The 48,494-nt window shown below is 38.1% G+C and carries 43 protein-coding genes, 2 tRNA genes, 1 other RNA gene and 1 pseudogene; 27 read left to right on the top strand and 20 right to left on the bottom strand.

From position 1 onward, the window contains the following. Nucleotides 1–1,926, top strand: a 1,926-nt coding sequence (locus tag AC056_RS02775; RefSeq protein WP_171262116.1) for a YadA-like family protein, incomplete at its 5' end; no start/stop codon positions are given. Nucleotides 1,927–1,983: 57 nt separating this feature from the next. After that, on the top strand, nt 1,984–2,766 hold the full coding sequence (tpgA, locus tag AC056_RS02770) for a trimeric autotransporter adhesin/peptidogylcan-associated protein TpgA (RefSeq protein WP_077162675.1): 783 nt from the start codon (nt 1,984–1,986) through the stop codon (nt 2,764–2,766). 117 nt (nt 2,767–2,883) lie between these two features. Here tpgA and AC056_RS02765 read toward each other — a convergent pair whose 3' ends face one another. Continuing rightward, nucleotides 2,884–3,468, bottom strand: a complete 585-nt coding sequence (locus tag AC056_RS02765) for a 5-formyltetrahydrofolate cyclo-ligase (RefSeq protein ID WP_191000536.1) — start codon at nt 3,466–3,468, stop codon at nt 2,884–2,886. A 236-nt stretch (nt 3,469–3,704) separates the two neighbouring features. Between AC056_RS02765 and AC056_RS02760 the strand changes: the two genes are divergently transcribed. The 3 genes from AC056_RS02760 to AC056_RS02750 all read left to right on the top strand — a co-directional run bounded on the left by AC056_RS02760 (nt 3,705) and on the right by AC056_RS02750 (nt 4,662). Then, nucleotides 3,705–4,046: a hypothetical protein gene (locus AC056_RS02760; protein WP_004703025.1), complete on the top strand. Its 342-nt coding sequence runs from the start codon at nt 3,705–3,707 to the stop codon at nt 4,044–4,046. Between the two features lie 107 nt (nt 4,047–4,153). Beyond that, nucleotides 4,154–4,267, top strand: coding sequence for a hypothetical protein (locus AC056_RS19780; RefSeq protein ID WP_077162674.1), 114 nt, complete (start codon nt 4,154–4,156; stop codon nt 4,265–4,267). 74 nt (nt 4,268–4,341) lie between these two features. Further along, the gene (locus AC056_RS02750) at nt 4,342–4,662 is read left to right on the top strand and encodes a hypothetical protein (RefSeq protein WP_039250276.1); all 321 of its coding nucleotides are present in this window, start codon (nt 4,342–4,344) and stop codon (nt 4,660–4,662) included. Nucleotides 4,663–4,784: 122 nt separating this feature from the next. On the opposite strand, the gene ssrS is transcribed toward AC056_RS02750, so the two are convergent. The 3 genes from ssrS to AC056_RS02735 all read right to left on the bottom strand — a co-directional run bounded on the left by ssrS (nt 4,785) and on the right by AC056_RS02735 (nt 6,002). Then, nucleotides 4,785–4,968, bottom strand: a non-coding RNA gene (gene ssrS / locus AC056_RS02745) — 6S RNA. A gap of 192 nt (nt 4,969–5,160) precedes the next feature. After that, nucleotides 5,161–5,445, bottom strand: a complete 285-nt coding sequence (locus tag AC056_RS02740; protein WP_004703022.1) for a cell division protein ZapA — start codon at nt 5,443–5,445, stop codon at nt 5,161–5,163. Further along, nucleotides 5,442–6,002, bottom strand: coding sequence for a hypothetical protein (locus tag AC056_RS02735; protein ID WP_077162673.1), 561 nt, complete (start codon nt 6,000–6,002; stop codon nt 5,442–5,444). The genes AC056_RS02740 and AC056_RS02735 overlap by 4 nt, the downstream gene beginning before the upstream one ends. A gap of 64 nt (nt 6,003–6,066) precedes the next feature. On the opposite strand from AC056_RS02735, the gene AC056_RS02730 reads away from it, so the two are divergent. The 5 genes from AC056_RS02730 to AC056_RS02710 all read left to right on the top strand — a co-directional run bounded on the left by AC056_RS02730 (nt 6,067) and on the right by AC056_RS02710 (nt 11,018). Beyond that, nucleotides 6,067–6,699: a UPF0149 family protein gene (locus AC056_RS02730; protein WP_004703017.1), complete on the top strand. Its 633-nt coding sequence runs from the start codon at nt 6,067–6,069 to the stop codon at nt 6,697–6,699. A 67-nt stretch (nt 6,700–6,766) separates the two neighbouring features. Continuing rightward, the gene (gene pepP, locus AC056_RS02725) at nt 6,767–8,089 is read left to right on the top strand and encodes a Xaa-Pro aminopeptidase (protein ID WP_077162672.1); all 1,323 of its coding nucleotides are present in this window, start codon (nt 6,767–6,769) and stop codon (nt 8,087–8,089) included. A gap of 30 nt (nt 8,090–8,119) precedes the next feature. Then, a complete protein-coding gene (ubiH, locus tag AC056_RS02720) occupies nt 8,120–9,328 on the top strand; it encodes a 2-octaprenyl-6-methoxyphenyl hydroxylase (RefSeq protein ID WP_077162671.1) in 1,209 nt (402 codons plus the stop codon). Beyond that, the gene (locus tag AC056_RS02715; RefSeq protein ID WP_077162670.1) at nt 9,325–10,557 is read left to right on the top strand and encodes an FAD-dependent monooxygenase; all 1,233 of its coding nucleotides are present in this window, start codon (nt 9,325–9,327) and stop codon (nt 10,555–10,557) included. Before ubiH ends, AC056_RS02715 begins: the two co-directional genes overlap by 4 nt. A 209-nt stretch (nt 10,558–10,766) precedes the next feature. Continuing rightward, the gene (locus tag AC056_RS02710) at nt 10,767–11,018 is read left to right on the top strand and encodes a hypothetical protein (RefSeq protein WP_004703010.1); all 252 of its coding nucleotides are present in this window, start codon (nt 10,767–10,769) and stop codon (nt 11,016–11,018) included. A gap of 52 nt (nt 11,019–11,070) precedes the next feature. Here AC056_RS02710 and AC056_RS02705 read toward each other — a convergent pair whose 3' ends face one another. Beyond that, nucleotides 11,071–11,472 carry a MerR family transcriptional regulator gene (locus AC056_RS02705; RefSeq protein ID WP_077162669.1) on the bottom strand — a complete coding sequence of 134 codons (402 nt, stop codon included), beginning with the start codon at nt 11,470–11,472 and terminating at the stop codon, nt 11,071–11,073. Between the two features lie 65 nt (nt 11,473–11,537). Between AC056_RS02705 and AC056_RS02700 the strand changes: the two genes are divergently transcribed. Beyond that, a complete protein-coding gene (locus tag AC056_RS02700) occupies nt 11,538–12,179 on the top strand; it encodes a cation transporter (RefSeq protein ID WP_077162668.1) in 642 nt (213 codons plus the stop codon). A gap of 60 nt (nt 12,180–12,239) precedes the next feature. On the opposite strand, the gene AC056_RS02695 is transcribed toward AC056_RS02700, so the two are convergent. Further along, entirely contained in the window at nt 12,240–12,842 is a 603-nt protein-coding gene (locus AC056_RS02695) for a LysE/ArgO family amino acid transporter (protein ID WP_077162691.1), read from the bottom strand. Between the two features lie 107 nt (nt 12,843–12,949). Between AC056_RS02695 and AC056_RS02690 the strand changes: the two genes are divergently transcribed. Next, nucleotides 12,950–13,840, top strand: coding sequence for a LysR family transcriptional regulator ArgP (locus AC056_RS02690; protein WP_077162667.1), 891 nt, complete (start codon nt 12,950–12,952; stop codon nt 13,838–13,840). Between the two features lie 2 nt (nt 13,841–13,842). Here the strand turns inward: AC056_RS02690 and AC056_RS02685 are convergent, their stop codons facing one another. Both AC056_RS02685 and rsmI read right to left on the bottom strand, forming a co-directional pair. Beyond that, nucleotides 13,843–14,229 carry a hemin receptor gene (locus AC056_RS02685; protein ID WP_077162666.1) on the bottom strand — a complete coding sequence of 129 codons (387 nt, stop codon included), beginning with the start codon at nt 14,227–14,229 and terminating at the stop codon, nt 13,843–13,845. A 93-nt stretch (nt 14,230–14,322) separates the two neighbouring features. Beyond that, nucleotides 14,323–15,159: a 16S rRNA (cytidine(1402)-2'-O)-methyltransferase gene (gene rsmI / locus AC056_RS02680; protein ID WP_077162665.1), complete on the bottom strand. Its 837-nt coding sequence runs from the start codon at nt 15,157–15,159 to the stop codon at nt 14,323–14,325. 189 nt (nt 15,160–15,348) lie between these two features. Here rsmI and AC056_RS02675 point away from each other — a divergent pair, with 189 nt between their 5' ends. The 3 genes from AC056_RS02675 to AC056_RS02665 all read left to right on the top strand — a co-directional run bounded on the left by AC056_RS02675 (nt 15,349) and on the right by AC056_RS02665 (nt 17,406). After that, a complete protein-coding gene (locus AC056_RS02675; RefSeq protein ID WP_004703001.1) occupies nt 15,349–15,750 on the top strand; it encodes a YraN family protein in 402 nt (133 codons plus the stop codon). A gap of 78 nt (nt 15,751–15,828) precedes the next feature. After that, entirely contained in the window at nt 15,829–16,539 is a 711-nt protein-coding gene (locus AC056_RS02670; protein WP_004702998.1) for a BON domain-containing protein, read from the top strand. Between the two features lie 3 nt (nt 16,540–16,542). Further along, the gene (locus AC056_RS02665; RefSeq protein WP_077162664.1) at nt 16,543–17,406 is read left to right on the top strand and encodes an alpha/beta hydrolase; all 864 of its coding nucleotides are present in this window, start codon (nt 16,543–16,545) and stop codon (nt 17,404–17,406) included. 26 nt (nt 17,407–17,432) lie between these two features. Here AC056_RS02665 and nudC read toward each other — a convergent pair whose 3' ends face one another. The 3 genes from nudC to dnaQ form a co-directional block, all read right to left on the bottom strand. Continuing rightward, nucleotides 17,433–18,176: an NAD(+) diphosphatase gene (gene nudC, locus AC056_RS02660; RefSeq protein ID WP_077162663.1), complete on the bottom strand. Its 744-nt coding sequence runs from the start codon at nt 18,174–18,176 to the stop codon at nt 17,433–17,435. Continuing rightward, nucleotides 18,176–19,819 carry a chemotaxis protein gene (locus AC056_RS02655; protein ID WP_077162662.1) on the bottom strand — a complete coding sequence of 548 codons (1,644 nt, stop codon included), beginning with the start codon at nt 19,817–19,819 and terminating at the stop codon, nt 18,176–18,178. The genes nudC and AC056_RS02655 overlap by 1 nt, the downstream gene beginning before the upstream one ends. A gap of 132 nt (nt 19,820–19,951) precedes the next feature. Next, the gene (gene dnaQ, locus AC056_RS02650; protein ID WP_039250284.1) at nt 19,952–21,331 is read right to left on the bottom strand and encodes a DNA polymerase III subunit epsilon; all 1,380 of its coding nucleotides are present in this window, start codon (nt 21,329–21,331) and stop codon (nt 19,952–19,954) included. 232 nt (nt 21,332–21,563) lie between these two features. Between dnaQ and AC056_RS02645 the strand changes: the two genes are divergently transcribed. From AC056_RS02645 to AC056_RS02620, 6 genes are all read left to right on the top strand, one after another. Then, nucleotides 21,564–24,779 carry a lytic transglycosylase gene (locus tag AC056_RS02645; RefSeq protein WP_077162661.1) on the top strand — a complete coding sequence of 1,072 codons (3,216 nt, stop codon included), beginning with the start codon at nt 21,564–21,566 and terminating at the stop codon, nt 24,777–24,779. 15 nt (nt 24,780–24,794) lie between these two features. Beyond that, nucleotides 24,795–26,630, top strand: a complete 1,836-nt coding sequence (locus AC056_RS02640; RefSeq protein ID WP_213033465.1) for an extracellular solute-binding protein — start codon at nt 24,795–24,797, stop codon at nt 26,628–26,630. Nucleotides 26,631–26,659: 29 nt separating this feature from the next. Next, on the top strand, nt 26,660–27,712 hold the full coding sequence (locus AC056_RS02635; protein WP_077162660.1) for a microcin C ABC transporter permease YejB: 1,053 nt from the start codon (nt 26,660–26,662) through the stop codon (nt 27,710–27,712). Then, nucleotides 27,712–28,722: an ABC transporter permease gene (locus AC056_RS02630; protein ID WP_077162659.1), complete on the top strand. Its 1,011-nt coding sequence runs from the start codon at nt 27,712–27,714 to the stop codon at nt 28,720–28,722. The genes AC056_RS02635 and AC056_RS02630 overlap by 1 nt, the downstream gene beginning before the upstream one ends. Then, on the top strand, nt 28,700–30,289 hold the full coding sequence (locus AC056_RS02625; RefSeq protein WP_077162658.1) for an ABC transporter ATP-binding protein: 1,590 nt from the start codon (nt 28,700–28,702) through the stop codon (nt 30,287–30,289). The genes AC056_RS02630 and AC056_RS02625 overlap by 23 nt, the downstream gene beginning before the upstream one ends. Before the next feature lie 185 nt (nt 30,290–30,474). Further along, complete coding sequence (locus AC056_RS02620) at nt 30,475–31,719, top strand: NADH:flavin oxidoreductase/NADH oxidase family protein (RefSeq protein ID WP_077162657.1); 1,245 nt, start codon at nt 30,475–30,477, stop codon at nt 31,717–31,719. Nucleotides 31,720–31,724: 5 nt separating this feature from the next. Here AC056_RS02620 and AC056_RS02615 read toward each other — a convergent pair whose 3' ends face one another. Beyond that, nucleotides 31,725–32,408: a glutathione S-transferase N-terminal domain-containing protein gene (locus tag AC056_RS02615; protein WP_077162656.1), complete on the bottom strand. Its 684-nt coding sequence runs from the start codon at nt 32,406–32,408 to the stop codon at nt 31,725–31,727. 213 nt (nt 32,409–32,621) lie between these two features. Next, nucleotides 32,622–34,736 (bottom strand): TonB-dependent siderophore receptor, encoded by a 2,115-nt coding sequence (locus AC056_RS02610; protein ID WP_077162655.1) that lies wholly within the window; start codon nt 34,734–34,736, stop codon nt 32,622–32,624. A gap of 289 nt (nt 34,737–35,025) precedes the next feature. On the opposite strand from AC056_RS02610, the gene AC056_RS02605 reads away from it, so the two are divergent. Continuing rightward, entirely contained in the window at nt 35,026–35,613 is a 588-nt protein-coding gene (locus tag AC056_RS02605; protein ID WP_077162654.1) for a DUF2726 domain-containing protein, read from the top strand. 85 nt (nt 35,614–35,698) lie between these two features. Here AC056_RS02605 and AC056_RS02600 read toward each other — a convergent pair. The 3 genes from AC056_RS02600 to pyrC all read right to left on the bottom strand — a co-directional run bounded on the left by AC056_RS02600 (nt 35,699) and on the right by pyrC (nt 37,474). Beyond that, nucleotides 35,699–35,774, bottom strand: a tRNA-Glu gene (locus tag AC056_RS02600). A gap of 18 nt (nt 35,775–35,792) precedes the next feature. Next, the gene (gene rnt, locus AC056_RS02595) at nt 35,793–36,455 is read right to left on the bottom strand and encodes a ribonuclease T (protein ID WP_004702976.1); all 663 of its coding nucleotides are present in this window, start codon (nt 36,453–36,455) and stop codon (nt 35,793–35,795) included. Further along, nucleotides 36,440–37,474, bottom strand: a complete 1,035-nt coding sequence (gene pyrC, locus AC056_RS02590) for a dihydroorotase (RefSeq protein WP_039250233.1) — start codon at nt 37,472–37,474, stop codon at nt 36,440–36,442. Before pyrC ends, rnt begins: the two co-directional genes overlap by 16 nt. 149 nt (nt 37,475–37,623) lie before the next feature. On the opposite strand from pyrC, the pseudogene AC056_RS02585 reads away from it, so the two are divergent. Further along, nucleotides 37,624–38,732: pseudogene (locus AC056_RS02585) on the top strand (GGDEF domain-containing protein). Between the two features lie 60 nt (nt 38,733–38,792). Here AC056_RS02585 and argG read toward each other — a convergent pair. After that, a complete protein-coding gene (gene argG, locus AC056_RS02580; protein ID WP_086496291.1) occupies nt 38,793–40,151 on the bottom strand; it encodes an argininosuccinate synthase in 1,359 nt (452 codons plus the stop codon). A 263-nt stretch (nt 40,152–40,414) separates the two neighbouring features. On the opposite strand from argG, the gene AC056_RS02575 reads away from it, so the two are divergent. From AC056_RS02575 to AC056_RS02565, 3 genes are all read left to right on the top strand, one after another. Beyond that, nucleotides 40,415–42,445, top strand: coding sequence for an NADPH-dependent 2,4-dienoyl-CoA reductase (locus tag AC056_RS02575; protein ID WP_077162653.1), 2,031 nt, complete (start codon nt 40,415–40,417; stop codon nt 42,443–42,445). Between the two features lie 85 nt (nt 42,446–42,530). After that, nucleotides 42,531–42,620 (top strand) — tRNA-Ser (locus tag AC056_RS02570). 114 nt (nt 42,621–42,734) lie between these two features. After that, entirely contained in the window at nt 42,735–43,328 is a 594-nt protein-coding gene (locus tag AC056_RS02565) for a hypothetical protein (RefSeq protein WP_077162652.1), read from the top strand. A gap of 361 nt (nt 43,329–43,689) precedes the next feature. Here AC056_RS02565 and AC056_RS02560 read toward each other — a convergent pair whose 3' ends face one another. The 3 genes from AC056_RS02560 to AC056_RS02550 form a co-directional block, all read right to left on the bottom strand. Then, nucleotides 43,690–44,049: a RidA family protein gene (locus AC056_RS02560; protein ID WP_077162651.1), complete on the bottom strand. Its 360-nt coding sequence runs from the start codon at nt 44,047–44,049 to the stop codon at nt 43,690–43,692. Nucleotide 44,050: 1 nt separating this feature from the next. After that, the gene (locus AC056_RS02555) at nt 44,051–45,292 is read right to left on the bottom strand and encodes a D-amino acid dehydrogenase (protein ID WP_077162650.1); all 1,242 of its coding nucleotides are present in this window, start codon (nt 45,290–45,292) and stop codon (nt 44,051–44,053) included. Between the two features lie 98 nt (nt 45,293–45,390). Continuing rightward, entirely contained in the window at nt 45,391–46,251 is an 861-nt protein-coding gene (locus AC056_RS02550; protein WP_077162649.1) for a LysR family transcriptional regulator, read from the bottom strand. A 114-nt stretch (nt 46,252–46,365) separates the two neighbouring features. Here AC056_RS02550 and AC056_RS02545 point away from each other — a divergent pair, with 114 nt between their 5' ends. Beyond that, nucleotides 46,366–47,793 (top strand): Na+/H+ antiporter NhaC family protein, encoded by a 1,428-nt coding sequence (locus AC056_RS02545; protein ID WP_077162648.1) that lies wholly within the window; start codon nt 46,366–46,368, stop codon nt 47,791–47,793. Nucleotides 47,794–48,494 lie beyond the last annotated feature (701 nt).

Genomic DNA, 48,494 nt, shown 5'->3' with positions numbered 1-48,494 from the left:
AACAAGACTGATGCCTTGGGCAACAGCACAGCCAACAATCTGGGTGGTGGTGCAAGCTATGACAGCACTACAGGTGCAGTCAGCTCGCCAACCTATACCGTGAATGGCAACAACGTCAATAACGTAGGTGATGCGATCACGGCATTAGACAAAGGCTGGACTTTACAAAGCAATGGGTCAAATGCGGCTGCAGTAAAAGCTGGCGATACGGTTGATATTGGTACGGTTGCAGGTGAAACCAACCTGAAAGTGACCAAGACCGGCAATACAATTCAGTATGGACTGAATCGTGATCTGGATCTGGACAGCGTGACCACAGGTGACAGCAAGCTGGATAGCAATGGTTTAACCATCGCTGGTGGACCAAGTGTGACCAAGACCGGTATTGATGCTGCTGGGAACACCATCAGTAACGTAGCAGCAGGCACCAATGCCACCGATGCAGTAAACAAAGGCCAGCTTGATCATGTAGATAATCGTGTAACACAGGTTACAAATACAACTGCAAGTATCTTTGGCGGTGGTGCTAAAGCTAATACAGATGGTTCGATTTCTAACCCGACTTATACTGTTGCAGGTACAAGCGCAAATAATGTCGGTGATGCTTTAACAGCACTTGATAAAGCAGTCACTGATGCAGGTAATGCAGCAAATGCAGGCTGGACAGTTTCAGCTAATGGTGATGGTGCGACTGCTAAAAACATCAAGCCAAATGGTAAAGTGAACTTTACTGGTGATGATAACTTAACTGTTGCTCAAACTAGTGAGACGGACAACGAAGGCAATATTAAAGTTGCACTAAACAAAAACCTGAAGGTTGATAGTGTCACGACTGGTAATACGGTTATCGATACGACTGGCGTAAAAGTTGGTGATAACGTCCAGTTAGGATCAACAGGCTTAATTATTGCTGGCGGTCCGAGTATCACTACTTCTGGAATTAGTGCTGGTAACAAAACGATAAGTAATGTAGCAGCAGGTGTTTCTTCTACAGATGCCGTAAACAAAGGACAACTAGATAGCGCAATAAGTAGCATAAACAATAACGTTGGTGCTCTTGCTAATAGTGCTGTGCAATACGATAAAAATAGTGATGGATCAGTTAACAAAGACTCTATTACTTTAGCTGGTGGTACTAATGGTACAACCATTAAAAATGTAGCAAACGGTACTATAGCAGAAGGTTCTAAAGATGCTGTAAATGGAGGTCAGTTGTGGAGTGTTCAACAACAGGTTGACAAAAATACAGGTGATATCTCGAACCTTCAAAATAACATTAACAATGGTAAAACCGGTCTAGTTCAACAAGCGGATAAAGATGCAGCGATTACTGTTGGTAAAGACACGGGTGGTACACAAGTTAATGTTGCTGGAACAGCAGGTGACCGTACGGTAACTGGTGTTAAAGCGGGAGCCGTTACGGCGACTTCAAAAGATGCAGTAAATGGCTCTCAACTTAATACCACAAATCAAGCACTTGTAAACTACTTAGGTGGTGGAGCAGGTTATGACAATATTACCCAAAGCTTCTCAAATCCAACATATAACGTAGGTGATAAATCTTACAACAATGTTGGTGATGCGATAGGTGCATTGAATCAAGCGGACCAAACATTAAATACCAAAATTGATAATGTAAGTAACAAGCTTGAACAAGCATTCTATGCGACAAACCAACGTATTGACGATGTTGAGAAAAGAGCGAATGCAGGTATTGCCGCTGCGATGGCATTAGAAAATGCACCATTTGTAGCTGGTAAATACACTTATGCTGTTGGCGCTGCTTATCATGGTGGTGAGAATGCTGTCGGTGTGACTTTACGTAAAACTGCTGATAATGGACGTTGGTCACTAACTGGTGGTGTAGCTGCAGCTTCTCAAGGTGATCCAAGTGTTCGTATCGGTATTAGTGGTGTAATTGACTAATTTCGCTAGGCGAGGAAGGCATAGTCCTTCCTCATTCTCCATTTCGAGAGTAAAAATATGAAAAATACAGTTAAAGCGTTATTTATTGCTGTTCTTTCTGGCCTAGCAATGGTTAGTTATGCACAAGAAGAAGCAGTATCTCAAAAAAATGTCACGTTTCCTAAAGTATCAGATAGCTATCTTAAGCAAGTAAAACGTTATGAGTATGATGACGTTGCGCGTTTAGATTTAGGGCTGAATAAAGACCAGATTCGAGCTTTACTCGGCAATCCACAATTTAGTGAAGGACTTTTTGCAGTAAAAGTCTGGAACTATGTACTAGATATACGTGTACCAAATAGTAATCAATACCAACGTTGTCAGTTACGCATTGATTTTAATAAAAAACATTTGGCTGAACGTTTATCTTGGAAAGGTGAAGCATGTGAAGGATTGATGGCTTGGGGTGAAAATAATCAGCCTCCTGCAAGTAGTACTGCGGTTAATGGACGTACAGCGAGTGTTTTATTTGCTTTTGATCGATCTGATGCTAGTGCAATACAGCAAGGTCTAAACAATATAGACAACGTTGTCGATCAGATTAAGCAAATCCCATCAACAACACCTATTATTGTTTCTGGATTCGCAGATCCATTAGGTAAATTTAGTTATAACCAAGAGTTATCATCTAAACGAGCGAATACAGTTGCCAAATTACTTGTAAAACAAGGGATAGACCCAAACCGTATTCAAATACAAGCGAATAGCCAGACTGATTTATATCAGCAATGTTCAGGTGGTCACAATTCTCAACTTATTCAATGTTTAGCGCCGAATAGACGTGTTAATATAAGCTGGTAAACAGCCTGTCACGAAAAAGTAATCATCCCTAGGATGGTTACTTTTTTCGTTTTAAGGGATTAACAAATTAAAAGGATATATTTAAAGTTATTAAGTTTTATAAATTTTATATAAAAATCATCTTTTAAAATAATAAAAGTGCTGTGGTGTGAGTAAACCATCTAAGGGCTGATCCCAGCTTTGACGTTCTAAAGTATGTTCAATAAATTGAAATTGATGAGCCAGCCCTAAACGGTAAGGTTTATGATTAGCACTTGCCAATGTACGATCATAATAACCACCTCCCATACCAATACGTGTCCCGTAGTGATCACAAGCTAAAAGCGGCATAAGCAGTAAATCAAGCTCTGAGACATGTTTTCCTCGCGTTGCCATAGGTTCTTTCATACCGAGTGGATGATGAGAAAAACGTCGACTTAAATATTGGTTTTTATTGATCTTTACCCATACTAAACGTTGATTCATTGAGCAGATCATTGGTAAATAGACTTGTTTATTCTTTTTAAAACATAATTTGATAAGAAGGTCGGTATGAATTTCACCGAAAGCATGTAGATATAAGCCAATTTTTTTTGAGGAGTGAAAAATAGGAAGTCTATTTAGGTAATGTAAAACGTTAAGTTGAGCCTGTTTTTGCTCAAATTGGGTTAAAGAACGTCTTTTAGATCTTAAATTTTTTCTAATAAAACTTAGTTCGTTCATGTATAAATCTAATAAAGATTTGAAATCAGTCGTCCAAAATTATACCTATTTTTCTATAGTTTAACCGAAATTTAAGTACTATAAAAAACAATATAGTTTAATCGATAACATAAAAATTACTTTTCTCTAGAAAAGGCATCTATATAAGTTTTTTAGCTTTTTTACGTATCTACAGTATTTATTTACATGTAATCAGGATAAGTATATTTAAAGATGAATATGAAACCGTGAAGGCTATGAAGTTAAAAATTTTAACGATGATGATGTGTACTGCTTTACTGAGTGCCTGTACCAAACAGGCAGACTCAGAAGCTCCTCAAGTTGACTATAAAGCTCAATTTGAAGAATCTGACCGAAAAATTGGTGAGTATTTAGATCAATTGGATAATCCTAAAACACCACAGGAAGTTAAGGTGAAAATTTTATGTCACGACTATCCTGATCTGTACAAAAAACAGTACATGCCCGCCTTAATCAAAATTTCACCAAAGCCCTATACTGAAGAGAAACTACTTTCAGATTTGAAAAGTGCAACGGATTACTATAAAGGAAGTTTAGGAATAAAATGCGATAATTAAAAATTGTATAGTGTCACGTAAAAATTGATAATTGTGAATTGATTGGCATTATTTAGATATGCTAAATTTATTGATGTTCATTATTTAAATTTTTCATTGGACTTGAAATGCAAATCATAAAACTTTTGCAGAGTTTTAATACGATTGGTACCTATTTAATACTTGCTTCTATCTTGTTAGGGGTCATGATGATTTACTTTTATGTCATCAATCCTGCATGAACATTTAAAGAAAAATCGTTTTTATCTATTGGTTATCTTAAATGGAAGTTGAATAATTAATACAAGGTAGGGTTATGAAATTTAAAATATTATTAATAAGTTTTATTGCAACGGGTTGCTATGCTAATGAGAATACAGATGATCCAGATATTTGTAATATCGTGAAAAAAGTTGCTTACAACGTAATGGAAGCTCGACAGAAAAAAGTACCAGCGCAGGAATTGCAACAAATTGCTGATAGTCTTACAGATCAAAAAGCAAAGCAGTTTTATCAAGACTTAATTAACTCAGCTTATGCTGCAAAAGTATTCAAAACGAGTTTTTTTAAACGGAAAGCTATCGAAGATTTTCAAACAGGTTGGTATCAAGAATGTTTGAAAAGAAATGCACAATAATTAATAAATGATAATTCACTAATTTTTAAGTTTAACTAATAAATGAATACTAGACTGACAGGTCTGTATAGAGACTTTAATTTGAAATAAAAATTATATTTATACTGATTTGCTAGAAAATAAATACTCCGAAGATGCCGCTGCATGTGTCGTTACCCTGAACCCGATGAGTTCAAGGTGGACGCGACGTACACTTGCTGGGTTTCCTACTCGAAGGTAGGCATACACTCTAAATATACAGAACGCAATCCATAAGTTTAAGTATCGGCAGGGGAATAGACCCGCTGGCGAACATCCCAGAGATAGCTTAATTATAAACGATCTTATTCAGTTAGCAATCGTCTGAGTTTATTGATCTGTAAAGTTAGTCTTCATTTGATGAAGCTTTGTACACTAAAAGTACATATAGTAATCATGAGATACACGAGATAACTTCAATAAAAAAATGCCTTGCTCTATTAACTTATAGCGCAAGGCATTTTTGTTGAAAGATGTTAATTAAACAGTTTGTTCAACATCTTCCAAAATCGCCTGTAGTAGACGTTCACAGTGTGTATATTCTTGCAAAGATTTATTCAAGCTTAATACTTCTTGGGTGAGCTGTAGGGCAACCATAATGACCAGTTTGTTGTGCTCAACACGGGGAGCACTGCGACGCATTTCGTTAAATTTCTCATTGAGAAGTTCAGCTGCACGCTCAAGTTCTTCTCTTTTATCAGAAGTAGTCGCAAGTCTAAAAGTTTGCTCAATAAGCCGAAGCTCTACCATGACTTGTTCACTCATGATTGCGTCTCCTCGCCAGTTTCAACATTTGGGTGAGCAAGTTGCTGAATTTCTTGTGCATTTTGATCTTGAGCTGTACCTAAAATTGCTAAACGTTGAATAATCGCTTCAACTTTGGCTTTGGCAAGTTCATTTTTTTGTAACAAACGGTCACGATCTTGCTGTAAATCATGCAACTCTTGTTGAGTCTGTCGTTGATGTGACTGAAGTTTTTCTTTGGTTACACGTAACTCATTACGCTCTGCCAAAATTTCTTGAAAACGATTTTTTAAATCAGTGGTACTTTTTTCTAGACGGCTATAACGTTCAGCAAGTGTATTAGCATCTTGATTCAATTGTTGAAATTGGCCTTGTAACTGAGTCAATTGCTCAGTTAATGTCTCAATTTCCTCTTGTTTTTTAGTAATGATGCTATTTTTTTGCACAACTTGTGCGTGATGCTCTGTTTCAGCCAGTTCTTTAGCTTCCGAGAGAGTAGAATTTTCACTCTCTAGATGATGTAAGCGTGTTTTTAAAACGCCAATATGCGCTTGTAGCCGCTGTAATTGTTCTAACATAACGAGGTCGCACAGAATTGCAATCAAAGGTAATATATACGAAGTATAGAGATTGGATAAACGAATGCAAGACGATATTTCAGGCTGGACAGAATGGAACGCTCATTTTGAAGGAATTGAAGAAATTTCAAGCCCTAGTGAGTTACATGGTTTACTAACAGGTATTGTTTGTGTGACAGAAGCGCCAACGCGTGAAGAATGGACACAAATTTTAACAACTCTTAATGTACCTGATTTAAATGAAGAAGCTTTAGCGCTTTTAACTGATGAAACAGAAGATGTAGCGCATGCTTTATCGGAAGATGAATTGGACTATTTGCCAATGCTTCCAGATGATGAACACACCCTACAAGATCGCGTACAAGCATTATCAGACTGGTGTGCGGGTGTTGTTCTTGGCTTTGGTTTGGCATCGGGTCATGTCCGTGCTGATGAGCGCGAATTAATTGAACATTTGCAAGATGTCGCAGCAGTAGAGTTTGAAGACTCTGATAACGACGAAGAAGGCGAAAGCAGTTACGAAGAATTGTACGAGTTTGTACGCCTTATTCCTGTGAGTTTATCTATTGGCAGAAAGAAAGTAACAGTTGCTGAAAGTTCATTATTGAAAAACTTTTATGCAAAAAGTAAAACTTCTGCTGTAGGCACTACAGATCAAAATATTGTAGAAATGTTTACACCACATCGCCCAAGTTAATTGAGGCGATGTGTTATTGGCTGTGTTTAATTTTTTGACTTTAAAATTCTAAATCAAGTAGATCATTATGAAATTGCCTCAAGCTGATTTTCAACATCGCAGAAATCGTCTAGCAGAAAAAATGGGTCCAAACAGCATTGCGATTATTGCAACGCGTGAGGAAATGTACCGTAATCGTGATGCGGATTATAAATTCCGTGCCGATAGTAGTTTTTTCTATTTGACTGGTTTTGCAGAGCCTGAGGCAGTAGCTGTTATAGAAACCTTTGATGATGTTACTGACTATAGCTATAGCTTGTTTTGTCGTGAACGTAACCGTGAGATGGAAATCTGGAATGGTTACCGTGCGGGAATTGATGGCGCAATTGAAGAGTATGAGGCAGATGAAGCTTATGCAATTGATCTGCTTGATGAAGAAATTATTGAAAAATTATTAAACAAAGAACACCTTTATTATCGAATTGGGCACAATGCTGCATTTGACGCCAGAGTAAGCCAATGGATTAAAAAAGCGAATGCTGAGCATCGTCATGAAGCTGCTCCAGCTCAGTTGGTTCAACTTGACCGCATTATTGATGAAATGCGTTTAATCAAGTCACCGCAAGAAATTGAGCTAATGCAAATAGCCTCAAAAATTAGTGCTAAGGCACATACTCGTGCAATGCAAACTGTTCGCCCCGGCATGATGGAATATGCACTTGAAGCCGAACTCAATTATATATTTGGGCAAAATGGCTGTGTGCCTTCTTACAACAGTATTGTCGGTGGCGGTGCCAATGCTTGTATTTTGCACTATGTTGAAAATAACCAGCCTCTTAAAGACGGTGATTTGGTTTTAATTGATGCTGCATGTGAATATGAGTTTTATGCATCGGACATTACTCGTACTTTTCCAGTAAACGGAAAATTTAGTCCAGAACAAAAAGCATTATATGAGGTGGTATTGGCCTCTCAATATGCGGCGATTGATGCAGTACGTATTGGTAATTCGTACCGTGAGCCTCATGAGGTTGCGGTTAAAATTTTAACTGAAGGCTTAGTTGAGTTAGGTTTGCTCAAAGGTGATGTGAGTGAGCTGATTGAAACTGAAGCATATCGTCAGTTTTATATGCATGGTACAGGCCACTGGTTGGGTATGGATGTACATGATGTCGGTTCTTATAAAAAAGATGACGATTGGCGCCAATATGAAGAAGGTATGGTTGTTACTGTTGAACCAGGTTTATATATTGCACCAGATGACGAAACTGTAGATAAAAAATGGCGTGGTATTGGTATTCGTATTGAAGATGATGTGGTCGCAACCTCAAAAGGCCCACGAGTTTTAACTGCTGATGTAGTTAAAGATATTGCAGATATTGAACATTTAATGGCGCAAGCTAAAGCATAATTAAACGTATTCGCCAAAGGAGCAAATTCGATGCAACAACAAGTGATTATTGTAGGTGGGGGTATGGTGGGTTTGAGCCTTTCCCTGATGCTGGCGAAGGCTAATATCGCAGTCAAGCTATTAGAAGCCGTCAAATACCCAAACTATGATGATCAAAATGTTGCCCCTTACCATTCCAGTTTCGATGCACGTAATACGGCTTTATCACGTCGTAGCGTACAGATTTATCAGAAGCTAGGGTTATGGGATGCATTACAACAACATGCCACTCCAATTTTGCAAGTTCACATTACTGAGCAAGGCAGTTTTGGTAAAGCACGTTTAGTTGCAGAACAAGAAAAAGTCGAAAGCTTTGGACAAGTCATTGAGAATGCGTGGCTCGGTCGTGTTTTATTAACTCAAGTACGCCAACAACCTTTGATTGAGCTAATTGATGGCGTAAAAGTCACTGCTCTAACTCAAGATGCTGAACAAGTACATATCGAAGCTCAGCGTGGTGATGAACTTTTAAAGCTTGAGTCAAAATTATTAATTGCAGCAGATGGGCGTGATTCTTTCTGTCGTCAAGCAATTGGTGTGGGTGTTGATGTCCACGACTATGATCAGGTTGCGATCGTTACGACTGTTCAGACTTCAAAACCGCATGAGCAGGTAGGGTTTGAGCGTTTTAGTGCATTAGGACCTTTAGCTTTATTGCCGTTACCGGGTGAATATCGTCGCTCAGTGGTATGGCCTGTTAAAAAGGGTACTGAAGATGAGTGGTTAGGTGAAGAAAACGACCAGCATTTTTTAAGTGCCTTGCAACAAACCTATGGTGACAGAGCAGGGAAATTTGAAAAAACAGGCAAACGTTTTAGCTATCCGCTTTCACAAGTGCTTGCGCATAAACAAGCGGTTGGGCGCGTTATTTTAATGGGCAATGCAGCGCACACCATTCATCCAGTTGCAGGGCAAGGTTTTAATTTATGCCTACGTGATGCAGATGTATTGCTACGTTATTTGGTAAACCAGTTAAGCAAATCTGATGATATTGGTAACCCAGATAATTTGCTTGCCTATGAACAAGCCCGTTTATCAGACCAACAGCGAGTAATTAAGTTCTGCGATACTGTTGTTCGCGGTTTTAGTAACCAAAACCCATTATTAAAATTAATTCGCAATACGGGATTAATTGCATTTGATGTGATTCCAGGTGTTAAGCCACTGGTAGCGAACTATGCAATGGGGCTAAAAGCATGAGTGAAGTCTTAGATGTCGTTATTGTTGGTGGTGGACTGGTCGGTGGCTTAACTGCTTTATTACTTGCTCAAGGTGGTGTACAGCCTACCGTGCTGGATGCTGCTCCTGTACTTGATGTTGAAAAAACATTAAGTGTGATGAACCCACGTGTTTTAGCACTTAGCCAAGCGACCATTCATTTACTTAAAACAGTGAATGTTTGGGATGATTTATCACGTCAAATGCCTTATACCGGCATGCAGGTGTGGAATCTAAATGGCTATGGTGAAATTAATTTTGGTCACGAGTCTCTACAAAGACCAATGCCAGAGCAAGCCTTGGGTTCTATGGTTGAGCCGAGCGTATTGAATGTTGCCATTCAGCAAAAGATGCTAGAGCAGTTAACCGATTATCGTACTGAAGTTCGTGTTACGCGCATTGAGCAAGGTGTAGGGTGCTGGCATATCCAATTGGCTGATGGATCTACACTTAAAACTAAACTGCTTATTGGCGCAGATGGTGCAAACTCATTTGTACGTGAGCAAGCTTTTATTGACCTAGATGTACTGGATTACAAACAAGCAGCGATTAGCTGTGCAATTAAAACATCGAAACCACATCAGCATGTTGCTCGTCAAATTTTCTTACCTACTGGACCTTTAGCATATTTGCCAATGGCGAGTCTGGATGCAAGTGAAAATGGCTACTGGCAGTCAATTGTCTGGACACTGCCAGATGATTATGCCGATGAATATTCGGCTTTAAGTGATGTTGAATTCATGCAACTTCTAACTCGCCAAAGCCAGCATATGTTGGGTGAAGTGCTCGATGTTCGTTCAAGAGCACAGTTCCCACTTAAGGCTCGTGCTGCAAAACAATATGTGAAGGCTGGTTTAGCCCTAATCGGTGATGCCGCTCATGTTATCCATCCGCTTGCTGGACAAGGGGTAAATATTGGCTGTTTAGATGCCGCTGTACTCTGTGATGCGCTACTGCATGATTTAGGCCGTGGTGTGTGGGCGCATGAACAAACATTAAGACGTTATGAACACCGTCGTAAAGGACAAAACGATGCGATGATGCATAGCATGTCTGCGATTGGTTGGCTAGAAAGTTCTGAGTTGTTCCCATTTATTTTGGCTCGAAATGCAGGACTTAAGCAGGTTGAACAAATTTCGTTCTTAAAAGAGCGTTTTATGCAACAAGCGAACGGTTTAGGGGCTTTACAAAACACCCTGTATAGTCGTTAAAATAATTACGAAGTTTATGCTCTACTGGTCTAAATAAATATCAGTAGATATTTTTTAAACAATCATTTATATATCATTACCAATTCGGTCAGAAAAGATACGGATTTGACCAATTTGGCTCTTTGCTAAATGCAAAGAGATTGCTAAATTTCTGAGGTCTCAAAGGCCATAGCGATGATGCAATACAAATCATTGTGGGGAGTGTAAATATGACAGATATCAATGATTATGAAGATGCAGAAGATTCTGCTGTAGATGAAGATGAAGCCAAAGCGGCTGAGAGCGGCGCGGCTGATGAAGAAGCAGGCAACTTAACGGATGCCGATCTTGCAGAAGCAGAAACGCTTACCGTAACTGCGAAACAAAAACAGCGCCAAGCATTGGAAGATGAGGTTGCTGCGTTTTTAGCTCGCGGTGGGAGAATTACTGAAGTTCCGCCAGACGAACATAGCGACCATTAATATTAAAAAAGCATCACATGAGTGATGCTTTTTTATTGGCTTTTAAATTGAGTTAAAGGTTATTTTGCAGTTCTTTTAAAATACCGCATTCGTCTACTGTGCGGTCGGTAGAGCAGTGCTGTTTTAAATCGATGAGTGTTTCTTTTAAAAGCAAAAGTCGTTCAATTTTTTCCGATACTTCGATCAAATATTTATTCACCAAATTATCAACTTCCGTACAAGCCTGTTTCGGCTGAGCTTTCATCTGTTTTAGCGTTTTAATGTCGTTAAGGGAAATATCTAATTCGCGGCAATGTTTAATAAATAATAGGTCTGCGAGCATTTGATCTGTGTAAATACGATAATTATTTTCTGAGCGCTGAATACGGTCCAGCACACCTACTTTTTCGTAATAACGAATAGTATCGATAGGAACATCCGCTTTTTTTGATAATTGGCCAATAGAAAGACTCATAAGACTTGACTCTGGAGCTACTCAAGGGTTTTTAATCACTATAAAAGAGTTTTTGAGGAAATAAAATGGCCGGATGTGGATGTGCTTCAACATGTTCCCCTACAAAGAAAGTCAGCCCACGTTTTAGAAAGGCGTTGTGGATTGCACTTGTGATTAATGCACTCATGTTTGTGGTTGAAATAGTAGGCGGTTATAAAGCCCAATCTGTTTCATTGTGGGCAGATGCACTCGATTTTGCAGGAGATTCAGCAAATTATGCTTTGTCTTTAGTTGTACTTTCGATGAGCCTTTACTGGCGCGCAACCGCAGCACTGGTTAAAGGATTAACCATGGCAGCTTTTGGGTTCTTCGTCATTGCAAAAGTCGTATGGTCATTTTTTCATGGCGTTTCAACTGAACCGATGGTCATGGGCACAATTGGGGTAATCGCCTTAATTGCGAATGTTTCTGTAGCGCTTATGCTTTATGCATTTAGGGATGGTGATGCCAATATGCGCTCTGTTTGGCTATGTAGTCGAAATGATTCTATTGCTAACATTGCTGTTATTTTTGCTGCTGTAGGTGTGTTTGGAACAGGCACCGTATTTCCGGATTTATTGGTAGCCTTTGTGATTGCATACTTAGGTGTATCTTCCGGCTATGCTGTGATTAAGCAATCATTACAGGAAAGAAAACAGTCAAAAGTGATGTTAGGTTCAGAAGCTTAATTTTGATTGCATAAATAAAAAGTACCATTCAACCATGGTACTTTTTAATGGTTGAATGCATTAGATGAGAAGAGAAATCGCAATACTCCACATAACGCAACCAATAAGAAAGTCTAAAATTTTCCAAGCTTTTGGATTGGTAAATAACGGTTTTAGTAATCTTGCACCATAACCTAAACTGAAAAAGAAAATCCAAGAAGCAAGAATACTGCCTAAAGCAAAACTAAGTTTGTCTTCTAGCTGGGTTGCAACCGAACCCATCAGCACAATGGTATCTAAATAGACATGTGGATTTAACCAAGTAAAGGCAAGGCAGGTCACTAGTGCTTGGGTTAAAGTTTGTTTTGGGCTGCCTCCAAGTTCCATGCCTTGGTTCGTTTTAAACGCTGCATAGAATGCTTTTGCACCGTATACGAATAAAAACGTTGCCCCTAAATATTTAGCGACCGAGATTAAGATGGGTGATGCAGTCATAATTTCGGCAAAACCTAATACACCACAAGCAATTAAAATTGAGTCAGACAAGGCACAGATTAAACATAGCCAAAATACATATTGTTGTTTAAGTCCTTGCTTTAGAACAAAAGCGTTTTGGGCACCAATCGCTACGATTAGGCCGCTACCAATACCTAAACCTTTAAAAAACACACTCAGAGAAAGCATAACCATTAAGTAGAAAAAATCAGATGCGGGAATTATCTGACTTTTTATTGGGAAATAAGTAAAATTAAGAATATTTAGGTTTGGCTAAAAATAATTTAGGTTTGCATATGTTAGATAGTAAGCAATGTGACGCTTTTCTCGCAGTTGCAGAAGTCGGGAGTTTTGATGCAGCAGGAGAGCATTTATTTATAACTCCCTCTGCTGTATCACTACGTGTACAAGCACTAGAAAAATATTTGGGTCAGATTTTAATAATACGAGGCCGCCCTTGTGTACTTACACAAGCTGGGCAAACCTTACTCCAGCATTTACGTCATACAAGGTTAATGGAGCAAAATCTTTTACAAGGTTTAACGGGAAAATCTTCTGAATCGGAATTTTATAAAATTGCTTTAGCTTCAAATGCAGACTCATTAGCAACTTGGCTTTTACCAACTATTCAGCAAACATTGTTTAAAGAAAAAATAGTGTTAGAGCTAAAAATTGATGATCAATCACACACGCATACTTTGCTAGAAACAGGGCAGGTTAATGCATGTATCACAGCAGAAGAGCAAGTTATGGCGGGTTGCTTAGCTCAGCCTCTTGGTAAAATGCGCTATAAAATGCTGGCATCGGCCGAATTTGTAAACCAGTGGTTTAGTGGTGGAATTAACCGAGAAAATTTAAGAAAAACACCAGCAGTTATTTTTAATCATAAAGATTTAATGCATTCGGAAGTTTTATTAAAAGGATATGGTTTACCGATGCAGAGTTATCCTTATAGTTTTATTCCGGCAACAGATGCTTTCGTCAAAGCAATTCAGCTGGGTTTAGGTTACGGAATGGTGCCAGAGCTTCAAGTTCAACCATTACTCGAAAACGGAACACTTATTGATATTATGCCTGAGGCTCAACTTGATATTCCTTTGTATTGGCACCACTGGAAAAGACAGTCGAAACAACTTGATGTGCTGACCGAAACAATTGTTCAATCAGCGAGACATATCTTGAGGTAAACTCAAGAACGAGAACGTGCATAAAAATTTGAAACGTGTTGAATATAAAACTCTATGTCTTGCGCTGAATAACCTAAAAGTTGTCCGATTCTACGGTCTAGTGCTAAGCGGTCTTCAAGTTGAGTTTCCTTTATTGATTTTTCAATACATAACACGAGTTCATTCAAATCTACCAAAGAGACATCTTTATAGATCAGCATAATTGAAAAAGGTACGGGTAAAGATGTTTCAATATCTTTACTGAGCATAGTTAAAGTGCCTTGCTCAAGGTGCTTTACAAATTCAGTAGGTAATAAGTCATAAAATAAAGCAATTGGTTTCTTACCAGACAATAATAATTCTAGTTCTTGCCCTTCATGGGGGCCAAGTTTTCCAAGCTGTTCAGCCATATCAATGCTCTTGTTTTTATGATTAATATTATTATGCAAAATTCATGCACGGTGATGACATAGGATGTTAATCATCACCGTGTTGTTAAAAAATTAAGATTGTGTCAGCTCAAGTGCACGTTGATAAGCGACTTTTTTCTTAATACCTGTTAAATCGGCAGCAAGTTGAGATGCTGCTTTAACTGATAAGTCTTGAAGTAAGCGCTTTAAGAGCTCATCTAGTTTTTCTTGTTCCAGATCTGTCTTTTCTGGTGCACCGCCAACTACCAGAACAATTTCACCTTTTTCTTGATTGTGGTCATTTTCAATAAAACTGACCAAGTCTTTTAAAGTCATTTTTTTGATGGTTTCAAAAGTTTTGGTAATTTCACGTGCGAAACCCACAGGGCGGTTTTCACCAAATACTTCAGACATATTTTTTACGCATTCTAAAATACGGTGAGGTGCTTCATAAAAAATTAACGTTTGAGTTTCATTTTTAAGCTTTTCAAGTTGTGTAATACGTTGAGAAGCTTTTGATGGTAAGAAGCCTTCAAAACTAAAACGGTCACTTGGTAAGCCCACCGCACTTAACGCAGCAATTGCAGCACATGCACCGGGTACAGGTACAACTCTGATACTATGTTCTTGTGCAGCTCGAACCAGTTTAAAACCGGGATCACTAATAAGCGGCGTACCTGCATCGCTAATCAAAGCAATATTTTCACCAGCAAGTAATTTTTGAACTAACTGTTCAATTTTATTGCTTTCGTTGTGGTCATGGCATGCTGTAAGTGGAGTAGATATATTATAGTGCTTAAATAATTGAGCTGATTGGCGTGTATCTTCGGCAGCCACAATAGAGACTGATTTTAAGATATCAATTGCACGGAAAGTCATATCATCTAAGTGCCCGATAGGGGTGGCTACAACAAATAACTGAGCACTCATTTGGTTTCTACTCCGTACAGATAAACAATTTTAATCGGTTAGTGTACCCGAAATTATCTTTTTGGCGTGAACAATGTCATTGGGCTTTTTTACTTTTTAAGACATCTGCTTTTGATTTGCTCAATTGAAAAAAATTAAAAATGTATAGAGCAAGCTTTGAGAGTATTTACATTTTTAATGGGGAAAATTATGTTAGTCGCGCAGCAGCTCGGGCAATGGGCTGAACAAACGGCATTAAAAATTTTAAAAGAACAAAATTATGAATGGGTCGCCAGTAATTATCATTCACGCCGTGGAGAGGTTGATCTGATTGTAAAACGCGGTAACGAATTGATTTTTGTTGAGGTAAAAGCGCGTGGACAGGGCAATTATGGACAAGCTTGTGAAATGGTCACTGTGAGCAAACAGAAAAAAATAATTAAAACGGCGATGAGGTTTTTACAGCGCTACCCATCTTATCAGGATTTTTATTGTCGTTTTGATGTGATTTGTTTTGATTTTCCACAGAAAATTGCAAAAACAGTACAGCAAGACTTTTCGAAATTCCATTATGATCTGCAATGGATCGAAAATGCATTTACTTTGGATTAAGAGTTCATTACTCTTTTGAGCAAATTAAAACCGATGTTTATGATCAAGCCAAGAAGAGATTGATAGGAGTCTGGTGGAGTGTTGAAACGTATTGCTGTAACAGCGCTTTGTGTCGCAAGTTTGTCAGGTTGCGCAAGTTTTATTTCTGGTGGAACAGGTACAGCTCCAGTTGGAACAGATAGTGGTGTACGTAGCTTAGGTCAGGTATTCATTGACTCTTCAATTAAACGTACAGCGAATATTAACCTCTATAAGCTTGATCAGCGTTTTAAACAATCTCGTATTAACATCGAAAGCTTTCATAGCACAGTATTGTTAACTGGTCAGGTGCCAGACCCTTACTTGAAACAGCTAGCAGAAGATAATGTTAAAGCGATGAGCGATGTGAAAGCCGTACACAACTATATTACGGTAGGTAACAAAGTAAGCTATAACACGATCATGCAAGATGCTGGTGTAACTGCAAATACACGTGCTCTATTAATGAAAGCACCAGTTGTATCGGACAGTAAAGTACTCGTTCATACTGAAGATGGTGTTTTATACGTGATGGGCCGTTTAAATACTGCTGAAATTAATGATTTAAACAGTGTGCTTCAAAATGTGGGTAACGTGACCAAAATTGTGACGCTTATTGATAACATTGATTTAGCGCCTGCTCCAGCAGCATCGACTGGCAACGCAACGACTACACCAGTAATTAATAATGTTCTTGCTCAACCAACAGTTCAAACTCCTGTTGCAATTGATCCGGACCAAGCAGATCCAGCATCATCTACTGCACAATAAAATATGAACTTAATTGAACAATTACAAAGCAAAATTGAGCAGGCGAGAACTCTTTATAAAGAGTTCCGCCTCTATGATTTGGGGAGCTTTGCCTTAAACCGTTTTACACCAAAAGATGGTTTCGAGCAGGTTTTAAATGTGCGTTATGGCTTAAAGCCTCGCCATCGTCTAGATATTTATCGTTCTACTAAGCGCTTAGCTCATCGACCACTCATTGTTTTTGTACATGGTGGTGCTTGGCAACATGGTAATAAACGAGACTATTTATTTGTTGGTGAAGCATTTACAAAAGAAGGTTATGACGTTGCTGTCATTAACTATCAGCTTGCACCAAAGAATATTTTTCCAAGTTATGTAGAGGACTTAACGCAAGCGTTAAATTATTTGCATCAAAATCAGGAAAAATTAGAAATCTCGACAGAGAATACTGTGCTTATGGGACATTCGGCAGGTGCATTTAATGTAATGTCTGCTGTTTATCACCCTGATTCTACTAAAATTGAATGTTTAGGGAAAATTAAGGCAATAGTTGGATTAGCTGGACCATATCATTTTGATTATAAAGGCGATCCGCTTGCTGAAGATGCATTTGATCAGGACATTTCTTATAAAGAAGTGATGCCTTATTATTTTGTAAATCAAAATAATATTAAGCATTATCTACTCATGGCTGAAAATGATCAGATCGTAAAGCAACATAATACTTTAGATATGGATCAAGCTCTTAGAGAGAAGGGGAATCATAGCCATATTGCTATTATCCCTAAAACTGGCCATATTACGATTTTGGCCAGCCTATCGAGTTTTGTAAGTCACTACTTCAAAACAAAACGAACCATTTTGCATTTTCTTGATGAAGTATTTTAAAACCATTGAGTTTTAGAAAGCGCAGATTACTTTACTTGAGTAATCTGCGTAATCATTGCGTGTGCAATACTGCCTTTAAATGGAATTTCAGGAAGCTGATCAAATTTAAAGAATTGTGCATCGGCAATTTCATCTTCCTGCAAAGAAATCTCGCCTGACTCATATTCAGCTCTAAAAGCAATCATGAGATTACTTGGAAAAGGCCAAGGCTGGCTTGACATATATTGAATATTTTTGAGTTTAATACCCACTTCTTCTAAAGCTTCACGTTGTACCGCTTCTTCGAGAGTTTCGCCAACTTCGACAAATCCTGCAATTAAGCCATACATATTGGTTTTATTGTGAATTGATTTCGCCAATAACACTTCATCATCACCTTTAGTAATGATAGTAATAATGCATGGATTGACACGAGGGTACTGATGATACCCACAAGAAGGGCACACCATTGCATATTCACTGGAGTGGACTTCGGTGGCATGTCCACAATGGCTACAAAACTTGTGGTTACGCCGCCATTCGAGCAATTGTACAGCACGACTTGCCTGTAAAAATTGCTCTTTTGACCAGTTGGAAATAAGCTGACGTATGGGAACGAGTTGCAGACCTTCTGGTATAGCCTCTTCACTCAGTAGGTCACGTGCAATGACCTGTTCGTTATGAGTGAAAAGCAGATCACTTGCTAACTTTTCGACTTTGGGTAATTGAAGGTTTTGGTCAACCAATAATTGTTGATGATGAAAAATATAAGCAAGTGATAATTCAGACATTAAGCTGCCTTTTTTTGAAGTTGTTGACTACTTAGCAATGCTACATCAAACATGGATTGTAGAACAGGCTGTTTATTTTTTAAATTGTCAACTAACATATCTAGTCCAGCTAATACGTTAAAAATACAGTGAATTTGATCATGACTAAAAGGTTGGTTCTGATCGATTTGATTCTGTACAAACTTAGCAGTTTCAAGCAAAGCATTTTGTTGAACCGTACTGCCTAAAAATTCAGCTGCACCAGCCAACTCTTTTAAAGAGCCTGCAATTGCTTCAATATTCTGAGTTTGATCGTTGGCATATAAAGTCAAACTTTGGCATACAAAATCGATTAAATTTTTTGTCTCATTTAATAAGGTTTGATGTGCTTCATCCAAACGATCTAAAGAAATATTGGTGTTGTTTACACGAATTTGTAGACGGCTAGAAGAATAATTTCGTACCAAAATACCAATGGCATTCATCGCTGACAAAATACTCTTCATGAGCTGCTGAGCATAATTTTCATTACTCAATATATTGATTTGACTTAAGCTGCTTGCTTGATGAGAAAGTTCGGCTGCTGCTTCATTTAAATTAAGTAATTTAAATGTATGTGCGAGTTGCATAAGGCTGTTTTGTAATTGCTGTGCCTTTTCTGGTGACATGTTTTGGTAGTTGTATTCAATATCATTACGAACTTTATTCATTTCGTTTAAGATCAATTGGCTTACCGTTTCCATGGTATCAAAGTCTGGACCATACAAATGCTGACTTAAGGTTTTAAGCTGAGCATCGGTGAGAAATTCATAACCAATATTCAGTTGCTTACGAATTTGCTTTGCAAGTTGATCTTCTTGTCCAATCACAATACTAATTATATCTGCTAGGGCATTTGAATCTGCTTCAAAGCTTTCAGGTGCTGCTAAAAATAGACTTATAGAATTTTCAAGATTAATCAATACACGTAAGCGAGCATCATTTAAAACAAGTTCATCAATGTGATTAAAGGCAGAATTAACCAATTGCCAATATTGTTCACTTGGTTGGCCATGCGCCATGCTGACTAAATAACTACCAATCAGTTTAAATGCTTGGAAATCTTGAGTAGTTTCAGTTTTATTTAAAAATTTAAGCAAAGACCACTTATAAAGCTGATGAATAAACTGAGTCTTTTCATTAATAACGACCTCGGATAAAGGTAACTCAATTGAAGCTACTGTAAGATTTGCAGAAATCTGTTGTCCAGATGATGTTAATGGCTTGTTTAAAGCTTTTTCTAAATTGTTTAGAGTGTCCAAAAGAAACTGTGGTACTTCAACTTCGCGTAAACAGATAAATTCGATATAGCGTTTAACCATGGTCGTGCCTTCACTTAGAGCAACCACCTCATCGGTATTGATGTGCTCTGGCTTAGCCATAATCTTTTGCATTAATTCTGTCGAATACTGTGTGATCTTTGCCAAATAAGGGATATCAATGAGGCGTAATACCTGAGTGCATTGTTTAAATTGTTCTAATGCATCATCAATACCAAAAGGGAGAGCCTGTTCTTCAATTAATGTACTTACAGCGCCTTCCACAAGTTTTATTGAGTTATCAATTTCATTCTTGATGATAAGCAACGCTGTCGGATCAAATTGAATCGAATTATGCTCAGACATAAAAATTCCCCTTTGCAAAAAAATCAATTGTTATATTCGTCATGGCTCAATATTTTGAGCTAAAAATCTATACGACTAATATAACTTAACTTGCAAAAGGGGAAACCAAAAAAACACTAGAGAATCAAAAATTTATTTTGCAAAAAGGCAAGGTTCTCCATGTTTTTTCTCAAATTCTTTGACCCAAGTCTCATGTGTGCTTAACTCTTCATCTGAAGGGTAAATAACGGGTAAATCAATTTGAACTCTAGTTCTTGTTGTATTTTGCTGATCTTTTTCACTCTGCGATAGTGCATCCATATCAAACGATACTTGACCACCTGTCATAGCCAAGTAAACATCAGACAGAATTTCAGCATCGAGTAATGCACCATGGAAGGTACGGTCACGAGCTGGAATTTCATAACGTCTGACTAGGGCATCGAGTGAGTTTTTCTGTCCCGGATGCTTGTTTTTTGCAAGTGCTAAAGTATCGGTAACTTCACAAACTTCTGAAAGAGCAGGTAACCCAACACGTCTAAACTCCATATCCAAGAAGTTCATATCGAAGGTCGCGTTATGAGCGATAATTTCTGCGCCTTTTAGATACTCAAATAAAGTATCTGCAATATCTGCATAAAGGGGTTTATCTTTTAAGAAATCATCACTGATACCGTGAATGTTTTCTGAATCGCCCACTGGTTTTTCAGGGTTAATATAAATGTGAATTGAACTACCCGTAAGCTTACGGTTAATCATTTCGATTGCGCCGACTTCAATAATGCGGTCGCCATCTTGGAAATAGAAACCAGTCGTTTCAGTATCGAGAATGAGCTGACGAGGGCCTTGCAATTTAAGCTTTGCTTCTGTCACTACAATCTGCGGATGAATGTTGCTACTTTGCTGCTTAGTTTCTTGCTCTACAGCTTCAACTTCATTTACTTGCTCGTCTACAGTAATCATCTCAACTTCTTGTGATGGTTCAAGAGCGATATCTTCATCATCGGTTGGTTCAACCAGATCAAACCCGAAAGGGTCGTCTAGCAACCAGTCCTGTTCAGGCTTTTTTATATCTTGCGGTGCAGCAACAGGCTGTGGTTGCTTGAGTTCTTGAGCAGTCTTATCTGCACCTAAATTGGCAAGTTGGTCTGCCATTTCATTGCCAGGATGTCCTGCATGGCCTTTAATCCAATTCCACTCAATATTTCTGCCTGCGCAAACAGCATCAAGTTTTTGCCATAGGTCGGGGTTTTTAACATCTTTCCAATTTTTCTTTTTCCAGCCATGAATCCACTCTGTAATACCTTGCTTTACATAGTTTGAGTCGGTCCAGATAATTAATTGTGCATCGGGTGGGCAAAAAGAAACACCTTCAATCGCCGCAGTAAGTTCCATACGGTTATTGGTTGTATCGGGTTCACCGCCAAATAATTTATGTTCACCCTGTTCGGTAATGACATATGCACCCCAACCGCCTAAACCGGGATTGCCACGACATGCACCATCAACATACAGTGTGATTGTTTGAGACATAAATCGAAACCTAAACTGAAAGAAAAAGAGCTGAATATGGTGTATTGTATACGCAAAAAGTTCGGTTCCATCGTTACAAAGCAAGCTTTTTTTAATTTCTTGTAACATTTCCATGCAAATGACATTAAATTATTGCCTTGTCTATCTTGCATGCTTTACTACAATGGCATCGAAGACCTAGGGTTTGTGGGCAGACCCCAAGAAATATTACGCGAGTTGTTTGGAAGTTTTTATGTATAAACCAACCACATTTGTGTGGCAGCCATCTGCAGCATCATTATTCAAAATTACAGTCCTTAGCTCTGCTTTAGCTGCGTTGGGTATGACAGCAGGCTGTTCTTCGACTCCGCAATCTGCAAAAACCTCGAAAACAAAACAGGTCAGTGGAGCAGGCTATCTTGATGCAAGCAGTCTAGACTCGTTAGAAGATTTACTTTCAGCAACAGATATGCGTGCTGTAGAGGGTGACCGTCTACTTATTTTAAAACACGGTGACGTTTGGAAACGTATGGCTGTCGGCTTTAAAATGGATCTCGATCATTGGGATCCGCGTATTGAAGCGCAGCGTAGTTGGTTTATTTCACGTCAGCCCTACCTTGACCGTTTAAGTGCTCGCGCAAGTCGTTATTTATATCATACTGTTAAAGAAGCAGAACGCCGTGGTCTTCCAACTGAACTTGCGTTATTACCAGTAATTGAAAGCTCGTATGACCCTGCTGCAACAAGTAGTGCGGCAGCAGCAGGTTTATGGCAGTTTATTCCAAGTACCGGCCGTATTTATGGTTTACAACAAACGGGCATGTATGATGGTCGTCGTGATGTTGTTGAGTCTACACGTGCTGCATATGAGTTTTTAGGTAGCTTATATAACCAGTTCGGTTCGTGGGAATTGGCTTTAGCAGCTTATAACGCTGGTCCGGGTCGTATCCAGCAGGCGATTAACCGTAACCAAGCTGCAGGTTTACCAACCGATTATTGGTCATTAAAACTTCCACAAGAAACCATGAACTATGTTCCTCGTTTCTTGGCAGTTGCTCAAATTATTAAAAATCCGCGTGCTTACGGGGTTTCATTACCACCAATTGCGAACAGACCGCACTTCCGTGAAGTTACATTGTCTGCGCCGTTGTCTTTAAATGAAATTGCATCGGTTAGTGGTCTTAGCCGTGCCGAGTTATATGCATTAAACCCGGGCTATCGTGGTGAAACAGTAGACCCTGCAAGCCCAATGCGTATTTTAATTCCTGCCGATATTAGCCCTTCAGTGGATAATAAATTAAAAGGAATGAAATCTGGTGGTGGTTCAGGTTGGTGGGCAAATGTCACATCACCATCTAAGCCAACTACAACGACTTCAACCTCAGTCACTGTTAAAACATCACCAGCGACTCAAGTTCAGCCTGTAAGACCTACGGCTCCTACAAGAACAACGGGCAGTACTGTATCGGTAAAAACCTCAACACCTCGTGGTTCTGATGCTTTAGCTGCTTTTGCGGCCTCAGCTGATGTGCCAAGTGCACCTCGTATTCCAGTTGCAGTAACACCTGCAACTAATGTTAAGCCAGTAAGAACAGAACCACCAATTTCAGCTGTTGAGCGTGAGAAAATTTTAGCAGCGGTTCGTGCTGAAGGTGAGAAAGAAACTGTTGAGCAAGCTTTACAGCCACAGGCCACTCAAGCTGAAAAAGACCAAGTGGTTGCTGAGTTAAAGGCAATTGCACCGCAAGGTACCGAAATTGTTGACCCTTATGATGGCAAAATTAAGTTAACTGCGATTCAGACAAGTCAATCCGTTGCTGAACAGCAAGGTAAAGAGTTAAGTAAGGGCTTTGCTTATCCAAAAACGTTAACTGAAGATGCAAGTGTTGCAAATTCTGAAGAAGCGCAGCGTAATAAAGATAAGCCTTACATTAAAACCGATACTGATGTTGTTGTTGTACAACCTAAAGGCAAGCGTAGTACCTATACCGTACAGCCGGGCGATACATTAGCAATTATTGCAATGAAAAATGGAGTCAACTGGCGTGATGTTGCCAAGTGGAACCAGATTGATCCAGAAAAGACGCTGTTTGTAGGAACTAGCCTGTATTTATACGATGCTAAACCACAAGAGGTTGAGTCTACGGCTAAATCAACAGTTAAACCTGATGTTTACGTTGTTCAAGCAAATGACAGTTTAACAGGCGTGGCAAATCAATTTAATTTGTCTGTGAAACAGCTTGCTGAATATAACGATTTATCTGTAAGTGATGGTCTATTTGTTGGTCAGAAGCTGCATTTGAAAGAGGCTAAAGGCAACCGAAATTCTGCTAAGGCAGAACCTAAAGCTGTTCAGGCAAGTACACGTCGTATTGCAACAAAGAGCTATACGGTTAAACGTGGAGAATACTTAAAGTTAATTGCAGATCGTTATGCATTATCTAATCAGGAGTTGGCGGAGTTAACACCAGGGTTATCAGCTGGTAGTAATTTAATGGCTGGTCAGAAAATTAATGTACCTGCAAAAGAAGTTGCTGTTGATGAGTCTGATGACAACAAAGCTTCTGGCAAGTATGAAAAACTTGCAGCAGGGCCGTCGTATAAGACTGAAAGCTATAAAGTGCAACGTGGTGATACATTATCAAGCATTGCCACCAAGTCTAAAATTAGCTTAGCTGAACTTGCAGAACTGAATAACTTAAAAGCGAGTAGCCATGTCCAGCTTGGCCAAAACTTGAAAGTACCTGCGGGTGTAAGTGTTCCAGAACACTATGTTGTGCAGTCTGGTGATAGCTTACATGCGATTGCAGCTAAATATAACTTACAAACCAGTTATTTGGCCGATTTAAACGGATTATCACGTACAGCAGGTGTTCGTGCTGGTCAGCGTTTAAAATTGACAGGTGAGGTTGAAACACCGAGCAAGGCTGCTACTAAAAATGCTAAAGATGAAACACCAGATACTTACACCGTTAAGTCTGGTGATAACTTACGAAGCATCGCTAGCCGTTATCATTTACAGTTAGATTATCTAACTGCATTAAATGGCTTATCTCGTAACAGCACTGTACGTGTTGGTCAGCATTTAAAACTAACAGGTGATGTGCCTGTAGAAACAGCGAAAGCTGATACCGCAAAATCATCTGCTAAACCTGTTGCAGCAGGTAAAAATACTGAAAAATATACGGTTAAAGCTGGCGAGTCGTTAAATGCGATTGCGAGTCGTGCAGGTATTTCAGTTCGTGAACTTGCTGAAATGAATGCATTAAAAGCAAATGCTAGTCTACAGCGCGGTCAAAATATTGTGATTCCAAAAACTGTAGTGGAATACAAAGTTAAACGTGGCGACACTTTAATTGGTCTTGCAAGTAAATATGGTCTAGAAACCAGTTTACTTGCGGAACTCAATAACCTAACACCGTCGACGCAATTGCGTATTGGCGATATCATAAAAGTGCCTAATTTATAGAATAATTAGAACTTTATGCAAAAGTTATATTGTCAACTGAGCCTGCTAGTCGGGCTCAGTGTCTTTTCGCAAGTTGTATTCTCTGCACAGCAAACCACGCCGTATATTGCAATTCATTCTAAGCCTAAATACCTTGCAATCGCTGCTATGCCTTATGCCAACCCAAACGCACCTAAGGGTGGAGCGTTGAGTCAAGCCGCGCAAGGGACATTTGATAATTTAAATAGCATGAATGGGAAGGGGAACGCGACAGAAGGGGTAAATTATCTTTTTGATACTTTAATGACTCAGTCACTCGATGAAGTTGGGGTTTTATATCCACTTTTAGCCGAGAAAGTTTCGTATGACCCAGAAAGAACCCAATCCGTTACTTTCTATTTAAATCCTAAAGCTCGTTTTAGTACTGGACAGCCTTTAACAGCAGCAGATGTAAAATTTAGTTTTGATACATATCAGACCAAATCTAATTTTGGTCTACAAATGTATCTTGCTGACTTGGCAAAAACAGAAGTGATCAACCCACATCAAGTTAAATTCACTTTTAAGTCTAGTCATAATCCTAAAATGCCTTTTGTTGTAGCGAGCTTACCAATTTACTCAAAAGCAGATTGGACGAACCGTGACTTTACTCGTATTACCTTGCAACCGATTGTAGGTTCAGGGCCGTATGTCGTTGAAAAAATTGATGCTGGACGTAGTATTAGCTATAAACGAAACCCGAATTATTGGGCAAAAGATTTGCCTATTAATAAAGGGCGCTATAACTTCGACCATTTAAAATATGTTTATTATCGAAATTGGGATATTGCATTCGAAGGTTTTAAATCTGGGCAATATACCTTGCATGAAGAAACTAATCCTAAAAAATGGTTCACTGATTACAAGTTTCCAGCGGTAAAAGCAGGTTTAGTCACTCTATATAAATTTAGACACCATAACCCGATTGCAACTGAAAGTTATGTGTTTAATACACGACGAAAACCTTTAAACGATATTCGCTTTAGACAAGCTTTAACCTATGCCTATGATTTTGAATGGCAGAACAAAGCTTTGTTTTATGGACAATATCAACGACTACAAAGTTATTTTGAAAATAGTGAGTTGGCAGCAACAGGTCGTCCTTCAAAGAGTGAGCTCACGATATTAAAACCACTTTTACCAAAGCTTTCACCAATTATGCAAAAAGCTGTTTTGGCAGACTGGAAATATCCAGTTTCGGACGCCAGTGGTTTTAACCGTCAAAATTTATTAATCGCAAGACAATTACTCATTCAGGCCGGTTATAAAATTAAAGAAGGACAGTTATATACGCCTGAAGGCAAGCCTGTACAAATTGAGTTTCTTATTCAGCAAGATGGCAAACAAAGAACACTCATGCCATTTGTAAGAAATTTAAAAAAATTAGGAATTAATATTAATTTACGGCAAGTCGATGCGCCACAATATTTAGAACGTACACGCCGTTATGACTTTGACATGACCACCATGAATTTGCCGCAATCTTTAAATCCGGGCAATGAACAGGCTCAGTTCTGGGGCAGCGCAGCAGCCATTCAAGATGGCAACTATAACTATGCTGGTATTCGTAATCCGGTTATTGATGAAGTCATTTCAAAACTGGTCACTGCTAAAGACCGTGAACAGCAAATTATCTATACTCATGTTCTTGATCGATTACTTCACGCAGGCTATTACCAAATTCCGACTTATGGAAAAGGGGAATATTGGTATGCATACTGGAATATGTATCAGCAGCCTAAAGTGAAACCCGTGCTCTCAGCCGGTATAGAGTATTGGTGGATTAATCCAAACCAAGCCAAAAAAGTTGCCCAATATTTACATCAACAATAAAAGCACGTACCTAAAGGAAATCCTGTTATATGGGTTCATATATTCTGAAGCGACTTCTTTTAATCATTCCAACGTTGTTCATTATTTTATTGATCAACTTTGTGGTCGTGCAAATTGCGCCGGGTGGACCTGTAGAACAAGCAATCCATGAGGTAGAAAGTGGCGTAGGAGCAGGACGGATATTAGGTACTGAAATGTACTATCAAGGTGCTAAAGGATTAAGCCCCGAAATGGTAGAGCAAATTAAAGCACAATACGGTTTTGACCATCCTCCAGTAGAACGTTTCTTGTTGATGTTAAAAGGTTATTTGACTTTAGACTTTGGACAAAGCTTTTTTAAAGATAAACCAGTAGTTGAGTTGCTTTGGGAAAAAATGCCTGTGTCGATATCGCTTGGGCTATGGAGCACTTTGCTGATTTATCTTATTTCAATTCCGCTGGGTATTAAAAAAGCCAAACAACAAGGTTCTTGGTTTGACCGTTCTACTTCACTGTTACTGGTAGTGGGTTATGCGGTGCCAAGTTTTGTTTTTGCTATCTTACTTATTGTTTTCTTCGCGGGTGGGTCATATTTTCACTGGTTTCCATTGCAAAACCTCGTGTCGGATAATTTTCATCAATTAAGTTTTTTTGAAAAAATTACGGACTACTTATGGCACATGACTTTGCCGCTTATTACCATGGTGTTAGGTGGTTTTGCCAGCCTAACCTATTTAACCAAATATTCATTTTTAGAAGAGCTTAATAAGCCTTATGTTTTGGCAGCTTATGCAAAAGGTTTAAATAGCCAGCAAGTTTTATATAAACATGTATTTCGTAATGCCATTTTAGTGATTCTTGCTGGATTGCCAGAGGCTTTAGCAGGCATTTTCTTTGTGGGAAATCTTTTTATTGAAATTATTTTTCATCTAGATGGTGTCGGTTTATTAGGCTTTGAAGCCATTGTTCAGCGGGACTATCCGGTTATTTTTGGCGTATTGTTTTTCTTCACGCTGTTTAGTCTGCTTTTACGACTTATTTGCGATGTGCTGTATCAATGGATTGATCCGCGTATTCACTTTGAAGCACAAGGAGGCAAATAGTGTCTTTTATTGTGCGATCACGACTGCAAAAGTTTAGGCGACATAAATTAGGGTGGGCAAGCTTTATCTTGTTTAGCCTTATTTTAGTGATTTCATTGGCTGCTGAGCTCATTGCTAACGACAAACCATTGCTAGTGAAATATGAGGACGCTTATTATTTACCTGTTTTTAAGGCATATCCCGAAACCACTTTTGGTGGTGTATTTGAAACAGAAGCAGATTATAAAGACCCAGCTGTACAAGAACTCATTAATCATAAAGGTTGGGCGATTTGGCCGCTCATTCAGTTTTCTTATCAGACACCTAATTTAGACTTGGCTGTACCTGTGCCTTCGCCACCTTCTAAGCAGAACTGGTTAGGAACAGATGACCAAGGGCGAGACGTGCTTGCACGTATTCTCTATGGGCTTAGAGTCTCATTACTTTTCGGCTTGGCTTTAACAGCTTGTGCAGCACTACTTGGGATTTTTGTAGGTGCTATACAAGGCTACTATGGTGGCTGGGTCGATTTGCTGGGACAACGACTGGTAGAAGTCTGGAATGGTTTACCCATGCTGTTTATGGTCATGATTTTGGTCAGTATGTTTACCCCAAATGTATATTGGCTATTTTTTATTATGTTGTTCTTTAGCTGGACTGTGCTTGTGGGAATTGTCCGTGCTGAATTTTTAAAAGCGCGTCAACTTGACTATGTCCGTGCAGCTCAGGCTTTGGGTGTAAATGATAGAACAATTATTTTTAAGCACATTTTGCCAAATGCCATAAGTTCTAGCCTATCGCAATTACCTTTTATTCTGACCACCAATATTATTGCTTTAACCGCACTCGATTTCTTGGGCTATGGATTACCGCCAGATGCGGCCTCTTTAGGTGAATTGTTGTTGCAAGGTAAAAATAACTTAGATGCACCTTGGTTGGCTCTATCTGGCTTTTTTAGCCTTGCTTTTGTGTTGTCATTATTAATTTATATTGGGGAGGCGGCACGCGATGCATTCGACCCAAGAAAATAAATTGAACTCAGATACTACCTTGCTAAAAATAGAAAATCTTTCAATCTCTACGCAAGATCAGACTTTATTGGAGGGCCTCAATTTACACTTACGAGCTGGTGATACGCTTGCAATTGTAGGTGAAAGTGGTTCAGGTAAAACAATAAGCTGTTTGGCGATGATGGGGTTATTACCAGAAAAATTAAAAACATCTGGTCGTATTATTATTGATTCAAAAAATATTTTAGAAATAGACGAAAAGACTAGAACTTATTTACGTGGCCATCATATTGCCATGATTTTTCAGGAGCCTTCTACGGCTTTAAACCCATTGCATCAGGTTGAGAAAATTGTTGGTGAAAATTTTATTTTACAAGGTTGGTCAAAATCGAAAGCTCAGCCGCAGGTAATTCAATTATTAAAAGATGTAGGAATTGCTAATCCAGAACACATTTTAAAACGTTATCCGCATGAGCTTTCAGGTGGACAAAAGCAAAGAGTCATGATTGCGGCTGCGCTAGCACTTCAACCTAAAATTTTAATTGCAGATGAACCAACCACCGCGCTTGATGTGATTTTACAGTCACAGATTTTAGAGTTATTAAAGTCTTTACAGAATAAATATGGCATGGCGCTGATTTTAATTAGCCATGATTTAAATTTGGTTCGCCGTTATGCCAATGAACTCATTGTATTACACAAGGGGCAGGTTGTAGAGCAAGGTCAGCTTCAACAGATTTTTGAAAATCCAAGGTCAATTTATACTGAGCAATTGTTAGATCTTGATCTTGGTTTTACTCAGCCACTTTCCTCCAGTCATAAAATTTTATCTGTTCAACGACTCAATGTTAAATACCCAATTCGGAGTGGTATCTTTAACCGAATTCAAAGTTATACCAATGCTATTGAAAATATAACTTTTGAGCTAACTCAAGGCGAAGCGTTAGGTGTTGTAGGTGAAAGTGGTTCAGGTAAAACCTCATTGGCGTTAGCGCTGGTTCGATTACTGAAAAGTGAGGGGCAAATTAATTTTCTAGAGCAAGACATAAACCACTTAGAACAAAAAGCTTTGCGTAAGATTAGGTCAGACTTACAAATTGTTTTCCAAGACCCATTTGGTAGTTTAAACCCGCGTATGACGGTAGGGCAGATTATTGCTGAAGGCTTAAAAGTGAAAGCTGTAGCTGATAGCGAGATCAAACAGCAAGTTAAATCTGCTTTGGTAAAAGTTGAGTTGTCTGAAGACTTTCAACATCGCTATCCGCACGAGCTTTCGGGTGGACAACGTCAGCGCGTTGCTTTAGCGAGAGCTTTAGTGGTTCAACCTAAACTTTTAATTTTAGATGAGCCAACATCTGCCTTAGATGGAACGACTCAAAAAGCGATGATTCAATTATTGCGACGATTACAACAAACAGAGCACCTAAGCTATATTTTTATTAGTCATGATTTAAATGTGGTCAAAGCACTGTGTCATAAAGTGATGGTATTGCGACATGCAAAAGTTGTGGAATATCAGCCGACTGAACAGTTATTTAATGACCCTAAAACTGAATATACCAAGCAATTAATTAGGGCGAGTCTTTAATTTATTTAAATAAGATTTTGTTTTATAAGCATAAATATTATTTAAATTTTTAATGCAAAAAGTTGCATTTCTCTATACTTTTTAAATTTGACATGTGCTATTGTCAGTTATCGATTTTCCCTTGACATGACCTATAACTCATCTAAATTAGAGTAATTGCTCTAAAGTATTAAAAGAGGTTAACCATGAGCCAGATTGCACAACCAATCACGATTCGAAATACCACATTTAAAAACCGGATTATTAAAGGTGCAATGAGTGAGGCACTTGCAAACTATGAGGGACAACCAAATGACTTACATCTAGGCCTGTACGGTGCATGGGCTAAAGGTGGTTTAGGCTGTGCGATTACTGGTAATGTGATGGTCAATTTCGAAGCCAAAAATGAACCAGGCGTGGTGGTGATTGAAACCGAACGTGACCTAGAGCGTTTAAAAGAATGGGCAGCGGTTGGTAAACAATATGGAATGATACAGCTCATTCAACTATCTCACCCAGGTCGTCAGTGCCCTAAAGGCTTAAATAAAGAAACAGTCGCACCTTCGGCAGTTCCTTTTAGTCCAGCTTTAGCGACGATGTTTGGCACTCCACGTGCGCTTACACATGAAGAAATTTTGGATATTATTAAACGCTTTGCAGTAGCTTCCAGCATTTGTGAGAAAGCTGGTTTTGAAGGGGTACAGTTACATGGTGCACACGGCTATTTAATTAGCCAGTTTTTATCGCCATTAACGAATAAACGTACAGATCAGTGGGGGGGGGCAGTTGAAAACCGTACTCGCTTTTTACTAGAAGTTTATAAAGCGGTACGTGAAGCAACTTCAGAGAATTTTATTATTTCAGTTAAGCTTAACTCTGCTGACTTCCAACGCGGTGGTATTAGCGAAGAAGATGTGATTTCGGTATTTAAAGCCGTTGATGAAGCTGGGATTGACTTAATTGAAATTTCAGGTGGTACTTATGAAGCACCTGCAATGGCTGGTGCTAAAGCTGATAAACGTAAGGCAAGTACCATTGCACGCGAAGCATACTTCTTAGACTTCGCTGAAAAAATCCGTCAGCATGTAAAATGTAAACTTATGGTGACAGGTGGCTTCCGTACTGTAGAAGGCATGAATGCTGCTCTGGCAAGTGGGGCATGCGACTTTATTGGTATTGCTCGTCCACTTGCTGTTGAAACAGATTTAACTGACCGTTTAATCGCAGGCCAAGATGTTCGCTATGCCGTAAAACCAATTAAAACAGGTTTACCTTTTGTTGACAAAATGGCGATTATGGAAATTATTTGGTACGCAGCACAATTCAAAGCTATTGGACAGGGCAAAAAGCCAAATCCAAAACTATCGCCTTTAATTGTGTTTTTAAATTACGCGAAGGGCAATATTAAGGCCGTTGTTCAAGGGCGCGTGAATTCACGTAAATCTGCATAAATAAATTACCAAGCAATAGCCCAGTAAGTCTGAAACGTAGAAGCAGACCATTGACCTTTAATTAAAGCATTTTTAAAGGCTGGTCTGTTTTCTATTTGAGCCAGATAACGCTGTATATGTTTAAACTGGCTATAATTTGGTGAGCAAGCCAATAACGGAAACCACATCAAAATATCAGCAGTAGTAAACTGATCTCCAGCAAACCATAAGTGGTGCTTTAAATGTTTATCGATCATGCTCATGTGTTGTTGTAATGATTGATTGAGATAACCTTGATCGAATCCATATTTTAAAAGTTTTGGAATGAAACGTACTGGAAAAGGCGTACGCTCAGCAATTTGTTGAAAGATTTGTTTGAGTACCAGATCGGGAATGAATGTTGCCTCACAGTAATTTTTCCAATAATAAAAATTTTGTAGTTGTTGGTTTCCTAAATTATTCTGTCCCAATTGTGGATGTAAATGAGAGAAATAATCTAGGATTGCTGAAGTTTCGGCCAAAATTGAAGATTGCTCGTGTTCAATAATTTCGAGGGTTGGAAATTTTGATAACTGATGCGGCGAGTTATTATTTTTGTCTTCGTCCGAATGATATTTAGTGATGAGTTCATAGTTGAGTCCTAATTCTTCTAAAAACCAAATAATGCGTTGAGAGCGTGAATTTTGTAAATGAAATAATCGAATTTGCATGTCATGTTCAAATTATACTTTTGATTTAATTTTAGTATAGGGTAGAAAAGAATTTAAGTATAATAAAATATTTATAAATCATAAATTTATAATGTTTTATATGAGAAAATAAAAGCCACTGTATTTTTAGACAGTGGCTTCTTTAATGACTAATCTCCTTAGTGAGATCTTATACGGTAAAAGGCTGATGCTTTGGTTCGTTATATTCTTAGTTTAGAACGTATAGCTCATACCTAATTGAACAGTACGTGATTCACCCGGATATGCATATAGATTGAAAGCGCTTTCATCATAAACTTTGTCAAAAAGATTTTTCAGATCTAAGTTAATACGAAGTTTTGGTGATGCTTGATAATAAGAAACCAAATCTGTAACTGCATAACCTTTCATGGTGTAGGTACTATTGGCCGTTTGACCTGCACGCTTATCAATATATTTTTGATTGATGCCTAAACCCAACCCTTGTAAAGGCCCATCCTGAAATTCATAGATATTTAAAAGATTAAAACTATTTTTTGGAATGTTGGCTAGAGTTGTTCCTTTTTGCAGGCTATTGTCCTTAGTTACTTCTGCATCTGTATAGGCATAGCCACCAATAATTTTCCAAGCAGGTGTAAGTTGACCAGCAATATTTAACTCAATACCTTGGCTACGAACTTTACCAGCAGTAACTTTGTAGGTTGAATCTACAGGATCTAGTGTTAAGACATTTTCTTTATTGGCGTAAAAAATAGCGGAATCAATTGATAACATATTATCAAGTGCTTGCCATTTAAAGCCTAACTCGTAAGCTAAGCCTTCTTCTGGGTCAAAGCCTTCTCCATTACGGTTAACACCAGTGTTAGGTTTAAAAGATTTCGCAGCATTGCTATAGATTGAAAGGTCGTCACTGGCTTTATAAACTAAACCTAAACGTGGAATAAACGCGTTATGACTGGTATTCCAATTCGCGGTATTCGGTAATAGGTTTTTGTAATCATGTTCGTAATGTTCAAAACGTAAACCTAATAGCGCGCTTAAACGCTCATTTAAATCGACTTGGTCTTGTACAAAAAGGGCAGTGGTTTTTAAGTTTTCACGGTCATGGGTCGTAATATTTTTAAGCTCAGGGAGAGGTTGGCCTAAAACTGGATCATAAATATTGATCGGGTAGTTATTTGACTTAGCATCTGAACGAATAATATATGACTTATAATCATAATTTTCATATTCAAGCCCTGTCACTAAAGTATGAGCTAGACCTAAAACTTGGAAATTACCTGTTAGATTAATTTGGGCATCGGTATCTTGCCATTTTAATTCGCGATAGTTGTAATTTCGGTTTAAAGTTTCGCCGTCATCTTGAATGCCATTTGCCTCTACCGCATAGCCATGTAACTTGCCATTTAAATATTGCACACCAGCATTGAGCTTCCAGTCATTACCAAGGTCGTGTTCGACTCGTAATTGAGTCATATTGTTGTCATTATATAGTCGGTTATTGTCTTTACCCGTTTCCCATAAATAAGTGTCTGGTGAACTAATAAAAGACTTCTGACCTGCATAGCGTGTTTGGCCACGATCAAGTGGATGCTGATTTCGTAAAATATCTGCTTCAAAAGTAACTTTGGTCGCGTCAGAAGCTTGCCATTGAATGACTGGAGCAATTCCGTAACGTTTTGATTCGACATGATCGCGATAACTATCACCGCCTTCTGCAATCACATTTAGACGATAACCAATGTTTTCTGCATTTGGTACAGCACCTGTCGTGTCTATCGTGGTGCGGTATAAACCTTCACTGTTAAGCTGAGCACCTAAAGTGGTTTGTTGTTCAGACTTTGGTGTTTTAGAAATTAAGTTAAACGTACCACCTGGGTCACCACGACCATATAAGCTAGAAGAGGGTCCACGTAAAACGTCTACACGTTCAATAGTATTGCTATCTGGAGCATTTGGATAGCCACGGTTGATAGGGAATCCATTGCGATAAAACTCACCGCTAGTGAATCCACGAAGATTAAAGCCTGTTAAACCTTGACCGCCAAAGTTATTAGCACGAGTAACACCACCAGCTAAATCAAGCGCTTCAATCAAACGTGTCGCGCCAATATCTTCAATTACTTTTTGAGTTACTACACTGACAGATTGTGGCGTATCTTTTAATGCGACTTCACTACGTGTTGCGCTACTCGAGCTATCAACTTTATAAGTTTGATCTGATGCCTGTTGGGCTTTAATTTTGATAGTGGCAAGAGTGGTTGAAGAAGTGTCAGTATCTGCAAAAGCAGATGAGATACAGCATAGTTGAGCAATACTCAGGGAGAGGATGCGAAGCTTAAGATCCATTTAAAACCTTGTTGATAATAAATATCAGTATAAAAATAAGAATTATTATAATGTAACTGTATGTAAAAGGAATATGGAATCAGTGATAAATTTGCACAAGTGTATTTTTTTTAATATAAATGACAAAAATTAAAAATATAGATTTAAAAAATTATAAATTAAAGTCTAAAATTGAGTATTAAATACAAAGAACAATAGCTTTTAAAATCATATAAATAATTGATAGTTGGCCGTTTTTAATTGTATTTTAAAATCAAAATAGTTTTTATACTTATTTAGGGGAAATTCGATGTTTGCGATAGTTGGCATATTTTTAATAGCCATAATGGTATTAGCGATTTTAAGTGTTTTAAAGAAAGGGGAAAGCAAAAATAGAAATGCAAAACGTAACCCAATCAAGGGAAAGCGTATCATTACTATGAATGAACAACCTACTTTTATGAAACTAAAGGAAGCTTTGCCTGAATATACTATTTTGGCGCAAGTCGCTTTCAGTGCTTTTATGACAGCGCAAGGATACGCGACGCGTAATTTATTTAATCGAAAAGTTGCTGATTTTGTTGTGTTGGATAAAGCATTTAATATCGTTGCTATTGTTGAACTAGATGATTCTAGCCACAAAGGGAAAGAAAAGTTCGATGCAGAGCGAGATACTTTAATTCAAGAAGCAGGTTTTAAAGTCATACGTTATAAACGAACACCAGAACTGGCACAAATACATCGTGATTTTAATATTACATCAAGTTCATTAGCTCAAGTTTCAATAGAACCAGATTTAACAAAAACAAAGTTAGTAGCTGATGCAATAATTATTGAGAAAGATGATCCAACTATGCAACCTGCACAACACATTGATGAAGTAAAGTTGAAGTCTTGATTTTGAAAATAAGAAATTTATCTCATGGATGAAATTTGAAGTGAGATAAAATAATTTGAAGCGATGATTCTTTATAGAAAGAATATGGCGTCCCTACGGGGATTCGAACCCCGGTTACCGCCGTGAAAGGGCGATGTCCTAGGCCTCTAGACGATAGGGACGTTGAGGATGGCGGTATCTTAAGAAGCCGCCACTAAACTGTCAAGTAGGTAAGGAGACAGTTTGTTCAAAATATAGCAAAACAGTTCAGCAGTCTTCTGAGTATCGTATAAAGCAGAGTGTGCTTCTTTACCATCGAACTCAATTCCAGCTTGAATACATGCTTTAGCAAGCACGGTTTGTCCAAACATAACTGCACTTAAAGTAACCGTATCCATGACTGAAAAACTATGAAATGGGTTTTGGTTTTTCGTGCTTGTACGTGCAATTGCTGCTTGTAAAAAACCAAGGTCAAAATGCGCGTTATGACCTACAAGTACTGCATGAGTACAATGTTGCTGTTTACGAACTTCATTGACTGATTTAAAAATACGACGTAGCGCAGTTCTCTCGTCTTCAGCCATTGCTATACGCATTGGGTTGAATGGATCAATACCAATAAAGTCGAGCGAACGGCGATCGAGGTTTGCACCTTCAAACGGGTTAATATGTGCATGAAATGCAGGACCAGGGACAAATTGTCCCTGAGCATCATACACAATTGGAATGCACGCGATTTCTAGCAATGCATCTGTCTGGGCATTAAAACCTGCCGTTTCAACATCGACAACAACAGGTAAGAAGCCACGAAAACGTTGGCCAATGACCGGGACAGAATTTTCTTGTGTCACACTTTTCTCCATTGCAGCGTTTTCCCGGCATGCAGCGGGATAATTTTCTGATCATCTAAATAATCAAAAGATTCGGGAACGAGGTTGTCTTCTTTAACCAAAGTAATGGTAGAAGTATTACGTGGTAGACCGTAGAAGTCTGCACCAAAGTGGCTTGCAAAACCTTCTAAACGCTCTAATTTACCCACTTGATCAAAAGCTTGTGCATAAAGCTCAATTGCATTAGGAGCACTATAGCAGCCTGCACAGCCACAAGCATTCTCTTTTGCATTTTGTGCATGAGGGGCACTGTCTGTACCTAAGAAAAACTTAGGATTACCGCTTGTCGCAACTTCAAGTAAAGTCGTTTGATGTGTTTGACGTTTTAAAATTGGTAAGCAGTAAAAGTGCGGTTTAACACCACCAACCAACATATCATTACGGTTAAATAATAAATGCTGAGGAGTAATTGTTGCTGCAACATTACGGTCTTGTTCTAAAACAAAATGTGCTGCATCACTTGTCGTAATGTGTTCAAGCACAACTTTAAGTTTCGGGAACTGTTTCAATAATGGTGATAATACCTCATCTAGAAAGCGTTTTTCACGATCAAAAATATCTACATGATTGTGAGTCACTTCACCATGAAGCAATAACGGCACTTGATGCTCTTCTAATTGCTCAATGACTGCATAAACTTTGCGAATATCACTCACACCATTGTCTGAGTTTGTTGTCGCACCAGCAGGGTAAAGTTTAATTGCATTTACATGTTCTGATTCTTTAATTTTACGAACTTCATCTGGTGAAGTGTGATCAGTAAAATAAAGCACCATGCGAGGGTCAAAATTATTGCCTTCTGGAACATGCGCAAGAATACGTTCGCGATAAGCTAAAGCTTCATCTACTGTTTTTACAGGCGGTACAAGGTTAGGCATACAAATCGCGCGAGCGAACTGTTTAGCCAAATCTGGAACAGTACGTTTTAATGCTAAACCATCACGTAAATGTGCATGCCAATCATCTGGCTGGAGCAGGGTAATAGAGTTCAAGGCAGTTCAAACTTCGAAATAAAACAAATGATAATCGATAAAGTGTGAAAATGGTAACGAGAATTACGGACAAATGGCAAAATAAAGCACAGGGAGCTTTAAAAAATAATGTTATATTTTGTTAACGCGGAATATGTGGGAATCGACTAGTGGCAAATAGGGGGAATGTACATCAATTACTCAAATCTAAAGAAGAAATCGAGTATTTGGTTACTCTACATACCCATCGTTATGCCAATATGCCTTTGCCAAAACAACTTGAAAAAAAATTCTGGCTTTTAAATCTCGATCGAACTCGGCAAAACATCTCAAAATTTTTAGCAAGTGGTGTACTCACTTATATCATTTTTATTTTGCTGCCTGTAGCATTGTTTTTTTATCCATTATTACAAGTGCCATGCTGTTGCTCAGTGTTGGAAATATGGCTCTTAAAAATCAGTCGATGTTGCTTCTTTCATTTTTATATATGCTTGGGTTTATTTTGAGCGGCATAAAACCTTTGCATATGCTTTATGTTGGCTTATCGGCGGCAATATTGGTTTTTGTGTTACTCATTTTATTAAATGTGAACTGTGACTATATTGCACTTGGGCGTGCTTTGTTTGGTAGTTGTATTTTGGGTTTTTCTATAAGTACAATGCTTATCTCAAGAGAGCGCAGTCTTTTTTTAAGTAATCAGCTTGCTGAAATTAATGAACAAATTTTACGTATTGAAGCATCTGAATTGCTTCAATTGAGCCAGCAAGATGCGCTGACTCAAATTTCAAACCGTCGTACTTTTGACGAAATGTTTGATTTTTACTATTACCGTGCGAATCAAGAAAAGCGTCCTTTAGCTGTCTTATTTATTGATATTGATTTTTTTAAAAACTATAACGATTTTTATGGGCATCAGATGGGGGATAAAGTTATTTCATCTATTGCTTCTGCAATCAAAAATTCAATTCGCCATGTCGACTTTGTTGCACGCTATGGAGGTGAAGAGTTTGTCGTACTTTTACCTGAAACACCAGCACAGGGTGCTTATTCAGTGGCAGCAAATATTTATAAAGCGATAGAACGCCAAGCTATTCCGCATGCTGCTTCCTTAGTCTCGAAATATGTCACCATCAGTCTAGGTTTTACTGTATATACAGGTGGGCTAAAAATGGGGCAAGATGAATTAATTCATGCCGCAGATCAGGCTTTATATCGAGCAAAGCAGCTTGGTCGTAACCAAATTTATTATCAACCCTTACAAATCGTAGAAACTGCCTGAATTAATTTTAAATATAAAAAAGCCACCTCTATAGGTGGCTTTTTTGACGTCATAAGAAAATTATTTTTTCTTACTGTCTAATTGAGGAATAGCAGAACCTTGACCGATTGAAAGTAAACCAGCATCTGTATAGATACCAAGTTTTGCACGTGTATCGGTAATATCGAGATTACGCATAGTCAACTGACCAATACGGTCCATTGGCGTAAACATTGAATCGCCTTTTTCCATTGTTAAACGTTCAGCTTCGTACGTTAAGTTTGGAGATTCAGTGTTCATGATGGTGTAGTCATTACCACGACGAAGTTCAAGCGTCACTTCACCAGTAATCGCTTTAGCAACCCAACGCTGTGCAGTTTCACGCAACATAAGTGCTTGAGAGTCGAACCAACGGCCTTGGTAAAGTAAACGACCTAAACGTAAACCATTAATACGGTACTGTTCGATCGTATCTTCGTTATGAATACCAGTAACCAAACGCTCGTAAGCAATATGAAGAAGGGCCATACCCGGTGCTTCATAAATACCACGAGATTTCGCTTCGATAATACGGTTTTCGATTTGGTCAGACATACCTAAACCATGGCGACCACCAATACGGTTTGCTTCAAGAATAAGTTCAACCGGATTGTTAAAAGTTTGACCGTTTAACGCAACAGGTACACCTTCTTCAAAACGTACAGTGACTTCTTCTGGTTTGATTTCAACTTCTTCTTTCCAGAAAGCAACGCCCATAATTGGGTCAACGATTTTGATACCAGCATTTAGGTATTCAAGATCTTTTGCTTCGTGAGTCGCGCCCAACATGTTTGAGTCAGTTGAATACGCTTTTTCTTTTGACATTTTGTAGTCAAAACCGTTATCGATGAGGAACTGTGACATTTCTGCACGGCCACCAAGCTCATCAATAAAGTTTTGATCTAACCAAGGCTTATAAATTTTAAGATTTGGGTTAGTCAACAAACCATAACGATAGAAACGTTCAATATCGTTACCTTTATAAGTTGAACCGTCACCCCAGATGTTTACGTCATCTTCTTTCATTGCAGTAACGAGCATAGTACCTGTTACTGCGCGACCGAGTGGAGTCGTATTGAAATAAGGAACGCCACCTGTACTGATATGGAATGCACCACACTGAATTGCAGCAATACCTTCAAGCGCCAATTGTAAGCGGCAGTCAATTAAGCGAGCTTTTACAGCGCCATATTGTTCTGCTTTCTTTGGAATTGCATCGTAGTCATCTTCATCTGGCTGGCCTAAGTTTGCAGTATATGCATAAGGCTCAGCGCCTTTTTGTTTCATCCACAATAAAGCAGCTGAAGTGTCTAGACCACCGGAGAAGGCAATCCCAACTTTTTTGCCTACTGGTACATGCTGCAAGATAGTTGCATTATCAGTCATTGCTAATCCTAACATTTATGAAAAAGACCCCGTTGAGGTGGTCTCGAGAATTCTGAATGGCGGCTATTGTAGCACTATTCATGGTGCTTTTTTGGCAAAAAAAGCATTAATTCACTTGTTATGATTGGTATTTATTATTTGAAGAAAACATAGGATTGTCTCCTTTATATATAGATTGACCATAATCTCGAATAAAAAATAATTCTTGGTCATCCAAAATCGTTAAAAAAGTATTAAAGTACTATGCAACAAGTTGCAAAAAAATATTGGGACGCAGCATGACAAGTTACGCCAATTTATTAAAACCATTACATTTGGGCTTCACTACCATTAAAAACCGTGTAGTCATGGGTTCTATGCATACGGGATTAGAAGACCGCTTTTTTAACTACCCAAAACTGGCCGCTTATTTTGAAGAACGTGCCAAAGGTGGGGTTGGTCTGATTGTAACAGGAGGTATTTCTCCGAACCGTCAAGGCTGGTTGGCTCCAGTTGGCGGTACTATGAATAGCTTATTTGATATTCCTCAGCATCGCTTAGTGACTCACGCTGTCCATAAACATGGTTCAAAAATTTTAATGCAAATTTTGCATGCAGGACGTTATGGTTATCAGCCTTTTGTGGTGTCTTCAACAGCAATTAAATCGCCAATTTCACCATTTAAACCGCGTCAACTTTCTGAAAAAAATATTCTCAGCACCATTGAAGACTACGCACAGTGCGCTGACATTGCTAAAAAAGCAGGCTACGACGGCGTTGAAATTATGGGGTCGGAAGGATATCTGATTAACCAATTTTTAAGTCGCCATGTAAACCAGCGTACTGACCGTTGGGGCGGTGAAATCGAAAACCGTATGCGCTTTCCGATTGAAATTGTCAAAGCGATCCGTGCAAAAGTAGGCGAAAAATTTATTATTTGCTTCCGTTTATCGCTACTTGACCTTGTGCATGATGGTAATACCATGCAAGAAGTGGTAATTGTTGCCAAGGCTTTAGAAAAAGCAGGTGTAACTTTATTAAATACGGGTATTGGTTGGCATGAAGCACGTGTACCAACTATTGTAACCTCTGTACCACGTGCAGCGTTTGTCGATTACACAGCTCATGTAAAACAACATATTTCAATTCCAGTCATTGCATCTAACCGTATTAACATGCCTGAAACTGCCGAAGAGATTTTGGCAAAAGGCAAGGCAGACATGATTCAAATGGCTCGCCCTTTATTGGCTGATGCTTTTTGGGTAAATAAAACTGCGACCAACCGTGTAGATGAAATTAATACGTGTATTGCTTGTAACCAAGCGTGTTTAGATCATGCATTTAAAAATAAACGTGTGTCTTGTTTAGTGAACCCACGTGCAGGCCATGAAACAGAACTGGTCTATTTAAAGACTAAACAGCCAAAACGTATTGCCGTTGTAGGTGGTGGTGTAGCAGGTATGTCTGCTGCAACTGTGGCGGCAAGCCGTGGCCATGCAGTGACTTTGTTTGAAGCCAATAAAGATGTAGGTGGTCAGTTTAACTTTGCCAAGGTTGTACCGGGTAAAGAGGAATTCCACGAGACGATTCGCTACTTTAAAGTACAGCTTCAAAAAACAGGTGTAGATGTACGTTTAAACACTCGTGTAAATCGTGAGCAACTTGAACGTGAAGGTTTTGATGAAGTAATTGTAGCAACGGGTGTAGTGCCACGTGCTTTAAAAATTGAAGGAAGTAATGCTCCACAAGTTCTTTCCTATGCTCAAGTTTTGCAAGGTGCAGAAGTGGGACAAAAAGTTGCAGTGATTGGGGCAGGTGGTATCGGTTTTGATGTATCAGAGTTCTTACTTAAACCACCACATCAGCCACAGCCTCAACCTTTGGCTGAGTGGCAACGTGAATGGGGTGTAGATCCAGATCCGAACTATATTTCTGAAGGTGGCATGCAACCGCCAGTAGTTGAACCAGCAATCCGCGAGATTTATTTACTGCAACGTAAAACAACACCGCTCGGTGTTGGTCTTGGCAAGACTTCGGGCTGGGTACACCGTGCACAGCTTAAAAAGCATGGTGTACGCATGCTGCGTGGTGTGCAATATAAAGCAGTTACCGATGAAGGACTGTGGATTGAGCATAATGGTCAAGACCAGCTTTTACGCGTAGACACTGTTGTGGTGTGTGCAGGTCAAGAATCGGTAAAAGACTTGATGCCAAAAGAAGGCGAGTCGACTATAGCAAACTACTATATTATTGGTGGTGCAAAGCTTGCAGCAGAGCTAGATGCGAAGCGTGCGATCAAAGAAGGAGCAGAATTGGCGGCTCAACTGTAAAATTGATGAAACAATATGCACTTGAACACAAAGCGATGATATTTTTCTTGAATAAAATGAATAAGCTTTGTATTCTTACGCACATGGAAGCGTGGCAGAGCGGTTTAATGCACCGGTCTTGAAAACCGACGAGGGTGTGAGTCCTCCGTGAGTTCGAATCTCACCGCTTCCGCCAAATTCGAAAAGCCCCTGTTAATAGCAGGGGCTTTTTTTATCTATGCTTTTACCCCTCAAAACACCCCACATCAAAATCTAGGTGCATTAATTCTTAGTTTATTAAAGGTGGAAAATGAAAATAAAAAACTACACACCATCTAAAGGTTTTATATGGACTTTGCTTTTAGTATTTTTTATAGCTTGGGTTATATATAAGTGTGTTCCTTTAACAAAAGAGGAACAGGAGGGAGAAATTCGGCTACTGATGGAGGCGCAGAATAGAAGATTGGCTCGGGAATTTGATGCTATTACAGATGCAGATAGAGCAAGATTGCCCAAATATGACTCACGTAAATTTAATTTGATAAAACGTAATAAACGCTTTTGGTTAATCCCTAAAGAATATTATGGAGGTGATGGGTTAAATGTAATTTGGCCTGATACTGTAAATGATCTGCTAAAAAGAAAATGGAAAAATGAATTTGGTCCTGGAACTTTTTTTAAGATATTTATGTATTCAAAACAATATTACGATGATGGGGATTTGAATGCATTTAATCATGCTTCATGTACTTCTAAAATGAATCGATTTAAATGGAATGGGATTCTTATTAGGATTTATAATGCTCATTTTATTAATATTACAGATGAACAATATCAGGATGTTTGTTTAACCACTTTAAAAATATTAAACGAAAAAATAAAGGAATTACATTTTGTTAATTAATATAATTTAATTTTTAGTAAATTTCATCTAAAAAATTATTTGAATATATTGTATTTTCTCATCAAATTATTACAGTAGATATTGTTAGGCTCTAATTTTTTACTATTTCAGGCTCAGTGGTTTTTACTAGACCCATTTCAAGTTTTTGGAATGGTTTTTTATTTTAAAAATATCTTTTGAAAATTTATTTTGTCTCAACTTAACTAACTGGTCAGATTAAAATCAATTCGTAAACTATTTAGTAAGGATAAGGTGATCAGCGTTAACTATAAATATATGTAACATCGAGTTGACGACTGATTATATTTGAACATGAAATTAATAAAACCAGTAAATTCACTGGCTTTATTTAAGGCAAATCTTACTTAACACTCGCCGTAACCATCACTTCTACTAATACTTGCGGACGAGCCAAATCTGCTTGAATAGCCGCACGTGCTGGTGCTGACCCATCTGGCAACCATGCTTCCCAACATTCATTAAAGACTGCGAAATCTTCGGGAATATTTTTAATCCAAATTTGTGCAGTTAAAATACGGCTTTTATCACTACCAGCTTGTTGCAGTAAAGCATCAATTTTTGCCAGAACTTCTAAAGTTTGCTGCTTAGCGTTAGCATCTAAAGTTGTTGGAACTTGACCTGAAACATACACTAAACCGTTATGAAGCACGCAACCTGATAATCGTGCATTTGTGTCAATACGTTGAATATCATGACTCATTTTATTTCTCCAGAGATAAACCATCTAATGTAATTGGTGATGTTGCTTCGCTAATTAATTGACTAATGACCATGGCACAACCAGCGGCCAATGTGAAACCTAAACTACCTTGGCCAATATTTGCCCATAAATTTAAATATTTCGTACGACCCAAAATGGGTAAACCTGTAGGGGTGGATGGACGTAAACCACTCCATTCTTGTGCTGTATTTAACGCTAGTAAATCGGGAAATGTTTTCCGTACCGTATCTTTCAATGCATTTATACGTTCTTTTCGAATGTAGGTATCTTGATAGCCAATATCGACCATTGCGGCAATACGAAGCTGATTCCCTAATTTTGCATATACAATTTTATTCGCATAATCGGTCACGCTTATATTGGGTACAACATTGGCTTTTTCTGGGAATGGTAAAGTCAGGCTATATCCTTTTAATGGATAAACTGGGACTGAAATACCCACCATTTTAAAAATTGCAGTACTACCATTGCCCGCAGCAACGACAAATTCATCTGCTTCTATACGTCCTTGATTTGTTTCAATTGCAGCAATTTGATTATTTTCCGCAAAAAAATCTGTCACTTCATGTGCATATAAACATCTGAAGTTGTTACTCTCTTTTAGTGCTTTATACATTGCTAAACAAAATTTGTAGCAATCTGCTGTTTCATCATCAGGTGTATAAATTGAACCCACTAATGTAGATTCAATACCTCTTAATGCGGGTTCAAGTTGAACGGTTTCTTCTGGTGACAGCACTTTTTGTACAGTTGGATCTATCGCTAATGCTGCTTTTTTAAATGCTTTTTCATTGCGATGAATAATCATTTTTCCCGATTTTACCCAGTCAAAATTATCAATTTCATCACGCCATTTAGACATAATACTTTGACTATATAGGGACAACCGTAAAATATGATTTCCATTCACAATGTTATCTTTGCGATTACATGCCATGAGGAATTGGAATAACCAAGACCATTGAAGAGGTGAAAAGTTCAGTTTAAAGTTTAAAGGCGAGTGGGCTTTTCCTAACCATTGCAGTGCCTGAAATGGAACGCCTGCATCCGCCAAAGGTGCAACATAGCGATAACTGAGTTGACCACCATTTGCAAAACTTGTCTGGCAGCCAATCTGGTCTTTTTCTTCCACTATTGTAACTTTATGGCCTGCTTGAATAAGTGCATAGGCTGTACTTAAACCAATGACTCCACCACCAATGACAACGACATGTTTTTTCATTCTTCCATGCTATATCTGCAACACACATTTGCATTAAAGAAGAAGATAAAACGTTAAACAAATGAGTTTTTAGATACTACTCATAACTTTTAGTTAATTTATGGTGTCATGAAAGCCACTTCTCTTTTAATTAATTCAATAAAATCTTCAGTCGCTTTGGTCGTGCTCACATTGGCATTTTCTAAAATATAAATTGTGGTAGATAAACTTGGTTTTATTTCGTGAATCATATGATTTGGTAAGGAGTGTGCAGCAGTATAAATATCGGTAATGCTACATCCCAAACCTTCGCGCACAAGTTCACTCGCCATATAATAGGTTTGTACATTCACAATACTTTTATTAAATGTTCTGTACTTTTTTACAACTTGCATGAGGGAGTCTGAGTAGGGTTGAATCCATCTATTTTCATCAATTGAGTGAATATCTTGCTTTGCATCAATAGGCTGAGAGTCGATGTAAACCAAAGGAATATCCAGAACAGGCGTAGCAATAATGCCATGTTGAGTATGAGGCTGGAATGTCACCGCAATATCAATTTCACGTCTTAATAATTTCTGCTCTAATGCTTGAGTATGATCTGTACCAATATTGACAAAAACATCAGGATATTTTTTTAGAAATTTTGCAGTTAATTTGGGGATGAGACTTAAACCTAAACTTGGCAAACACCCGAGGGTGATTTGACCTTGAGTACTTCTTGCTAAGTTATCTGTTAATTTATTTAATTCATTTATTTTTTCATAAATTGGCTTAATTTCATCATATAAGATATAGGCCTCTTTTGTTGGCTGTAATTTACCTTTGACTCGCTTAAATAGAGAAAAACCGAGTCGTTGTTCCGCATGTTTGAGTAATTTACTTGCCGCAGGCTGTGAAATACATAACGATGATGCCGCCTCTGTGAGTGAACCAAAAAGCATGACTAAATAGAAGATTTCTAGGTGTCGAAGATTCATAAATGAGCACATAACTAATAGTTATAGGTAATCTATTAGAATTCATTATTTAATGTCAATAAACCCTTGTAAATTGGTGTGAAATTCAATGCCAATGATCAAGGAGTGATACATATGTCAGTTGAGCAATCTTCTATAACAATACCTAATATCAGGACACCTAAAAATATTGCCCTTATTGCAATTATTATTCTTAGCTTTGTTTTAGCATTTTATGCAAAAGGCTTACCTATAGAGGAGGTCGGTTTAATTGGGTTATTGCCTATTTTTGCCTTAGCACTCTTAACTGTTATCGGTCTAGATATTGTGCTTGCAGTGATTATTGCGATTATTATTAGTGTGATAATGACATCCACCAGTGTATTTGAATTGGGTGGAATACTTGCAAAGTCTACAGGTTCATTTATTGCAACTGTCGGTCTTATTATTATGTTGGGTGCAGGGGTTGGCGAAGTCGCCAACCGAACAGGTGCAGCGAAAGAGTTGGTCAAATTTATTGTCAATAAAGTTGGGCTTTCAAGTATTCCTCGCGTGAAACTTGGCATCATGATTTCATCAGTTGTTATTTGTGGTTCATTGGGGACTATGGCAGGTGGTAATGCCATTATTGTTGCTGTCATTATTCCCATTGCAGCAGCTGTTGGTTTAACGCCACCCACCGTTGCATTACTATTGATGACAGCCGGTTCGGTCGGTCTTTTTATAGGACCATTTACACCAAGTACAGTGACTATTTTAGAGTTGGGAGGCTTGACTTACCCGCAATACTTAAGTGCTTGTGCCATTCCTATGAGTGTTGTCACACTTCTTACAGGTTGGTTTATGTCTGGCTATATACAAAAGTGGACTTTTGGAAAATATACCTATAATGAAAACTTCTTAGAACCTTCTGAAAAAATAGAAAGTGCCTCCGAATTGAAAAGAAGTAAACGTGCGGCGATTGTATTCATTGGAACAATTATCGTGATGGCAATTCTTGGAATTATTTTTAAAGCAGGTTTTAGTTTTGCAATTATTGTGATGCTTACTGTTGCCACTTTGACTGGGTTAGTTGCAGGTTTTAGCCCTAAGCAGATTTTGGAAGCACTCTACGAGGGATGCGGTAAATTAGTCTGGATGTTTATTCTTTACTGGTTATACAATCCTATTTTAGTTCTTGTTGAAAAACTCAATGCTTATCAAACACTGTTAGATAATGCGACACCGTATTTGGTTGACTTAAGTCCTGCGATGCTCTGTTTTGGTATTTTCTTATTTAATATTGTGGGGCATATTCCAGGGGCAGCTGTTGCACAAATGACCTTTACCAATAAAATTTTTGGACCAATTTTACTGGCAAATGGCGTTTCACCTGTTGCGGTTACAGCAGTTCTATTATCAAGTTCCCAAGTAGACTGGTTTGGCCCTTTCCCATCTTCTGATATGTTTGGTCAAATGGGCTTAGCACGCTCAAGTCAACTTAAATACATGCTATATGGTGGTTGGGCCATAGTGATCGCAAATATTCTACTTTTTGCAGTATTGTTCCAGATTTTGAATTAGCTCCTACAAATTAAAAATATTTCTTATTTAAATGAATATTAAAAGCCTTTTAAACTAGAAAGTTTAAAAGGCTTTATTTTGTATTGTATAATTAATAGGTCTTTTTTAAAATAAAATAGTTTTTTTACTTTGCTAATTTAATTCATAAGTACCAAAGTTATGTGTAAAAAATAATTTTGATTTTCAATGGATTTATTTTTTTAGCTTATACCTTGGGGAATTTTTTGATTGGAAATAGTATTAAAAAATATCTATCTATAATCAACAATATTGTTTTCTTTCTTGTGGCTTATATTTCTATTGATGGTATCAAAATATTTTTTATAAAATATAATTGAAATAATGATTGTTTTGTAATTTTATTTTTAAAGGTATGGCTAAAATAATTTTAATAAATAAAAAATTTTGCTTAAAAAATATAAATTTAATCGGAGAGTTAGATGTATCTAAAAGATATATTGTGTAGGGATTTGCCAATGTAACCAATAAACCTCAAATGTTATATTTGTGGAAATAATAGATCTATAAATATGTGGGAATTTATTTTATCTATTTTATAGATCTATTGGAGAGTTAATATAGTGAAGCCTTTATTTCCAATTGGTCTTAAAGAGTTTTTGAAGCAATATTATGTTTAAGATGGTTATTTGCTTTAAATATATGCAATAACTATTTAGATGCTAAAATATGTAAGTAATAGG

Origin of the sequence: Acinetobacter genomosp. 33YU, assembly GCF_001990725.1 — a bacterium.
Taxonomy (GTDB): domain Bacteria; phylum Pseudomonadota; class Gammaproteobacteria; order Pseudomonadales; family Moraxellaceae; genus Acinetobacter; species Acinetobacter seifertii.
This window is presented reverse-complemented; position numbering and strand designations above follow the sequence as displayed.

Bases quoted from the DNA above. Each gene is read 5' to 3' on its own strand.
- tpgA (WP_077162675.1), top strand. From the start codon at position 1,984: ATGAAAAATACAGTTAAAGCGTTATTTATTGCTGTTCTTTCTGGCCTA.
- AC056_RS02765 (WP_191000536.1), bottom strand. From the start codon at position 3,468: ATGAACGAACTAAGTTTTATTAGAAAAAATTTAAGATCTAAAAGACGT.
- AC056_RS02760 (WP_004703025.1), top strand. From the start codon at position 3,705: ATGAAGTTAAAAATTTTAACGATGATGATGTGTACTGCTTTACTGAGT.
- AC056_RS19780 (WP_077162674.1), top strand. From the start codon at position 4,154: ATGCAAATCATAAAACTTTTGCAGAGTTTTAATACGATTGGTACCTAT.
- AC056_RS02750 (WP_039250276.1), top strand. From the start codon at position 4,342: ATGAAATTTAAAATATTATTAATAAGTTTTATTGCAACGGGTTGCTAT.
- AC056_RS02740 (WP_004703022.1), bottom strand. From the start codon at position 5,445: ATGAGTGAACAAGTCATGGTAGAGCTTCGGCTTATTGAGCAAACTTTT.
- AC056_RS02735 (WP_077162673.1), bottom strand. From the start codon at position 6,002: ATGTTAGAACAATTACAGCGGCTACAAGCGCATATTGGCGTTTTAAAA.
- AC056_RS02730 (WP_004703017.1), top strand. From the start codon at position 6,067: ATGCAAGACGATATTTCAGGCTGGACAGAATGGAACGCTCATTTTGAA.
- pepP (WP_077162672.1), top strand. From the start codon at position 6,767: ATGAAATTGCCTCAAGCTGATTTTCAACATCGCAGAAATCGTCTAGCA.
- ubiH (WP_077162671.1), top strand. From the start codon at position 8,120: ATGCAACAACAAGTGATTATTGTAGGTGGGGGTATGGTGGGTTTGAGC.
- AC056_RS02715 (WP_077162670.1), top strand. From the start codon at position 9,325: ATGAGTGAAGTCTTAGATGTCGTTATTGTTGGTGGTGGACTGGTCGGT.
- AC056_RS02710 (WP_004703010.1), top strand. From the start codon at position 10,767: ATGACAGATATCAATGATTATGAAGATGCAGAAGATTCTGCTGTAGAT.
- AC056_RS02705 (WP_077162669.1), bottom strand. From the start codon at position 11,472: ATGAGTCTTTCTATTGGCCAATTATCAAAAAAAGCGGATGTTCCTATC.
- AC056_RS02700 (WP_077162668.1), top strand. From the start codon at position 11,538: ATGGCCGGATGTGGATGTGCTTCAACATGTTCCCCTACAAAGAAAGTC.
- AC056_RS02695 (WP_077162691.1), bottom strand. From the start codon at position 12,842: ATGCTTTCTCTGAGTGTGTTTTTTAAAGGTTTAGGTATTGGTAGCGGC.
- AC056_RS02690 (WP_077162667.1), top strand. From the start codon at position 12,950: ATGTTAGATAGTAAGCAATGTGACGCTTTTCTCGCAGTTGCAGAAGTC.
- AC056_RS02685 (WP_077162666.1), bottom strand. From the start codon at position 14,229: ATGGCTGAACAGCTTGGAAAACTTGGCCCCCATGAAGGGCAAGAACTA.
- rsmI (WP_077162665.1), bottom strand. From the start codon at position 15,159: ATGAGTGCTCAGTTATTTGTTGTAGCCACCCCTATCGGGCACTTAGAT.
- AC056_RS02675 (WP_004703001.1), top strand. From the start codon at position 15,349: ATGTTAGTCGCGCAGCAGCTCGGGCAATGGGCTGAACAAACGGCATTA.
- AC056_RS02665 (WP_077162664.1), top strand. From the start codon at position 16,543: ATGAACTTAATTGAACAATTACAAAGCAAAATTGAGCAGGCGAGAACT.
- nudC (WP_077162663.1), bottom strand. From the start codon at position 18,176: ATGTCTGAATTATCACTTGCTTATATTTTTCATCATCAACAATTATTG.
- AC056_RS02655 (WP_077162662.1), bottom strand. From the start codon at position 19,819: ATGTCTGAGCATAATTCGATTCAATTTGATCCGACAGCGTTGCTTATC.
- dnaQ (WP_039250284.1), bottom strand. From the start codon at position 21,331: ATGTCTCAAACAATCACACTGTATGTTGATGGTGCATGTCGTGGCAAT.
- AC056_RS02645 (WP_077162661.1), top strand. From the start codon at position 21,564: ATGTATAAACCAACCACATTTGTGTGGCAGCCATCTGCAGCATCATTA.
- AC056_RS02640 (WP_213033465.1), top strand. From the start codon at position 24,795: ATGCAAAAGTTATATTGTCAACTGAGCCTGCTAGTCGGGCTCAGTGTC.
- AC056_RS02635 (WP_077162660.1), top strand. From the start codon at position 26,660: ATGGGTTCATATATTCTGAAGCGACTTCTTTTAATCATTCCAACGTTG.
- AC056_RS02625 (WP_077162658.1), top strand. From the start codon at position 28,700: ATGCATTCGACCCAAGAAAATAAATTGAACTCAGATACTACCTTGCTA.
- AC056_RS02620 (WP_077162657.1), top strand. From the start codon at position 30,475: ATGAGCCAGATTGCACAACCAATCACGATTCGAAATACCACATTTAAA.
- AC056_RS02615 (WP_077162656.1), bottom strand. From the start codon at position 32,408: ATGCAAATTCGATTATTTCATTTACAAAATTCACGCTCTCAACGCATT.
- AC056_RS02610 (WP_077162655.1), bottom strand. From the start codon at position 34,736: ATGGATCTTAAGCTTCGCATCCTCTCCCTGAGTATTGCTCAACTATGC.
- AC056_RS02605 (WP_077162654.1), top strand. From the start codon at position 35,026: ATGTTTGCGATAGTTGGCATATTTTTAATAGCCATAATGGTATTAGCG.
- rnt (WP_004702976.1), bottom strand. From the start codon at position 36,455: ATGGAGAAAAGTGTGACACAAGAAAATTCTGTCCCGGTCATTGGCCAA.
- argG (WP_086496291.1), bottom strand. From the start codon at position 40,151: ATGTTAGGATTAGCAATGACTGATAATGCAACTATCTTGCAGCATGTA.
- AC056_RS02575 (WP_077162653.1), top strand. From the start codon at position 40,415: ATGACAAGTTACGCCAATTTATTAAAACCATTACATTTGGGCTTCACT.
- AC056_RS02565 (WP_077162652.1), top strand. From the start codon at position 42,735: ATGAAAATAAAAAACTACACACCATCTAAAGGTTTTATATGGACTTTG.
- AC056_RS02560 (WP_077162651.1), bottom strand. From the start codon at position 44,049: ATGAGTCATGATATTCAACGTATTGACACAAATGCACGATTATCAGGT.
- AC056_RS02555 (WP_077162650.1), bottom strand. From the start codon at position 45,292: ATGAAAAAACATGTCGTTGTCATTGGTGGTGGAGTCATTGGTTTAAGT.
- AC056_RS02550 (WP_077162649.1), bottom strand. From the start codon at position 46,251: ATGAATCTTCGACACCTAGAAATCTTCTATTTAGTCATGCTTTTTGGT.
- AC056_RS02545 (WP_077162648.1), top strand. From the start codon at position 46,366: ATGTCAGTTGAGCAATCTTCTATAACAATACCTAATATCAGGACACCT.